The 57,671-nt window shown below is 43.8% G+C and carries 44 protein-coding genes (2 of these 44 running past the window's edge); 33 read left to right on the top strand and 11 right to left on the bottom strand.

Translation table 11 applies throughout. The features are described 5' to 3' along the window. The 6 genes from typA to B3139_RS04085 form a co-directional block, all read left to right on the top strand. On the top strand, positions 1-1,509 hold the 3' portion of the coding sequence (gene typA / locus B3139_RS04110; protein ID WP_209577176.1) for a translational GTPase TypA. Its footprint begins 297 nt before the window's first position; only the last 1,509 of its 1,806 coding nucleotides appear in the window; its start codon lies beyond the left edge, outside the window; the stop codon is at positions 1,507-1,509. A gap of 144 nt (positions 1,510-1,653) precedes the next feature. Continuing rightward, positions 1,654-4,455: an excinuclease ABC subunit UvrA gene (gene uvrA / locus B3139_RS04105; protein WP_293880049.1), complete on the top strand. Its 2,802-nt coding sequence runs from the start codon at positions 1,654-1,656 to the stop codon at positions 4,453-4,455. 56 nt (positions 4,456-4,511) lie between these two features. Continuing rightward, a complete protein-coding gene (gene pafA, locus B3139_RS04100) occupies positions 4,512-6,155 on the top strand; it encodes an alkaline phosphatase PafA (protein WP_293880047.1) in 1,644 nt (547 codons plus the stop codon). Positions 6,156-6,297: 142 nt separating this feature from the next. Continuing rightward, positions 6,298-6,738 carry an RrF2 family transcriptional regulator gene (locus B3139_RS04095; protein WP_046673766.1) on the top strand — a complete coding sequence of 147 codons (441 nt, stop codon included), beginning with the start codon at positions 6,298-6,300 and terminating at the stop codon, positions 6,736-6,738. A 213-nt stretch (positions 6,739-6,951) separates the two neighbouring features. After that, positions 6,952-9,738, top strand: coding sequence for an outer membrane beta-barrel protein (locus tag B3139_RS04090; RefSeq protein WP_293880036.1), 2,787 nt, complete (start codon positions 6,952-6,954; stop codon positions 9,736-9,738). After that, positions 9,735-10,640, top strand: coding sequence for a GLPGLI family protein (locus tag B3139_RS04085; RefSeq protein WP_293880034.1), 906 nt, complete (start codon positions 9,735-9,737; stop codon positions 10,638-10,640). The genes B3139_RS04090 and B3139_RS04085 overlap by 4 nt, the downstream gene beginning before the upstream one ends. Before the next feature lie 147 nt (positions 10,641-10,787). Here B3139_RS04085 and metG read toward each other — a convergent pair whose 3' ends face one another. Further along, entirely contained in the window at positions 10,788-12,857 is a 2,070-nt protein-coding gene (gene metG, locus B3139_RS04080) for a methionine--tRNA ligase (RefSeq protein WP_293880359.1), read from the bottom strand. A 240-nt stretch (positions 12,858-13,097) separates the two neighbouring features. Here metG and B3139_RS04075 point away from each other — a divergent pair, with 240 nt between their 5' ends. After that, positions 13,098-14,000 (top strand): S66 peptidase family protein, encoded by a 903-nt coding sequence (locus B3139_RS04075; protein ID WP_293880032.1) that lies wholly within the window; start codon positions 13,098-13,100, stop codon positions 13,998-14,000. A gap of 39 nt (positions 14,001-14,039) precedes the next feature. On the opposite strand, the gene B3139_RS04070 is transcribed toward B3139_RS04075, so the two are convergent. Beyond that, positions 14,040-14,870, bottom strand: a complete 831-nt coding sequence (locus tag B3139_RS04070) for a universal stress protein (protein ID WP_293880030.1) — start codon at positions 14,868-14,870, stop codon at positions 14,040-14,042. Between the two features lie 259 nt (positions 14,871-15,129). On the opposite strand from B3139_RS04070, the gene B3139_RS04065 reads away from it, so the two are divergent. After that, a complete protein-coding gene (locus B3139_RS04065; RefSeq protein ID WP_293880028.1) occupies positions 15,130-15,537 on the top strand; it encodes a DoxX family protein in 408 nt (135 codons plus the stop codon). A gap of 118 nt (positions 15,538-15,655) precedes the next feature. On the opposite strand, the gene B3139_RS04060 is transcribed toward B3139_RS04065, so the two are convergent. The 3 genes from B3139_RS04060 to B3139_RS04050 form a co-directional block, all read right to left on the bottom strand. Then, complete coding sequence (locus B3139_RS04060; protein WP_293880026.1) at positions 15,656-16,486, bottom strand: universal stress protein; 831 nt, start codon at positions 16,484-16,486, stop codon at positions 15,656-15,658. A gap of 257 nt (positions 16,487-16,743) precedes the next feature. Next, a complete protein-coding gene (locus B3139_RS04055) occupies positions 16,744-18,870 on the bottom strand; it encodes a carboxy terminal-processing peptidase (protein ID WP_293880024.1) in 2,127 nt (708 codons plus the stop codon). A gap of 198 nt (positions 18,871-19,068) precedes the next feature. After that, positions 19,069-20,172, bottom strand: coding sequence for a tetratricopeptide repeat protein (locus tag B3139_RS04050; RefSeq protein WP_293880022.1), 1,104 nt, complete (start codon positions 20,170-20,172; stop codon positions 19,069-19,071). Between the two features lie 317 nt (positions 20,173-20,489). On the opposite strand from B3139_RS04050, the gene B3139_RS04045 reads away from it, so the two are divergent. Beyond that, a complete protein-coding gene (locus B3139_RS04045; RefSeq protein WP_293880020.1) occupies positions 20,490-21,770 on the top strand; it encodes a replication-associated recombination protein A in 1,281 nt (426 codons plus the stop codon). A 142-nt stretch (positions 21,771-21,912) separates the two neighbouring features. On the opposite strand, the gene B3139_RS04040 is transcribed toward B3139_RS04045, so the two are convergent. Then, complete coding sequence (locus B3139_RS04040; protein ID WP_293880018.1) at positions 21,913-23,739, bottom strand: PepSY-associated TM helix domain-containing protein; 1,827 nt, start codon at positions 23,737-23,739, stop codon at positions 21,913-21,915. Between the two features lie 289 nt (positions 23,740-24,028). Next, positions 24,029-24,361, bottom strand: a complete 333-nt coding sequence (locus tag B3139_RS04035; RefSeq protein ID WP_293880016.1) for a hypothetical protein — start codon at positions 24,359-24,361, stop codon at positions 24,029-24,031. Between the two features lie 344 nt (positions 24,362-24,705). Between B3139_RS04035 and B3139_RS04030 the strand changes: the two genes are divergently transcribed. From B3139_RS04030 to B3139_RS04020, 3 genes are all read left to right on the top strand, one after another. Next, a complete protein-coding gene (locus B3139_RS04030; RefSeq protein ID WP_293880014.1) occupies positions 24,706-27,114 on the top strand; it encodes a TonB-dependent receptor in 2,409 nt (802 codons plus the stop codon). A gap of 23 nt (positions 27,115-27,137) precedes the next feature. Then, positions 27,138-28,346 carry a hypothetical protein gene (locus tag B3139_RS04025; protein ID WP_293880012.1) on the top strand — a complete coding sequence of 403 codons (1,209 nt, stop codon included), beginning with the start codon at positions 27,138-27,140 and terminating at the stop codon, positions 28,344-28,346. 230 nt (positions 28,347-28,576) lie between these two features. Next, positions 28,577-30,112 carry a S41 family peptidase gene (locus tag B3139_RS04020; protein WP_293880010.1) on the top strand — a complete coding sequence of 512 codons (1,536 nt, stop codon included), beginning with the start codon at positions 28,577-28,579 and terminating at the stop codon, positions 30,110-30,112. Between the two features lie 103 nt (positions 30,113-30,215). On the opposite strand, the gene B3139_RS04015 is transcribed toward B3139_RS04020, so the two are convergent. Beyond that, a complete protein-coding gene (locus B3139_RS04015; RefSeq protein ID WP_293880008.1) occupies positions 30,216-32,129 on the bottom strand; it encodes a sensor histidine kinase in 1,914 nt (637 codons plus the stop codon). Further along, positions 32,113-32,742 (bottom strand): response regulator transcription factor, encoded by a 630-nt coding sequence (locus B3139_RS04010; RefSeq protein WP_293880006.1) that lies wholly within the window; start codon positions 32,740-32,742, stop codon positions 32,113-32,115. Before B3139_RS04010 ends, B3139_RS04015 begins: the two co-directional genes overlap by 17 nt. Positions 32,743-33,019: 277 nt before the next feature. On the opposite strand from B3139_RS04010, the gene B3139_RS04005 reads away from it, so the two are divergent. After that, a complete protein-coding gene (locus tag B3139_RS04005; RefSeq protein WP_293880004.1) occupies positions 33,020-33,205 on the top strand; it encodes a hypothetical protein in 186 nt (61 codons plus the stop codon). 17 nt (positions 33,206-33,222) lie between these two features. Further along, positions 33,223-34,788: a fimbrillin family protein gene (locus tag B3139_RS04000; protein WP_293880002.1), complete on the top strand. Its 1,566-nt coding sequence runs from the start codon at positions 33,223-33,225 to the stop codon at positions 34,786-34,788. Between the two features lie 96 nt (positions 34,789-34,884). On the opposite strand, the gene B3139_RS03995 is transcribed toward B3139_RS04000, so the two are convergent. Beyond that, the gene (locus B3139_RS03995) at positions 34,885-35,799 is read right to left on the bottom strand and encodes a hypothetical protein (RefSeq protein ID WP_293880000.1); all 915 of its coding nucleotides are present in this window, start codon (positions 35,797-35,799) and stop codon (positions 34,885-34,887) included. A gap of 174 nt (positions 35,800-35,973) precedes the next feature. Next, positions 35,974-36,189 (bottom strand): hypothetical protein, encoded by a 216-nt coding sequence (locus tag B3139_RS03990; RefSeq protein WP_293879998.1) that lies wholly within the window; start codon positions 36,187-36,189, stop codon positions 35,974-35,976. 677 nt (positions 36,190-36,866) lie between these two features. Between B3139_RS03990 and B3139_RS03985 the strand changes: the two genes are divergently transcribed. From B3139_RS03985 to B3139_RS03895, 19 genes are all read left to right on the top strand, one after another. After that, positions 36,867-37,451, top strand: a complete 585-nt coding sequence (locus tag B3139_RS03985) for a helix-turn-helix domain-containing protein (RefSeq protein WP_293879996.1) — start codon at positions 36,867-36,869, stop codon at positions 37,449-37,451. Positions 37,452-38,219: 768 nt separating this feature from the next. After that, entirely contained in the window at positions 38,220-39,419 is a 1,200-nt protein-coding gene (locus B3139_RS03980; protein WP_293879994.1) for an OmpA family protein, read from the top strand. A 61-nt stretch (positions 39,420-39,480) separates the two neighbouring features. Continuing rightward, a complete protein-coding gene (locus B3139_RS03975) occupies positions 39,481-39,969 on the top strand; it encodes a hypothetical protein (RefSeq protein ID WP_293879992.1) in 489 nt (162 codons plus the stop codon). 41 nt (positions 39,970-40,010) lie between these two features. Then, the gene (locus tag B3139_RS03970; RefSeq protein WP_293879990.1) at positions 40,011-41,159 is read left to right on the top strand and encodes an MraY family glycosyltransferase; all 1,149 of its coding nucleotides are present in this window, start codon (positions 40,011-40,013) and stop codon (positions 41,157-41,159) included. 16 nt (positions 41,160-41,175) lie between these two features. Beyond that, positions 41,176-42,177 carry an NAD-dependent epimerase/dehydratase family protein gene (locus tag B3139_RS03965; RefSeq protein WP_293879988.1) on the top strand — a complete coding sequence of 334 codons (1,002 nt, stop codon included), beginning with the start codon at positions 41,176-41,178 and terminating at the stop codon, positions 42,175-42,177. Continuing rightward, positions 42,164-43,051, top strand: coding sequence for a polysaccharide pyruvyl transferase family protein (locus B3139_RS03960; protein WP_293879986.1), 888 nt, complete (start codon positions 42,164-42,166; stop codon positions 43,049-43,051). Before B3139_RS03965 ends, B3139_RS03960 begins: the two co-directional genes overlap by 14 nt. A 13-nt stretch (positions 43,052-43,064) precedes the next feature. Then, positions 43,065-44,522, top strand: a complete 1,458-nt coding sequence (locus B3139_RS03955; protein ID WP_293879984.1) for a lipopolysaccharide biosynthesis protein — start codon at positions 43,065-43,067, stop codon at positions 44,520-44,522. Next, positions 44,498-45,481: a capsular polysaccharide synthesis protein gene (locus B3139_RS03950; protein WP_293879982.1), complete on the top strand. Its 984-nt coding sequence runs from the start codon at positions 44,498-44,500 to the stop codon at positions 45,479-45,481. Before B3139_RS03955 ends, B3139_RS03950 begins: the two co-directional genes overlap by 25 nt. Beyond that, a complete protein-coding gene (locus B3139_RS03945; protein ID WP_293879980.1) occupies positions 45,474-46,385 on the top strand; it encodes a beta-1,6-N-acetylglucosaminyltransferase in 912 nt (303 codons plus the stop codon). Before B3139_RS03950 ends, B3139_RS03945 begins: the two co-directional genes overlap by 8 nt. 4 nt (positions 46,386-46,389) lie before the next feature. Further along, entirely contained in the window at positions 46,390-47,268 is an 879-nt protein-coding gene (locus tag B3139_RS03940) for an SP_1767 family glycosyltransferase (protein WP_293879978.1), read from the top strand. 15 nt (positions 47,269-47,283) lie between these two features. Beyond that, positions 47,284-48,285, top strand: coding sequence for a glycosyltransferase family 2 protein (locus B3139_RS03935; RefSeq protein WP_293879976.1), 1,002 nt, complete (start codon positions 47,284-47,286; stop codon positions 48,283-48,285). 4 nt (positions 48,286-48,289) lie between these two features. Then, complete coding sequence (locus tag B3139_RS03930; RefSeq protein WP_293879974.1) at positions 48,290-49,582, top strand: hypothetical protein; 1,293 nt, start codon at positions 48,290-48,292, stop codon at positions 49,580-49,582. Continuing rightward, entirely contained in the window at positions 49,548-50,687 is a 1,140-nt protein-coding gene (locus B3139_RS03925; protein WP_293879972.1) for a glycosyltransferase family 4 protein, read from the top strand. Before B3139_RS03930 ends, B3139_RS03925 begins: the two co-directional genes overlap by 35 nt. Then, positions 50,684-51,790, top strand: a complete 1,107-nt coding sequence (locus B3139_RS03920; protein ID WP_293879970.1) for a glycosyltransferase family 4 protein — start codon at positions 50,684-50,686, stop codon at positions 51,788-51,790. Before B3139_RS03925 ends, B3139_RS03920 begins: the two co-directional genes overlap by 4 nt. A gap of 32 nt (positions 51,791-51,822) precedes the next feature. Then, on the top strand, positions 51,823-52,932 hold the full coding sequence (locus B3139_RS03915; RefSeq protein WP_293879968.1) for a glycosyltransferase: 1,110 nt from the start codon (positions 51,823-51,825) through the stop codon (positions 52,930-52,932). Further along, the gene (locus B3139_RS03910; protein WP_293879967.1) at positions 52,919-54,010 is read left to right on the top strand and encodes a nucleotidyltransferase family protein; all 1,092 of its coding nucleotides are present in this window, start codon (positions 52,919-52,921) and stop codon (positions 54,008-54,010) included. The genes B3139_RS03915 and B3139_RS03910 overlap by 14 nt, the downstream gene beginning before the upstream one ends. Before the next feature lie 55 nt (positions 54,011-54,065). After that, positions 54,066-54,860, top strand: a complete 795-nt coding sequence (locus tag B3139_RS03905; RefSeq protein ID WP_293879966.1) for a polysaccharide biosynthesis/export family protein — start codon at positions 54,066-54,068, stop codon at positions 54,858-54,860. Positions 54,861-54,871: 11 nt separating this feature from the next. Continuing rightward, positions 54,872-57,271 carry a GumC family protein gene (locus B3139_RS03900; protein ID WP_293879964.1) on the top strand — a complete coding sequence of 800 codons (2,400 nt, stop codon included), beginning with the start codon at positions 54,872-54,874 and terminating at the stop codon, positions 57,269-57,271. A gap of 76 nt (positions 57,272-57,347) precedes the next feature. After that, a protein-coding gene (locus B3139_RS03895; protein ID WP_293879962.1) for a hypothetical protein crosses the window boundary here: on the top strand, positions 57,348-57,671 show its 5' portion. 72 nt of this gene lie beyond the right edge of the window; only the first 324 of its 396 coding nucleotides appear in the window; the start codon lies at positions 57,348-57,350; its stop codon lies off the right edge, out of view.

Here is a 57,671-nt window from a genome sequence, read left to right as displayed (position 1 = left end):
GCTTTCGAAGGTCCAATGCCACAAACACGTTTCGTTACTCAAAAGGCATTATCATTAGGTTTGAAACCTTTGGTAGTTGTGAATAAAGTTGATAAAGAAAACTGTCGCCCTGAAGAGGTGTACGAAAACGTATTTGATTTATTCTATAGTCTGGATGCAACAGAAGAACAATTGGCATTCCCAGTATTATACGGTTCATCCAAACATGGTTGGATGTCAACAGATTGGAAAGAAAAGAAAGAAGATGTATCTGAATTATTAGATGCTATCATCAGTCATTTCCCACCTTCCCCATTTGTTGAAGGTACATTGCAAATGCAGATCACATCGTTGGATTACTCTACGTTCGTTGGACGTATCGCTATCGGTCGTGTAGCACGTGGTACAATCAAAGAAGGTCAACCTATTTCGTTGGTAAAACGTGATGGCAAAATCGTTAAATCACGCGTAAAAGAACTGCATACATTCGAAGGCTTAGGTCGTCGTCGTGTGGAAGAAGTTAAATGTGGAGATATCTGTGCAGTAGTTGGTATTGAAGGTTTTGATATTGGTGACACCATTGCAGATTTCGAAAACCCAGAACAATTGGAAGTTATCAGCATTGATGAACCGACAATGAACATGTTGTTTACGATCAATAACTCTCCATTCTTTGGTAAAGAAGGTAAATTGGTTACTTCAAGACACATTCACGATCGTTTACAAAAGGAATTAGAAAAGAACTTGGCTTTACGCGTTGTTCCTACGGAATCTCCAGATGCTTGGTTGGTATACGGACGTGGTATTCTTCACTTATCTGTATTGATCGAAACAATGCGTCGTGAAGGTTACGAATTGCAAGTAGGTCAACCGCAAGTAATCTTGAAAGAAATTGATGGCAAAAAATGTGAACCTATCGAAGTATTGGTAGTTGACGTGCCTGCAGAGGTTTCTGGTAAAGTTATTGAATTAGTCACGCAACGTAAAGGTGAACTTCTAGTGATGGAGACGAAAGGCGAAATGCAACATCTTGAGTTTGAAATCCCTTCTCGTGGTATCATTGGTCTACGTAACAACGTATTGACTGCTACTGCTGGTGAAGCTGTAATGGCTCACCGTCTGAAAGGATACGAGCCTTGGAGAGGAACAATTCCTGGACGTCTGCACGGTGTATTGATCTCCTTAGATAAAGGTACAACTACAGCATACTCTATCGATAAATTGCAAGATAGAGGTAAGTTCTTTGTTGATCCAGGTGTCGATATTTATGAAGGCCAGATCTTAGGCGAGCATATTCGTGACAATGACTTAACGATCAACATCGTTAAAGGTAAACAGTTGACAAATATGCGTGCATCGGGTACAGATGATAACACACGTATCGCACCAGCGATTAAATTCTCTTTAGAGGAGTCTATGGAGTATATCCAAGCGGACGAATATATTGAGGTTACACCACAATCTATCCGCTTACGTAAAATCTATTTGACTGAAAATGAGCGTAAAGTAAACGCGAAGAAATTCCAATAGTCAATCGTAGAACAGGATACATAAAAAGCCATCGAATATTTTATTCGATGGCTTTTTTATGTACTAAAGAAAACCGAACTGCTTTTTAATTCGCAGGAATATAATCAGCCATAATACGTAACTTTGTGTGAGATAAGGATTATTATGAGTAAACAGGTGGAGCATACTCCAAAAGAATATATTCAGATAAAGGGAGCAAGAGTTAATAACTTAAAGAATATTGACGTTGATATCCCTAAAAATAAACTAGTTGTTATCACTGGAATGTCGGGCTCGGGAAAATCCTCCTTAGCCTTTGATACGCTTTATGCTGAGGGCCAACGACGCTATGTCGAAAGTCTCTCTTCCTATGCCAGACAATTTATGGGGCGGATGAACAAACCGGAGGTGGATTACATCAAAGGTATTGCTCCAGCAATTGCCATTGAGCAACGTGTCATTACCTCCAACCCCCGCTCGACGGTAGGCACATCGACGGAGATCTATGACTATCTGAAATTGTTATATGCCCGTATCGGAAAGACAATTTCTCCTATATCCGGTCGTGAGGTGACGAAAGACAGTGTGAGCTCAGTGGTGGATTTTGCGCTGAATTTAGGCGATGATACGACCGTGACGCTTCTTGCTCCGCTCATTCCCTCTCATGGGCGTAAGTTAAAGGAAGAACTTTCTCTGCTTTTGCAGAAAGGTTTTGTGCGTATTTTCTACGGAGATCGTATGCAGAAAGTTGAAGCGGTGATAGAGGACAAAGCCATCGCCAATAAAGACCTCCAAGATGGAGAAGTGCTTATTGTTGTCGACCGCGTGCGTATTGAACAGGATGATGATACGGTAAATCGACTTTCTGATTCTATCCAAACTGGTTTTTTCGAAGGTAAGGGTGAACTCTATATGGAAGAAAATGGTCAGCGCCATCATTTCTCCCATAAATTTGAACTCGACGGAATAACATTTGAAGAGCCTACTCCAAATTTCTTCAGTTTTAATAACCCTTATGGTGCCTGTCGCCGATGTGAAGGTTACGGTAAAATCATTGGTATTGATCCCGATCTTGTTATTCCCGACAAAAGCCGGTCGGTGTACGACGGCGCAATAGCACCTTGGCGAGGAGAGAAAATGGGCGAGTGGCTACAAAAGCTTGTTAAAAGTTCATTAAAGTTCGATTTTCCGATACATCGTGCCTACATGGATCTGACCAAGGCGCAAAAGGAGCTCTTGTGGACAGGAAATAAATATTTTGCTGGTCTTACGCAGTTCTTTGAAGAGCTCGAATCCCAGACCTATAAAATTCAATACCGGGTGATGTTATCTCGCTATCGTGGGAAGACAGATTGCCCAGACTGCCGTGGCACACGATTACGGAAGGATGCGACTTACGTCAAAGTTGGCGGAAAATCCATCACAGATGTTGTATTGATGCCTTTAGAAGAGGCGCTGGAATTCTTTAAAAGTTTGCCACTGGTGGGTAATGAACTGGTCATTGCCAAAAGACTGCTCGCTGAAATTAATAACAGATTGCAATTTTTGTGCGATGTTGGATTAAGTTACCTAACCTTGAATCGGCTTTCAAATACGCTTTCAGGTGGAGAGTCGCAGCGAATCAATCTGGCGACTTCCTTGGGAAGTTCGCTTGTAGGTTCTATTTATGTATTGGACGAACCCAGTATTGGTCTCCATCCGCGTGATACACAGCGCCTGATTTCTGTACTGAAATCACTTCGCGATGTGGGTAACACCGTGGTTGTAGTCGAACATGAGCAAGAGATGATGGAATCTGCGGATTATCTGATTGACATCGGACCTGAAGCAGGTATTCATGGTGGTGAGATGGTCTTTGCGGGTACCTATCAGCAGATTCTAAAGGATGGTAAAAGCTTGACCGGTCAATACCTGAGTGGAAAAAGCCGGATTGAAGTCCCTAAGAAACGCCGTTCGTGGACCAATAGCGTTACCATTAAGGGAGCCCATGAAAATAATTTGCAGGGAATTGATGTACAATTTCCATTGAATACGTTCACGGTTGTTACCGGTGTTTCGGGATCCGGTAAAACCTCGTTGGTGAAGCGTATCCTTTATCCTGCATTGCAGAAGTCTATTGGCAATTACTCCGGGGAACAAACGGGTATTTATGATGCGATTGAGGGAGATATTGCCCGAGTTGAACAAGTTGAAATGGTCGATCAAAACCCGATTGGCCGTTCGTCGAGGTCCAATCCGGTCACGTATGTGAAAGCTTGGGATGAAATCAGGGCTTTATATGCCAGTCAGGCACCAGCTAAAGCTGCCGGATTGAAACCTGCTGCATTTTCATTTAATGTTGAAGGTGGACGATGCGATGTCTGTCAGGGTGAAGGCGAAGTTAAAATTGAAATGCAATTTATGGCTGATATTGTTTTACCCTGTGAGGCCTGTGGTGGAAAACGATTTAAGCAGTTTGTACTTGATGTACAGTACAAAAATAAGTCGGTCGCAGATGTTCTCGAGCTAAGTGTTGATGAAGCGATCGTATTCTTTGCAGACCAGCCTAAAATATTGGCCAAACTGCAGCCTCTACAGGATGTCGGACTGGGCTATGTTAAACTCGGTCAATCGTCGAGTACCCTATCGGGAGGTGAAGCCCAACGGATCAAGCTCGCTTCTTTCTTAATCAAAGGAAATAATAGCAAGAAGACACTCTTTATCTTTGATGAGCCAACGACAGGCTTGCATTTTCAGGATATCAAAAAGCTCTTGAAATCATTTGATGCATTGATTGCTTTAGGGAACAGTATCTTGGTGATTGAACACAATATGGATATGATTAAATCGGCCGACTGGGTCATTGATATTGGTCCTGAAGGCGGAAATAAAGGCGGTAAACTCGTTTTTGCGGGTCTTCCCGAAGAACTAATTCAATGTAAAGATTCTTATACAGGGCAATTTTTAAAAGCACATTTAAAAGATTAAATCCTACTTTAGCCTGTGAAATTGATAAAACAAATAGTTTAATACTTAATACGATTATGATTAAAAGATTTTTTTTAAGCGTCGTCCTTGGAATAGCAGCGCTTTCGTCCATGGCGCAGCAGCCGGAAAAACCAAAATTGGTTGTCGGCCTGATGGTGGACCAAATGCGGTGGGATTATTTGTATCGTTTTGCCGATCGATATGGCAATGATGGTTTCAAACGACTTTTGAAAGAAGGGTTCTCCTGCGAAAATACATTGATTAATTATATCCCGACCTATACGGCTATTGGGCACAGTTCGGTCTATACAGGATCTGTTCCCTCCATACATGGGATTGCTGGTAACGACTGGATTGAAGAACAGACCGGAAAGAATATGTATTGTACGCAGGACGATTATGTTGTCGGTGTAGGTACTACCGGAAAGGAGGGGCAACAGTCTCCACGCAATTTGCTTGCATCTACTGTAACCGATCAATTAAAATTAGCCTCCAACTTTAAATCCAAAGTCATCGGTATTGCGATTAAAGACCGCGGAGGGATCTTGCCGGCAGGGCATTTTGCGGATGCGGCCTATTGGTTTGAAGCAAAATCCGGTGATTGGATTACGTCCAATTTCTACATGGACAAACTTCCAAAATGGGTGATGGACTTCAATAAGAAAAAATTAGCTGAGAAATATCTGAAAGGCGACTGGAAGCCGATGTACGACATCAGTACATACGCTGCCAACAGTATTGCAGATGACAATATCTATGAAGGCAAATATGCGGGTGAAGAGAAACCCACGCTACCTCGCGCCACTTCCAAGTTGATGAAAGACGAGGGCTATGAGCTGATCAAAACCACGCCAATGGGCAATCAGTTTACATTGGATATGGCCATGGAGGCAATCAAAAATGAACAGATGGGTAATAACCCAACTAACAATACCGATTTTCTTTGTGTGAGTCTCTCTGCTACAGATTACGTAGGACACCGCTATTCATTAACAGCCGTGGAGATTGAAGATATGTATCTGCAACTTGATAAACAACTTGCCGAATTCTTCAAATACCTGGATAACACCGTGGGCAAGGGTAACTATACGTTCTTTATGACGGCAGACCATGGCGCTTCTTATAACTCAAGATTCTTTATGGATATGAAAGGCAATGGAGGTTATTTCTATTCCCGTCAGATTATCACAGGTCTTAACAAGACGCTTAAAGATAAATTTGGACAAGAGAAGCTTGTAAAAAGCATGATGAATTATCAGGTTCATTTAAACAATCAGTTGATCGATTCTTTACAGTTGGATCGCGATAAAATAAAAGAGACCATCATTCGTGAACTTCGTCATACCGAGGGCGTGGCCTATGTTGCTGATATGGAGAAGGGTGAAAGCCTGATGATTCCAGCGCCTATTCGGGAAAAAATGATCAATGGTTATAACTTTAAGCGCAGTGGTGCTATCCAGATTGTTTGCGAACCACAGTGGTACGATGGTACGCCTCGCTCGACAGGTACAACCCATGGTACCTGGTCTGCATACGATTCCCATATTCCTTTGGTATTTATGGGGTGGGGCATCAAGCCTGGCGTATCCAATACAGAGGTACATATTGTGGATATTGCACCTACAATTGCAGCACTTTTGCACATTACCGAACCAAATGGCAGTATTGGAAAACCCATCACGGCGGTATTGGGGCAATAAAAAAAGGCAGTAGATACGTTTCCAGTATAGCGAGGTGAAACTCGCTTGGGTGATTATAGCTGGTCTACGCATGAAATGGTGAGGGTTTTATTCTATTGAATAAAAAACGTAAATTTGCGATTCAACAGGGGGTTAATAAAGTATGCTTTCCAAAAAAACAAAATATGCAATAAAGGCACTGATGGTGCTTGGTCGTAACTACGGTAATGAGCCTATGCAAATCGTAAAGATTGCGCAGGAAGAGAATATTCCCAAGAAATTTTTGGAACAGATTCTGCTCGAAATGCGAAATGCCGGAATTCTCTATAGCAAGAAAGGTGCTGGGGGCGGGTATAGCCTTAATAAGGCGCCAGAGGACGTTTTCTTATCGCAGGTTATGCGCTTGATCGATGGACCCATCGCGTTGCTGCCTTGTGTGAGTTTAAATTTCTACCGCTCCTGCGAGGAGTGTACCCAAGAGCATGCCTGTGGCATACGCGATACATTCGTTGAGGTAAGAAATGCCATGTTGCAGATATTGAATGATACGAGTATTGCCCATTTAATCAATAAGGAAAAAGAATTGAACTTAAATGTAGATTAAAGGAAATAAAATATTTTTTTCATTTGTAATGGAGGCCTGACTTATTTGTCAGGCCTCTTTTTTTTGTCATTATATTTTTGGAATACAATGTTTTAAGCTAATCATTTTTTCAAAATTTAAGGTCTTTTTAATTATATAATTATTTAACATTATTTTACGAATTTTCCGTAGTATTAGCGGTATATTTACCTGACAATATATAAACGTTAATTTATGAAACTAACCTATTCCCTAGTTTTGTTTCTTTTGCTAGCTATCCTAAGTACGAAATCCTATGCACAGCATAAGCTTTCGGGTTCGGTTGTGGATGGCAAGGATCTTGCAAAACTACATCAGGCTTCAATCGCACTGCTTAACCCCGAAGATTCGGTCTTGATTACCTTTGGTCGGACAAAAGAAAATGGAACGTTCCAACTCGCAAATCTGGATACAGGAACTTATAAAATGGTCGTTTCCTATCCCCAATATGCAGATTTGGTAAGGGATATCCAAGTCACTGTCGGAGACTCAGACATTGGATTGGTTAAACTATCCAAAGCAGCCCTACTATTGGAGGAGGTGCAGGTGAATGGCAAAATTCCGGTGGTTATTAAAGGGGACACCATCGAATACGATGCCGGTAGTTTCAAAGTTGATAAGGATGCCAAAGTTGAGGACCTGTTAAAAGTATTGCCCGGTATTACGATGGATGGATCTGGCAAGATTACCGCTCAGGGCAAAGAAGTGAAAAAAGTACTGCTCGATGGGGAGGAGTTCTTCGGTGATGATCCCACGTTAATTACTAAGAATATTCGGTCCGATATGGTCAGTAAAGTGCAGGTTTATGAAAAGAAATCAGACCTCGCCGTTCGAACGGGGGTAGATGATGGGGAGCGCACGCAGACCATTGATATCAAACTCAAAGAAGATAAGAAGAAGGGACTATTTGGGCAAGCTGTTGCCGGAGCGGGTACGGATCACTATTACGGCGGTAAAGTGATGTTCAATAAGTTTAAAGGTTCGCAAAAAATTGCCGCGTATGGCATTCTTGCCAATGACGGTATGGTCGGACTGGGCTTTGAAGATAGCCAGAAATATGGCGTTGGGGGGAGCAGCAATGTGCAGGTGATGGAAGGTGGAGGTATTATGATTACCTCGGGTGGCGATGGTTCTGATGGCGACTGGGACGGTACGTATTCTGGTGGAGGAGTACCTCGAGCGATCAATATGGGAGCTAGCTATTCCGATAAAACCAAAGATGATAAGCACAAGATCAATGTCAACTTTAAGCGTAATCAGATCCGTGTAGGTAACACCAGTACCTACAATGCGCAAAACAATCTGCCTGAGCGGGCGCAGGTAGACAATAACGTGACGCGGTCGGAGAACGAAAGTAAATCCAATACCGCTAACTTGAGGTATGATTTGAAGTTGGATTCGATGTCCGATTTGACCGTTAATATGGGATTTGTGAAATCGAGCCGTGATAATTTCTCTTTTTCTGATGCTGATCAACGTACATTGGATGGAGTCTTGATCACAAAGACGACATCAAAAAATGATTTGACTGGTGATCAGGATCGATTTAACGTCAATGCGATGTTAACACGCCGCTTCAGAAAAGAGCGCCGTTCTATCACCTTTAATATGAGTGCAAATACGGATCAGAATCGTTCCAAAATCCAATATTTCTCTGAAAACATCTTTCAAAGTTCAGGTGATACGACCCTGATTGATCAATTTAAAAATGATAAGCTGGCCAACAATACCTACAGTGCCTCAGTAACTTATTCGGAGCCCTTGTCAAAACGACTGACTGCCGCCGTTGGATATGCATTCAACAGCAGTAAATCGGAAACGCTGAATCAGTCTTTTGATAAAGATCCCGTTACAGGTGAATATACTGTGCTAGATCAAAATCTATTAAATGATTTTGATTTCACCAGTTTGAAAAATGCAGTGAATACTTCGCTGAATTACAAATCGAGTACGTTGACTGTCAATGTAAGCAATAGGGTGGATTTTGAGGATGTGAAGAGGACCTATAACAATCTAAATACAGCATTACAGCGCAATCAAACGTCAGTTAATCCGGTTTTCTCGGTTAATTATAAAATCTCGAAAAGTAAAAATATCAATTTCCGTTACAGCGGACGTACCAATCAACCTTCTTTGACGCAGATAGAGCCCCTAAAACAAAACGCCCAGCCGCTTATTGAATATCTGGATAATCCAAACCTAAAAGCCGGCTTTAACAATTCGTATTCAATTGATTACAACAACTATAAGCAGTTGAAAGATCAGAGCATCTATTTTTATGTGAATGCCGATCAAGGTAAGAATAGCATTAACAATAGCGTGCGCTACGATTTGGACAGAGGTACACAGCAGATTTCCTATGTTAATATTGACAAGGACAATTGGCGGATGTATGGTGGTAGTGGGTACAGTTTTGTCCTGCAAAAAAAATGGGGACTGAAAATGAATCTCGGGATGCAGGTACAGTACAATAGTCAATTTAGTTACCTATCATCGTATACCGAAGAGCCAAAGCTCAATAGAAATCAAACGTGGAGTGTTTCACCGAATATCGGTTTTAGTCGCTACAAGGCAAATAAGATGGATTTGTATATTTCCATCAGGCCAGGTGTTCAGCAAATGAATTCCTATTTGCAGCCCGAGTTAAATCGTTCCACTTTTACTTTGAGGACCTATTCCGAGCTCACGTATTACCTGCCAAAAGATTTCAAAATCTCCTTAACGACCAATCAAAATTATCAGGCTGCTACGAAAACTTTACAGTCCATTAACGTTGTGAACATGAATGGTTATGTTTCCAAAAAACTATTGAAAGATAAATCGTTGGAAGTGCAGGTGTTCGTCAATGATATTTTAAATAAAAATAATGGCGTGTACCGTTATCAAAACGGAACGTCATTTATTCAGACGAGCAACGACGTATTGCGCCGTTATGGTATGCTAAAAGTAATCTACAATTTTACATCAATGAACCGTCCATGATAAAATTATCCATTTTTTTGTCCAGCGTTAAGGTGAATTTTAATTCTGATAAGCTCCATCTGGTCGATGGAAAAATAAAATTATTTACAGATGAAAGGAGATATCAAATGAGTAACTATACGAAATTGATGATTTGGGTTTTGTTGCTGTGCATGAGCACGGCACAAGCACAGCATGCCTATTTTCCGAGCAGCGGAATAGTGACCTATGAACGGAAGTTTCATGTGCAGAACTTCTTGAAGCGTAATTACCTCAACAAACCAGATTTAGATACCTGGGACAAGTTAACGGTCGACAATGCCGTCAAAAATGGTCCTACCGAGGTGGTGACCCATCATATGTTAAAATTTTACGATCATGAAACTCTATTTGAAACCATTCAGGAAGACTATCCTCCGAGTTACCGCAGTGTCACTCGATATCAGCCCATTCTTGCAGATTCAAAAACTTATATCAATTTTCAACAGCAGGAGTTTCTCAAATTGCTTCCATTTGGTGATGATCAACTTTTACTTAAAGATTCATTGCCTGCTGTAAAATGGAAGTATACTGACGAATATCGAAATATTGCCGGATACGACTGTCGAAGAGTGAATGGAATTGTGCAAGATTCGGTGTATGTGGTTGCTTTTTTTGCGGGGCAAATTCCTGTTCCGGGTGGTCCGGAACTTATTCATGGGCTACCAGGGCTAATCATGGGGGTGTCCATTCCAAGTATGAACGTCAATATGTTTGCAACCAAGGTGGAAATCACAAATGCTCCGGTTTCAAATGTGCTCACCAAGAAGAAAAAAGTGGTGGCCGAATCTCGAGCAGAGATCCTGAAAAAGCTGAGAGACACGGTTTACGATTATTTGGATGAAAAGGATTTTAAGAAACGTATGCAGAGCATATTCTTTTAACCAGCGAACTATGCTAAAGGAGAAAAGATAGGCTACTACCACAAAGTGGTGGCCTCGAAGTACCTATCAAAAATAGCCTATAAAATAGCCTATAAAAAAGCCTGTCCACACGAACAGGCTTTTATTATACATGTCTGGCGTTTGCTATTAACGCACCGTACTTCCTACTTTAATTGTTGTCTCTGGTTTGACGAAATCCAGTCTACCATCGGCATCTTCTGCCATAAGGATCATTCCCTGTGACATAATTCCTTTTATTTCCCGGGGCTCAAGGTTGACCAATATGGACACCTGACGGCCCACAATTTCTTCAGGGCTAAAGAATTCTGCAATACCCGAAACTACCGTCCGTGTATCAATACCCGTGTCGATGGTCAACTTCAATAATTTCTTTGTTTTGGCAACTTTTTCAGCTGCTGTAATGGTTCCGACACGGATATCCATTTTAACAAAATCGTCGAAGCTGATATTTTCTTTTGCAGGAGCAACCTTTGCGTTGTCGGCTAGGTTTTTTGCTTTCGCTGCTGTAAGCTTATCAAGCTGGAAGTCGACCTGTTCGTCTGTTATCTTTTCAAATAACAGTTGTACTTCACCCAGTTGATGCCCCACCTCAATCAACGCATCTGAACCTGCGTCATTCCAGTTCCCCTGAGGAAAATTGAGCATTTCAAATAATTTGGTTGCTGTTTTAGGCAAAAACGGCTGCGCAAGGACAGCAAGGTTCGCAACGATCTGTGCCGCTACGTTTAATATTGTTTTAACCCGTTCTTCATCCGTTTTGATGATTTTCCATGGTTCCTCATCCGCAAGATACTTATTGCCAAGGCGGGCAACATTCATGAATTCTGCCAAAGCTTCGCGGAAACGGAATTGTTCTAAAGAAGATTTAATAGAAACCGGATATGATTTTAATTCATCCAATACCGCTTGGTCTACCGTAGACAATGCAGCTCCCCTCAATACCCTACCATCAAAATATTTGTGGGAAAGTACCATAACACGGTTCACAAAGTTGCCCAAGATAGCTACCAGCTCATTGTTTATACGGGCCTGGAAGTCCTTCCAGGTAAACTCAGCATCTGATGTTTCTGGTAATATAGACGTTAATACATAACGCAATTCATCCTGTTTGTTTGGAAATTCCTGTAGATATTCATGTAGCCAAACCGCGTGGTTTCTAGAAGTAGACAGCTTATCGCCCTCCAGGTTAAGGAATTCGTTGGCCGGAATATTTTCAGGCAAAATGTAACCGCCGTGCGCATGAAGAATAGCGGGGAAAATAATACAGTGGAAGACAATATTATCTTTTCCGATAAAATGGATCAATGTAGAATCATCGGCAGGGTTTTCATGTGTTTTCCAATAGTCCTCCCAGTTTTTGCCATGGTCTAATGCCCACTGTTTCGTTGCAGAGATGTAACCGATAGGCGCATCCAACCAGACATAAAGTTTTTTACCCTGTGCTTCTTCCAACGGTACATCGACACCCCAGTCCAGATCACGGGTCATTGAACGCGGTTGTAAACCCGATTTAAGCCAAGACTGGCATTGGCCAAACACGTTGGATTTAAGGATATTTTTCTTTCCTTCGATCAGCCATTTTTCAAGCCATGGTTGGTATTTATCCAAAGGAAGGTACCAGTGCTTTGTTTCTTTCAATACCGGTGTCTTTCCGCTCAATGTCGAAATCGGATTGATCAGGTCTGTCGGGCTGAGGGATGTGCCACACTTTTCACATTGGTCGCCATAGGCACCTTCGGACTTACAATTTGGACAAGTACCTGTAATATAGCGGTCGGCCAAAAACTGGTGGTACTCCTCATCGTAGTACTGTTCGGAAAATTTTTCGACAAATTCGCCTTTGTTGTAAAGGTTCAAGAAGAAATCCTGCGATAACTGGTGATGTATAGGTTCTGACGTACGGTGGTATATATCGAAAGAAATCCCAAACTCTTCAAAGCTTTCTTTAATTTGTTGATTGTATTTGTCAATGATTTGTTGAGGGGTAATGCCCTCTTTTTTTGCACGGATGGTAATCGCCGCACCATGCTCATCCGAACCACATACATAAACGACATCTTTTTGATTTAGACGCAAATAGCGGACAAAGATATCCCCTGGGATGTATGCTCCAGCAAGGTGTCCAATATGTAAAGGACCATTGGCATACGGTAATGCCGATGTGATGGTATAACGTTTTTTATCTAGAATACTCAATGCTTGAACGATATTAAAGTGTGTACTTGTTTTCTTTGGCAAACTTAGATAAATTGCTGTTTATATGCAATATAAATGCGTATCATATCAAATAATCGCAAAAATATTATTCCAAATAGCGGTAGAAAACTCAGATAAATTTACGTTTATTTGTAGGGATAAGCACATAGTTTTCCCATAAATTTTTTATTAGGGTCTAGCCTTTGTGCTTCCGGTTGTTTGATCATTAGCGATAAAAAGATGTCCAAAATACCTGATTTTCTGAAAGTAGGCGATAAAGTAGCGATCGTCTGTCCTGCGAGTTTTATTCGTGGATCTATTGATGTAGGCCTCAAAACATTGGAGAGCTGGGGATTGGAGGTTGTGGTCGGAGCGACTGTCAGCACATCGTACCACCAGTTTGCCGGACAAGACAGCTTACGAGCAGCTGATTTGCAGTGGGCACTGGACGATCCATCGATTAAGGCTGTATTCGCCGCAAGGGGCGGCTACGGTTGTGTCCGGATTGTCGATGAAATCGATTTCTCCAACTTCGAAAAACAGCCCAAGTGGCTGGTCGGTTTTAGCGATATTACGGTATTGCATAGTCATATTCAACGGAACTTTAAAGTAGCCACAATACATGGACAGATGCCCAAGTCTTTTGAGACGGGAACAAAAGCCTCTTTGGAAACGCTAAAAAATGCCTTATTTGGTTATAATATGGATTATAGCTATGAGCAGAGCGTCTATCCCAATCGTGCAGGTGAAGGCCGAGGAAAATTGGTCGGCGGAAATTTAGCCATCTTACTCTCTGTGCTTGCATCTGATTCGGATGTCAATTACAAAAATAAGATTCTATTTATTGAAGATGTTGGTGAAGCTTACTATTCTGTCGATCGCATGCTGTGGGCATTGAAGCGTGCGGGAAAACTAAAAAAATTGAGCGGTCTTATTGTCGGCGGTTTCTCTGCCATGAAGGACAACGACCCTGCTTTTGGCCAAAGTGTGGAAGAAATTGTGTGGGATAAAGTTAAAGAATACGATTTTCCGGTAGCGTTTGCCTATCCGGCAGGTCATATCGATGACAATCATGCCCTCGTATTTGGCCGAAAAGTGGCATTGAAAACCACGGCTAATGCTGTTCAGCTAACTTACTTGTAGGTGCAGCTGAACAGCATTTAGCTGCAACACCTATTCTGATTAGCCCGAATGTACCGGAATGACCATCATTGCAGCCTGACTCTTCCAAGCCATCTTTTGTGCTAAACTGGTATTGAAAATTCGGCTTAACAAGCCCTTGTCGCGGTGGAAAGTAACCATCATATCGATATTATTTTCGTTGATGTATTGGTTAATGCCCAGGGCAATGTCTGTATGAAGGATATAACTATACAGGGGATTGTAGGGCGCTAGCAGATCTTTCATGATCGTTATTTCAGCATTTACAGCTTTATTTGCAGGATCCTCTTTGGTGACATGTACCACATATACCTCACTTTTACGCAATACTTCAGATGCATTGATCAAAAGGCGGTTTAATTTTAGTTTTACTTCCTTAAGATTTGAGGCTATCAATATCTTTTTCGGTACCCTAAGCTCAGCTCGTGCGGGAACCACCAGTAAAGGTGTGTGACAATTTTCGATCAGCTTGAGCGTATTGCTTCCGAGTAGTAATTTCTTTAAGCCGCTTTTACCTGCGGTACCAACGATCACGAGGTCAATATCCTCCTCTGCACAAGTACGGTTTACGCCGTAGCTTAGTTCATATTCTTCGAGCACAGATTTCCAAGCTATCCCTTCCGGAAAAAGCAGCATCAGCTCCTGTTGCCAGGTATTGAGATCCTTTTGTTTCTCCTCTAGAATTTCTGAATTGCTGATGACAACAGGTTCGGTACCTACCGTAGGGATTACTTCGTACGTATGGTACAAGACCACCTTTTCAATGCCCCATAGCGGAGCCAATTGCGCGGCGTATCGAGCAGCGGCAAAGGCATTGTCCGAAAAGTCTGTTAACAAGAGTAGGTTTTTCATCCTTATTAGTTATTTGTGTATCACATCATCCATTTGTGTATCACATAATCCATCGCTAAGCTATTACCGACTTAGGTCGTGTTTTCTGTTGCAGCTCACCGTTTTATTATCGATTATATAGCTATTAAATTACACATAAAGTATTAAAAATGCAATAAATTTATTCCTAGCATAGCGCTGTGGAGCTTTTCAATTTAAATAATTTCATTAATTTAGGGCGAGTGGTTTTGTTCATCTATTCATAATTTAAGCGTTTTATATGGCAATTTGGAATTCATTGAGTAAGTATAGGGATACAGGTCTTTTGGTTTTGCGCATTGGATTGGGCGTGATGATGATTATGCACGGTCTGCCCAAGTTACAAGGCGGTCCCGATCTTTGGGCCGGCGTAGGTAAATCAATGGGCACGATTGGTATACATTTTATGCCTACATTTTGGGGATTTATGGCGGCAGTGACCGAAACTGTGGGAGGGCTATTTTTGTTGTTGGGTCTTTTTTTTAGACCAGCAGCACTATTGCTTGCTTTTACAATGGTTATCGCTGGATTAATGCATCTTTCCAAAGGAGACGGTATCTCTGGTGCATCTCATGCAATTGAGCTCTTTTTTGTATTTTTAGGACTTATACTTATCGGTCCCGGTAAGCACTCCGTTGATAAAAAATAAACGGTTTTCCTAGAACGATATACGTTATTGAAGCCACGATTCCTAAAGGATTGTGGCTTCACTATAACGAGCACTTTTCACTTTCATTGCGATGGTTTTATGTGAAAATATATTGTATTTATGATCTATCCATGGGAATAACCAATAAGTTGGCGGAGCCATTCCAGGCGATCTTTTTTGATATGCTGCTTTTGAATAGGCTAGATAATAGTCCCTGCTTTTTATGGAATGAAAGGATGAGGTCGATGTGTTTCTCTTTTGCATATTCTTCGATACCCACTGCAACATCGTCGTGACTAATGTAGTCGTAAATCGGATGGTATTTGTCCAGGCGCTCATGAAGATGCTTTAATTCCTGCGCCAGGTCTGCAGCAGAAGCCTCTTTTTTCGCAACATTCAAGACATATAATTTTGCTTGGAAGGTTTCCAAAACCTGATCTAAATTAAATAAATCCAGCTTGCGATCTACCTCTTTCAGATCCGTTGTCGCCAGTACATTTTTGGGGACGGCCGGATCTACCTTATGCGACACGATGAGCATTGGTTTAGGGCATATATCCATTAGGGTAATGGCATTGCTTCCTACCAGGATTTTAGCAAAGCCTGTCTGACCTGTAATACCCAATGCGACAAGATCAATCGCTTGGGCACTACATATTTCTTGAACGCCCATCGGTAAATCAATGTCTTCCATTTGATAGGATAAGGCTACTTGCGGTGGGAACAGTAGTCTAATTTCGTCGAACCAGTCTGCAAGTTCCTTTTCTTTGGCCGCTTTTACTTCTTCATTGACAACAACAATAGGTTCATTATCGACGACGGTAACACTATTGTACGTGTGATATACAATTACCTTTTGCGTTTTCCAGGCTTCTGTACAGAGTGCAACTTGCTTTGCTGCTAGAAGAGCATTTTCTGAAAAGTCAGTTAACAGGAGGATATGTCTCATGATATTCTTTTTTATACGTTTAACTTGACAACCTACTGCGCTATGGTATCCCGATCCTTTGCTTAGCGATACGCATTGGATTATTGGGCCTCGTATAGCGGCGGTAGATTACCAAAAACAATCAATGTAGCGATAAGTTACAAATAAAACGTGAATTTAATGTTAAGACCCCTCCAAAGTGATGAGTGTCATAAAAAAAGGCAACCCTAATCAGGGTTGCCTTGCCATTTACTTTACAGTTTTAGTTTTTGGTGAAATTACATCGGCTTTTTCGTACCAAAGTTGATGATATAGTCGGTCATCACTTTTGCACTTTCGTCTTTCACAAAATCCAGATCGATTTTAGGCTGTGACTTGCCTTCTTCCCAAGCTGGTTTACCCTGTAATTTCAATAAAGCGTTGATGCGATCTCTGTTTTTCTTGAGGTTGTCATCTTTATCTTTTTTGAATTTGTTGAATTCCAATGGAATTTTCACATCCTCATCTTTTTGGGCTTCTTCAATGTCCTCTTTCAGATATTTATATTCCAATGAGTTTTTGATACGTGCCTCATGCATTGCTTCCAATTTTTTATCGATCGCACTCAGGTCAGCTACTTTTTTGAAGTTGCTTGATTGGATTTGATCCCAAGGCAGTGCTGATTTTTCTGAGCTTTCGCCAAATTTCTCTGCAGAAAACTGAGAAGGGAATACGATATCAGGTGTCACACCTTTATGTTGTGTACTACTTCCGTTAACCCGATAAAATTTACCCAATGTAATATTGATCTGTCCATACTGAGGAGCGCCTTCTGGGGTGTCCGGGTCTTTTTCACCCGATGCCTTTAACAGCAATCGGCTGGTCGGGCTGATCACACGCGACATGTCTATTGCCGATTGCACTGTGCCCTTGCCGTAACTTTGAGATCCTAAGATAATCCCTCTTCCATAATCTTGGATCGCACCAGCAAAGATTTCAGAAGCCGAAGCCGAGAAGCGGTTGATCATGACGCCCAGTGGACCATCCCAGGAAACACCGGCATTTTTATCTTCTTCAACATCAATGTTATTTTTTGTATCTCTCACCTGTACAACAGGACCCTTGTCAATAAATAGACCTGTCAAATCAATTGCTTCAGGTAAAGAACCACCACCATTAAAGCGCAGGTCGATAACCACCGCATCCACTTTTTGTTGTTTCAGTGTGTCTAATATCATCCTAACATCTCTCGTTGTGCTTTTGTAATTTGGGTCACGTCTTCTGTAAGCCTCAAAATCCATGTAGAATTTAGGGATGTTGATGATCCCCACTTTATACATTTTTCCGTCCGATCCTTTGACGTTCATGATTTCTTTTTTTGCAGACTCTTCTTCAACGACGATTTTCTCCCGTACAAGGGATACAATCCGTGGGTGAGAATTCATTGGCTGGCCTGCAGGAATAATTTTCAGGCGGACGATTGTTCCCTTTGGACCTTTGATTTTTGCTACAGCAGCATCAAGTCTCCAGCCAATAATATCTTCAAATTCACCATCTTTTCCCTGCGCTACAGCGATGATTTTATCATTGACGTGAATGCTCTTGTCTTTGAAAATAGGTCCGCCGGGGATAATTTCAAAGATGCTTACCGCTTCATTATCGATGGATAATCTTGCACCAATTCCTTCAAAAGTATTGGCCATTCCCTCATTAAATGCCTGGGCAAAAGATGGATTAAAATAAGAAGTATGTGGGTCTACAGCATCTGTCAACGCTTGCATTACGATCTGAAAAGCATCGTTTGCGTTGGTTTTTTTTGCCTGAGAGATCAAATTTACGTAGCGTTTTTTTAATGTCTCTACCTGTTTGGTCTTTGCACTGTCGGTAGATTTTCCACTGGCAGTTTCTAAGTTGAGCAGGTCATATTTCACCCGTTTACGCCATTGGTCGTTGGCCTCTTCTGCCGTTTTGAACCATCCTAATTTTTCACGGTTAGGCTGGTAATACTCGTCTTTCGTATAATCCTGTTTTTTGCCGATTTCTGAAAGCGCATATTGCATTCTGTCCAGGTATCTCTTCGAATACACGTTGAAAATATGGAAAGCAGCTGATAGATCTCCATTTTTAATGTCCTGGGCAAGATTGCTTTTGTAGGACTGAAATTCATCAATATCCGACTGAAGCAGGTAATTTTTGCCTTGATCCAAACTTTTGATCAGATTATCGTATATAATGCCCGATATTGAATCGTTCATTTTGACCTTTTTGTAGCTTGCATTTTCCAATAATCCAGAGACTTCCTTGGCGATGATCTGATGCTGCGTGCTTGGTTTAAGCCCTCCGTCATCAGGAAGTGCAACTCGTGGTTTTGAACCACAAGATACAATGGATACAACAAAAAGTGCAAATATGAGTTTTCTAAACATATTTTCGACGGTTTTATTAATCATTCTTTTTAAAAAATATTCAGCTTTTTTTGATAAGCGTGCTAAATTTAGTGAAATTCATAGCACATTACCGCAGAATCTAAAAATTAATTTGATTTATCTTTCAATATTTACAAAAAGCTTAATGTCGCTCTTTAAACTGCTCTTTCAGTAGACCAGCAGAATGGGTAGATTGTTTTATTTATACAGTTCATTTTTTAACTGTGTATAGGCTTTGTACGTCTGATCAGCCGATGGATAGTCCTTTAACACAAGGTATACTTCGCCGAGTTTGTCCAGTATTGCCAACGACAGTTGCTTATTATTTTCGTCTGCGGCCAACTCTGCAGCCTGCACAAACTCTTTGATTGCCACCTTAAAGTTACCATCCTTTTGTTTGGAGGAGGCTAGCAAATACTCAATTTCTGCGAGTTCGCTACGTAGTTTTTTCGCATTCGCCAGATCTCGGGCCTGCAGCAGAAACCATTGGGCTTCGGTATATTTATGCTGATTAAAATAGATTTCCGCAAGCATTTCCCAGGCAAAAATCTTTCCCTCATACGCTTTGGCTTTATTGAATAGCGGTATCGCACTGCGAATGATGTTGTTTTCGGCCGTTTTATATTTTCCCTGTCCCGCTCGCGCCATAGCAATTAAAAGCCAGGCGTTTGCCTGTTCCACATAACTTTTGCTCTTCATCACGTACGTATGATAGTTTTGTGCGCTTTCTTCGGCTCGCTCAAAATCCCCACTATACAACTGAAAATTGCTGATATTTAAATTAATGGTTGCAATATCATCCCTGTTATCGGTGCGGTTAGCCAAAGAGAGTGCCTGATATAAAAATGCCGATGCATTGCTGCTGTCGTTATTTTTAATGGAAAATAAAGCGGCTTCATTTGCTAGAGCATAGCCTGCCGTCCAATTTTCCGCTTTCTTTTGCCCTTCAATTGCATCGTTCCAGGCGTTGGCAGTTGCTGGCATCGGATTCATTAAGTAGTTGAAATGTCCAAGGTTATTGGTGCTTCGCAGCTGCAGTAGCAAGCGCTGAAGTAAGAGTTGCCTCGCAATTTCTTTGCTAAAAGATTTCTTTTCGGCATAGTTTTCTGTAAGTATTTCATTGGCTGTTTTAGGTGGAGGTAAGAAATACACTTCTGGTCCGATACCCTTAAACGAAGCATCATATTTTTTAATCGCGCCCGTATAATCTTTTTCTGCATTTTGTGCCACGGCCCGACGCGGTATATTCATGAATATGGTCAGGGTGGTCAAGATATAAAACCAGTATTTTGTCATTCTCATTGATGATTACATCACAATTAATACTTACTATTAATTTCACTATTGGAGCAATTCAGCGTTGTTTTTGGACAACTTTCAATACTGCTCATGCGCTGTCAAAAGCAAATGATTACATCACAATTAATGTTTACTATAAACTTCACTGTTGGAGCAATTCAGCGTTGTTTTTGCACAACTTTCAATATTGCTCATGCGCTGTCAAAAGCAATTTACATAAATAATAGATCAAATATGACTAAAAATTGTGTGAAAAAATGTTAAAGCGTCAAACTAAAATATTTAGTCACTGTGCTATTTTTAATTTATAACTTTGTACTATGGCGACACGAATTCCATTAGCAGAACGACTTAGACCGCGGCAATTGAGCGCTTATGTGGGGCAGCAGCATATTGTCGGCCCCGACGCAGTGCTTTATCATGCCATTCAGCAAAAAAATATTCCTTCCATGATTCTTTGGGGGCCACCGGGGGTGGGTAAAACGAGTTTGGCCTTACTGATCGCCAAAGAACTGGATCGACCATTCTTTTCATTAAGTGCAATTCAGGCGGGGGTGAAGGATATCCGTGAAGTGATCGAAAAGGCCGAAAGGCTGATGAACTTCAACCAAGACCAGCCTATTTTATTTATCGATGAGATTCACCGTTTCTCCAAATCGCAGCAGGATTCCCTGTTAGGAGCAGTTGAGCGCGGATTGGTGACACTTATTGGTGCCACCACTGAAAATCCATCGTTCGAGGTTATTTCGGCCTTGCTCTCGCGATGTCAAGTGTATGTATTGGAGCATCTTTCCGAGCAAGATCTCATTGGTCTGATCGAGAAAGCATTACATGAAGATGAATACCTGCAGAAACAGGCGATCGTTGTTGAGGAGTATGAGGCACTCTTGCGGCTGTCAGGTGGCGATGCACGTAAATTATTAAATGTGCTGGAGCTGGTGGTCAATGCGGCCATACTGCATCGAGAGCCGATCACAAATGCCTTTGTCCTGAAACAGGTACAGCAGAATATGGCGATTTATGACAAAGCAGGAGAGCAGCATTACGATATTATATCCGCCTTTATCAAATCCATCCGCGGTTCGGACCCAAACGCCGCGGTATATTGGCTAGCGCGGATGATTGAAGGTGGCGAAGATCCATCCTTTATTGCACGGCGATTGTTGATTTTGGCTTCGGAGGATATTGGCAATGCCAACCCGAATGCCCTGTTATTGGCCAACAACTGTTTTCAGGCGGTTAACGTGATTGGATGGCCCGAATCGCGTATTATTCTTTCGCAGACGGTGATTTACCTGGCTACCTCGGTCAAAAGCAATGCTTCTTATGAGGCCATTAATAAGGCACAGGCCTTGGTGAAACAAACCGGCGACCTATCCGTACCCTTGGCTATCCGTAATGCCCCAACAAAGTTGATGAAGAACTTAAATTATGGTGCCGAATACAAGTATTCGCATGCCTATCCAGGAAACTTTGTTGTCCAGGAATTTCTTCCGAAAGAAATCAGCGGCGTCAAATTATATGAGCCTGGTAAAAACCCACAGGAGGAGAAACTAAGGCAAAGTTTACGGGACAAGTGGAAGGAGAAATACAACTATTGATCCGGGCCCAGATTTAAATACACAGGCTTCGCTGTGCAAAATTCCATAAATAGAATTGTCGGACGATAGGAAAGAATCAGCGTCAACACGATAGCAAAGGCGAGCGATAAAGCTTGCCTTTGCAACTATGAACATCGTAACTTTAGTATTTTGTAGCAGGTTTGTTTTTTAGGGCAAAGGCGCTCTTAAGCGGCATGCGACTGGCTGTGCCAGTCGTACGGCCAACAACGCTGTCATCGGATGAGTCCGTTTTACCATTCGCATTTTCCTTTTTTTGGTTTTGCAGCATCTTTTTAAAAATGAGTAGGCCGATGATGCCCAAAGACAACCAGAGGAGATCCACCAGTAAAATATCGTTTGCTCCTGAGCGATAAGTTTCCCAGATCCAGCTCCCCGTTTTTACACCATTCGCAATTGGGATTGCAAGAGACAATATCGAGCCGAGCAGGAGTGTTTCTAAGTTTGTTTTGGCGATGTTACGTCGGATGACATAAAAAACAGCCAACGCCAGCCAACTATAGAAGTAAACATGGAATATAAACGACTGATCTACTTTCGTCGCCAGCTTAACTGCAATAAAGCTCATTGCTGTGATTGGAAACATCGTCAGGCAGCTCGCCATAAATACATTCGCCGCCCAAAAATTAAAGATGCGTTTGCGCTTGGGGATATTATTTTTATCACGTGCGACCAGCCAGATCAGAATACCCGATATGATAACAAAGCAGCCCATGATACCCAAAACAAAATAAATAATTTTGACAGGATAGCCGCCAAAATCTGCCAAGTGCAAGCGGTAGATGAAACCCTTCATATAATCTAGGTAGGAGCCGTTTGCTGTTGCAGATTTTTCAAAAAGTATTTTCTCATCGGCCACGCGGTAGATGAGTCTTCCCGAACCCGCAAAGTTCTTGTCAATATCGGCATCATATAGCGCTACGACATGCATGCTTTTATCACCATAATTTTTGATAAAGATGCGGTTCATGTGGCTGTTTGGCCATTTACTCTCCAGCTTATCCAGAAAATCACCCATTTTGAAGGGTGCGGTGAGCGGCTCGTACAAATAAGTATATTTTGTGTTGTCGTTGTAACCGAGCGCAGCATAGACCTCATCCTCTTTACCATCATAGAGGTATTTGCTAAACGGAATAATCAAGACCGAGTTTACGATCAGTACAATCCCCGTCAGGGCATACATAAATTGGTAGGGAAAGCCGATGACACCCAGGGCAGTATGCATGTCTGTCCATACCGTTTTCCATTTGTTTCCGGGTCTGAAGACAAAGAAGTTGGATTTGATTTTATCCCAATGGAGCATCAGACCAGAGATCAGCGCAAAGAGAAAGATAAAAGATACCAGCCCGGCAAGGGTGTAGCCAAAGGGTCTGCCAATATTGATCCCAATTTGGTTGAGCGGCGCTAAGAAATGAAGGCGATACAAAAATTCACCCATGGTATAGCCATCGCTATAATCTGACGGTTTTTTAGTAGCCAGGTCATAGGAAAAATACATGGAATCGTCGTTTCCACGTCGGCCACGGCCACGTCTTTTCTTTTTTTCGTCTTTGGCCTTTGCATCTTTTACCGCTGCAGCTTTATTTTCCGTCGCGAGTCTTTTCTTTTCGGCCAACTGCTTTTGTTCTGCTACCGCTTTCGCTTTATTTGCAACTAGCGTATCCTGTGATGCGCCGATATTGACATAACTCGCATGACCGTTGTGTTGCATGTAAAAGGTAATATCCCTTCCTTTTAGTTCTTTAATCTGTGCAATAGAATCTAGAAGATGGTCAAAAACAATATTTTGGTACGTTTCCCCTTTGTCGGACTCATTTTTTTGCCAGGCATTGATTTCATTTTTAAAAAATGAAAAAGATCCCGCAAAAAAAATCACATACAAAATAGCACAAATGATTATCCCAGAGATGGTATGCGTATTGAAGTAGATATTGTAACGTCTTAAATTCATGATAAGGGTATTATAGGTACATAAAGATGCCATAGAATACAGCGATCAGAAACAGGTATATGCCCCATATTAGCCAACCACTTTTAGCAAGAAAGGCCACGAGCAATAATATTGCCCAGGCGATAAAACCTGTGACGTAAGCCGTAATTAAAATGTCTGTTTTATCGCATATTTTTGTTAAGCAAAGGTGGAAGTATAGCATCACAAAATAACCTCCAAAGAAACCAGCGGTCAATTTGAGGAAACGTTGAAAAGGAGAGCTTAGATATTTTTTATTGGCAGGCATGTCTTAAAACACAAAAAGTTCAAAAAACAGAGAAAGAAGCAGGATAACGGTCAGTTGTTTCCATTGGAAATACCGATAGGGCCACAAAAGCACAATCAAGCTAAAGAATCCCATGGTATAGGCTCCAAAAGCCAATGTTCCCGAAAGAACACCCTGCAAGTACATGGTCCATAGCCATGAAAGACCGAGCACAGCCATGGCCAGTAACCTCGCACGGCTCTTATTTTGTATAAGAGCGATCATGAAAGATGAACCTGGTTTGATAGGGACCTTTGCCGAGGAACAGTACCAAAAAAAGCTACCGGTGAAAATAAATAGGAGTAAAAGCGTATACATTGTTGACTATTTATAGTGATTAAATATCACTTCTTTTATTTAGATTCATTTTAAACTATGCAAATATATCAATTATATTTATTCTTACAACTTGTCTAAAAATTTATCCGCATTATTAATCACCACTCTTTTATATGTGTATATACCTCAGTATGAGTTTACTTGTTGTCAAGTGAAAAATAGAGGTTAATTGAAATTATTATTTGTAATAAATCTAAATAAATCTATATTTGTGCCGGCAATGAAAATAGTCTCTTTCGAATGATCGCTATAGCCTTGAGATTTTTGAATGAGTGGACTATTTAAAAGGCATGATAAACAACTGAAATTATTACCAAACGAACATGTTTAAGTCTTCCTACATCGTTTTTATATTGTTATTCGTTTTTACGAACTCAGTCCAAGCACAGCGCATCCTTACAGGTTATGTGAAAGATTTGTTTGGAAAAGGAATTGAAGGTGCTACCGTTAGTATACTGGGCACAGAAAACCGAACCTCTACGGATTTGGACGGGTTTTATAAGTTGCGTGTAGACATTAAGCCTCCCTATAAGCTAGAAGTAACTTCTATCGGGTACATTGCACAGAGCGCACTTTTAAAAGGCAATGAGAATTACAAAGACATTCAGCTCAAGAGAGATGAACGCGTTCTTGAAACGGCCAATGTTAGGGGGCAGACCGAAAACCAACGCCGAGTTAACGAAATAAAAAGATCCGGGTTTAATGTCAGCGTGATTGATATGAACCGATATGCCAATCAAACAGCCAATGTCAATCAGATTTTACGTACTGCGCCCGGTGTCACCATCCGTGAAGACGGCGGACTGGGATCCAATTTTGTTTTTCGCATTAACGGGTTGGCTGCAAAAATTTATATAGACGGTGTTCCGATGGATGATTTTGGGCCAGCTATGTCGTTGAATAATATCCCTGTCAATCTGGTGGACCGGGTGGAGATTTATAAGGGGGTAGTTCCGGCATTTTTAGGCTCAGACGCTCTTGGTGGTGCCGTCAACATCATTACTAAACAACGCAATCGTCATTTCCTGGACTTAAGTTACAGTTATGGATCCTTCAATACACATCAATCATCATTAGTAGGGATGTACACCAATCCCAAAAGTAAGCTGTCGATTCGTACAAATGCTTTCTATAATTATTCCGACAACGATTACAAGATGTATACGGAGGAGAAGTATGGAATCCTTATTCAAAAAGTGATCGATAATAAATTTGTCACGATTGACGATGCCAGACGTTTTCATGACCGTTATTATTCAGGCATGGGTCAGATTGAGGTCGGGCTGCGGGATAAAAGCTGGGCCGATCAGTTTTTCGTAGGACTGACGTATTCAGGTAACAATAAGCAAAATCAACTCGGTGCGACAATCAATAAACCTTTTGGTGGCAACTGGACAGAATCCGCTTACATTATGCCGACCATTAGCTACAAAAAGCAAAACTTTCTAATAGACCGCCTTTATGCCGATATGTATGCCAACTATGGTTATGATGTCACCCGCAACAGGGATACGGCAAAATATAACTATGAGTGGGGTGGCCGTCCAATCACCAATTCCACTGGAAATACCCCTAACCGAGAGAAATACATAAGAGATAATACCAGTAGTTTACTTGGAAGAATAAACTTGAACTATGATTTTGACGAGAGCCGCACGCAGAGCTTAAACCTGAATTATAATATTAGTACCAATGACCGTCAAACCTATGATAAAATCTTAAATCACAATACTTCGGGATTACCAAAGAATATGATTAAACATATTGCTGGTCTAGCCTGGCAAAGTCAATGGTTTGACAAACGATTGGTTGCCAACCTTGCCTTTAAATACTATGGTATAGATACCTACCAAAAGATTGACGAACGAAAATACGACGATAATAATCAATACGTGAGTGGTGACATCGTGACACAAACAAACTATTTGGGCAATACGGGCTATAGTATCGCTGCCCGTTATCGGATATTCAAAGATGGTGGCGTTAAGTTCTCTGCAGAAAAAGCCTATAAATTGCCTGAGATGACAGCAATATATGGTAATAATTTTAATATTCTTTCCAATTGGGATCTAAAGCCAGAGAATAGCGACAATCTCAATGGCGGTTTTTACTACAATACCTTCTTTAACCAAAACCACTTTATCAATCTCGATCTTTCCGGTTTTTATCGCTTGGCAAAAGACTATCAAAATACACGCATTGTAACAGACAATGGACAGGACAAATTTCAGTACTACAACATTCCGGGCGTAAAGATCTACGGCGGAAGTTTCGAAGCACGCTACGGGTATAAAGATGTTATTACTGCCGCCTTCAATGGTAGTTATGACCGAGCCATCGACAATCAGAAATACACCAATGAAAATAATCAACAAGTGAGCGCGACTTATGGGTACCAGATCCCAAACCGGCCATGGGTCTATGGAAATTTGGATTTGGGTTTTGCACAAAACGATTGGTTCAGTAAAGGCAGCCGTACACAGATCAACTGGACGACACAGTATACCAAATGGTTTTACCTAAGCGACAGCCATTTGGGCTCGCTGGCTTCCAAGAATTATATTCCCACACAACTCGTACACAGTTTGCTGCTTAGCTATTCCTGGAACCGCAACCGCTATAATATCTCGGGTGAGGCGCGTAATATCTTTGATGAACGCGCTTACGACAACTTTCGTCTTCAAAAACCGGGGCGCGCATTTTATGTAAAACTTAGAGTTTCAATCCTATAATTAATAAAATAACATTTATAATCATGAAAAAAAATAGATTATTTGGTTTTTGTGCATTCGCTGCACTATTGCTATCTTCTTGCAAAGATAGTCCGAATATACCAGAGGTGACAACGCCCGAACCGACAGAATATTCCGTATGGGTTGCTACGGCAAATGGCTCCTATCTTTTAACGACCGATCAGATCATGAAGGATACCTTGTTATCGCCAGCCAACAATAAGGGCGTAGACATTACCGGCAACCTACCTCAAGCCCGCTATGCCGGTTACGCATACATCTTTAATGGTTATTATTACCTGTCCAACGATGGCACACGTTTCAGTAAGCACCAATTGGTACAAACACCTCAAGGGCTTCTATTTAAAGAAGTAGATAATTATGCTTTTCCGAGTGATTTTTACCTTGGAAAAGTTGCCAGCCAATTTAGCACAAACGACGAAATTGTCTTTACAAGTACAGGAGCCAGTGATGCCAACCTAGAGAAAAAAATATTTGAAAAAGATATTTACTTTATGAACACAAAGGATATGACGCTGAATAAGACTTTAAAAGCGCAGATCCCGATGTTGGATTACACCGTATATAAGAAAGATGGAACGGTCGATCCGACGATCCTCAATGTGACCAGTATGCGCGTTGCTGGAGGCAAGGCCTATTTTGGATTTTTCTACTACGATTCCGATTATAAACCTGTCAACACAAAAGCTTATGCCTATATCTGTGATTACCCAAGTATGGCCAATGGTCATATCATGAGCGACGACAGAGCGAGCTACGTAGCTGGTCACTGGCAGCGAGAAAACTATTCTTTCCTTGATGATAACAACAATCTTTACCTTTTGACGCGTGGTAAAACAGATGGTACTTTTGCGATCTTGCGTGTCAATAATGGACAGACGGAATTTGACAAAAGCTACTTATACGATCTGAAAGACTATGCCGTAAAAGGCGGTGATCTTGCTTGGTTGGGAGACGGTAAAGCGTATATCAGACCCTATGTTATCGATGTGGCCAATAAAAGAATCGTTGCTAACCTGGCCGAAATGACAGGTGGCGACCCTACGACCACCATCAACTTGATTCAAGATGGCAATCTCTATACCGCCGTAAAAACGCCAGCATCCAAGTGGTTTATCTACGAATATAACATTAAGAACAATAGCGTTAAAAAAGGTGCTGAAATTGATCCTGGAGTAACACAGGTCTATCATATCAATAAACTGAAATAAGTTGCAATTCTGATGTGTTAAAGGATAAAGCATCATATAAACATGAGTAAAAGTTCAGAAATGATTAAAGTCTAAAAATTTTTATCTTTTTAAAACTTTCTCTAGGATGGGTTGTTATTCTAACGTTTTTCAATAGGTAGTAAACACGCTGGCACTCCCCATGGCTAGCGTGTTTTTTTTATTGCAGATAGGATTAAATTTTTTATGTTTGTTTTACAAATGTTTCAACTATGAAATTAAAGACTTTAATCCGAGCCGGGAAGTTTGTTGGTATAGCACTGACAGGGCTGGTTGTCGTTTCCTGTAAAAAGGATAATCCTAAACCTGAGCCAGAACCCGAGCCCGTTGTTACCGACCGTACCGAAGCGCAGTTAATTAAGGATGATATTTACAAATATTATAAATTATATTCCCTTTGGGAGACATCCATCACTCCAGACTATACTTCTGATCCATCCAAGTTTACCGATCAATACAGTTCTGCCGATGCCGTTCTTGCCGCGCTCAAGCGACTGACTCCAGCACATGCAGCCTATTCAGGCGGTGTGTTTGACCGGTTTTCGTATATCGTGGGACTCGATGGGTATAACACCGCAACTGCAGCTACCGGAAGGCTCAAGATGGATACTAACGACGGGTATGGGATATATGTTCAATTGGGTACCGACGATGGAAAGACAGCCTTTCCGATTATCTATTTTGTGGAAGGCGGATCTCCGGCACAAAAAATGGGCTTTAAGCGGTCGGATTTTATTACAGCCGTGAATGGAGACGCCGATTATTCTGTTGCTGTAACATGTACAGATGCCGGATGTACAATCAATGATGCCAATGCGCGGGATAGAATGATGAACAAATTAAATGCTGCACTGGATGCCCCTACGCTCACGCTTCAGGTAAAGCATCAGGATGGAAGTACTCTTTCGAAGTTAATGAGCTATGGAAATGGTTATACCATTAATCCCATTTATAAAGATACTATCTATGAGTCAACCGGAAACAATGTGGGCTATCTTGCCCTGTCTTCATTTGAACAAATAGAAGACCCGGCCGCTTCGGGATCAAGTAGCGAAGGGATAGCGAACAAGTCGGCGATTGATGCTGTCTTTACCAAGTTTCAGGATAAGCAGATTAAAAGCCTGATCGTCGATCTGCGCTATAATGGCGGCGGTTATGTCGATGCTTCTGCCTATATTGCTGATAAAATCGGTGGTGCCACTACCAAGGGCAAACTGATGCTTACCTATGAGGTAAACAATTACATCAAATCCACGCCTAGTATCAATAATATGTTTCAGGATACCAAGTTTGAAGGCAAGAGCAATTTAAGCCTCAATAAAGTCTACTTCCTGGTGAGCGAAAGTACAGCATCTGCTGCCGAAATGTTGATCAATGTACTGAAACCATATATGCAGGTACAGATCATAGCCTCCGGTACTCGTACTTATGGCAAGCCTGTAGGTTTCTTTGAACAGGTCGTCCAAAACAAAGTTTCTTTCTGGCCAGTTTCTTTTCTATTGAAAAATTCTGCTGGCTTTTCTGACTATTGGGATGGACTTGTTCCCGATAAACGTAATATAGAAGATTATGTATTTGCTGATGTGGGGGATAAAAAAGAGACCATGTTGGCAACAGCGTTAAACGATGCTGCGCCAGGTATCACGACTAAAGCATCCATTAACGCTGTAAGTCGCAAAGGATATCGTACCCTCAAAGGAGGAGAGGTCAACATCCGGCCAGATCGCGGCATGATCAAGAAACGTTAATCAAGTCATATGTATTGTAAAAATCCCCTAAGCAACAGACAGCTTAGGGGATTTTTTTAGGGTCTTATTCGCTCGCAAATACAGTCGAATTGGGCAGCATCACCTAGGTACACACGATTTCAATAAAAATAGCGGTTTTATTTACCTCAGATGTAATGGACATTTTACCATTTATTTTTTCCAGTCTATTTGTGATAGACTTAAACCCTAAACCATAATTAAGCTGCTTTTGAGCGTTGAAGCCTCTACCGTTATCTTCAATCAAAATAGTCAATATATTATGTTCTTTATAGATGGATAGCTGTATTTTTTTGGCCTTTGCATGTTTAATTATGTTTGTTAAAATTTCTTGGAAGATATAGATGAGCTGAATCCTTATCTCGAGCGTTGCAATCTCCAATGCGCCCGGATCAATATTTATTTCGGTTTCATATTCCCCTTTTGGTAAGGCATACTTGATGATTTTCAGTAAATTGTCGATGTAAGTACTTTCGCTAATTAGATAATCTTCATCATTTAATTCGTGGCTCTGCCTACGGGCCTCGTTATAGAGCTCATTCGAAATGTGAATCAGGACTTCAATGTTTTCATTTTGTTCTGAAGTCATCTCGTCATGTTTCAATATTCTTAATCGCTGTTTGATACTGGCAAGCTTGCTTGCAAAAGAATCATGAAGATCTTGCGCTAGCTTGTTTTTCTCTTCTCTTCTTATATGCTCCAGACGCTCCTCCATGACGGAAATTTGGAGGTTTACCTCTCTGTCCAATTCCTCGATACGTTTTTTCGATTTCGCTTCTCTTTTTTTAAATAGGTAATACGCTATTAGCGCGGCGGTAGTAAACAGCCCAATTAGGCCGATGATCCATAGTCTCCTAATATTTTCTTTCTTTTGAGCAATATTTAACAGTTCTCTATTTATCTCAGATTGCGTGTGTGAATACACTAAATTATCGATATCATCTACCAACAATGCCCTTAATGAATCTGTCGAATGGGCAACTTTTTTCATTTTGGTATAGGCGGTAAAATAATCACCCTCTTTTTCAGCAATTAATGTCGTCAAAGCATTGGCTTCATACTGTTGCTCTTCTTTTAAAAACGGTATGCTTCTCAGCGAATCCAGGTACCTGTAGGTTGAATCTTTATTTTGTATTTTATAATAGTAATTCGCTTTGGATAGGTAGTACTTACTTCGAATATTGTTGCTGATCTCTTTCTCCTGTATGATGTTATTATAAATCGCTTTTTTCATGTCGGCAAGCGCTTCAACTGCCATTTTTGATGGAAAAGATCTTGTTAGACTTTGCTGATAGCGAATGTGTGCTTGATAAAAGTTTACATGTTGAGCTGAGGTATTGTCCTGAGGAAGCTTTTTCTTAAGCTCAGCATAAATCCTTTCAGAGAGGGCATATACTTTTTCTGCTCCTGTATAATCTCCTGTGGCAACGAATGCTTCAATCGCCGGATTAAGAATAGAAATATATGTCATCGAAATATTTAAGTTTACTTTGCTTTGTTGAATAAGCTTTGGAAAAGAAGAAAGATAAAGAAGGTTGGCATCATAGGTTTCAAGGACCTTTTTGTAGTTTCGGTTTTCTAAATAAACATTGATTTTCCTTCCCGCCACCATTAATGCCTTTTGGCCATAAAAATCATTGATTTCCTTTTCAGCCTTTTCAAGATAATAAATACACTCTCCATTGCGATTGGAATATTCCGCATTATTGGCAAGCATAATGTAGTAATTAATTCTATAGGGCACAAAATCATCAGATTCTTTTGTGTATTCTTTGTACGTCTTCAAGTGTTCCACCAGCTTTTCCCGCGGAAATGTAACGCCTTTGGAAAACTGTTGATCGACCCAAAGATCCATTTTATCAAAATATGCTATTCGACTAGTTTTTTTATTATCGAAGATAGTAGCAAAATCATAATTTTCGAATTGGCAATTCGCATTGGAGATGTTTAGGAGAATACAAAGGATTGTAAAAAACGATGATTTAATTGATAATTCCATTTTCCTTAACGATTTTTAATAATTGTAAAATGGAGTTACATTTTGTTTTGGCCATCATTTTTCTGCGATAGGTAATAATCGTATGTGTACTGAGGCAGGCTTTTTCAGCTGCCTGAGCAATACTAAATCCATTCATAAAAAGGTAAAGGAGCTGTATTTCTCTTTTAGAAAACGCCAGTGAAATGCTTGCTGTATTTTTAATTAGGTCTTGCAAAGATTCCTCCATAAAGAATTCTTTTTTTTCTATTGATTTTAAACATGCCATTAAGGTGGAAATTTCGCAAGATTTGCTAATGATCCCATTGGGTCTCACTTGGAGCATGCTATTAATAATATGTGGACTGTTTGTAGAAGATAGGAAGATGAATGAAGAATGTTTGACCAGCTTTTTGATATCTTGAAGCACAGTCACGCCATTATCGTTCCCCAGAAAATAATCCAAGAAGAAATGAATATTATTTCGTTCATCTTCCAGTAAATAAGCCATCATTTCACTGTACTTAGTAAATACGTGCACGTAGTCAAATATGTTGTACTTTTCTAGTAAAAGTGAGAATGAATTGGCAAATAATTTCTCATCGTCTAAAATTACCGCAATTTTAAGCTTTTTCATTGTGTTAGTTTTTTACTAAGCTTCGAATATAAAGTTTTTTAACCTCCGCTTTTAAAATTTCATCATTAATAGGTCTGAATAATTCAAATTGTAAAGTATCAGCTACCAATGTTTTGTTGTAAGTTATATCGTACGTACCTAATAGTAGTTCTTTTCAGGTTTTGTTGTTTGTTATTCCTTAAGTAATGTATTGATTTGTATGCTTTTACTGAAAATGGTGAAGCGAAGTATTCGTGTGAAAATCAATAGAAAGAAAATTACATTATGACACTTAAAAATGGAAAAAGAAATTAAAAATGTTAAGGAAGTATATGTCCCAGCCCGTCTTCAGGTCGTGGATATTCTAATGGAAAATTCGCTTGCCGCTAGTTCGGCCAACGTGATTCCGGGCGATAGCTATGGTAGCGGAATAGATCATGAGTGGAAGCCTGGAGAGGACAAAAAATGGGAAATCGAATGGTAATTCAAAAAGCTAAAACAATGGAAATTAAAATTAAATATAGTCTGTTTCTGAATGCTGGATTGTTCTTTCTCGCTTCCTTATTTCATTCCTGTGAACGGGAAGAAACTCGGTTGGAAGCAGAAGGAGGTAAGGCATCCGTAATTTTTGCTACAGCGATAAGCAACGGCAGTACCCATCCGGAAGTTAAAACTAAAGCCAGCGCGGCCAAGGCAAGTCAGGATGCGCATCGCTCCATTATCCCTGTTGGTAGAGGTTATAATTTAGAATGGGTGTTGACCGAAAGTTCGCAAGATCAAGGTGCACAAAAGGTAGGTAGCACAGTAAATCGCGCTAATACAGGACGGTTGGCTGTAGAAAGTGGTGTCAGATATGCAGTTACTTACTATGACAAAGATGGTAATTACAAAGGATATAACCGGTTTGTGGTCGGCAACAGTACCCCAACTTCAGGAGGGGAGCATACATTCGATGCCGGTAAGCCCTACACTTTCATCTTCCAAAGCAACCATACTAAAACGTATGACGTAGGTTTGCCCGCTTCCAACTTAGGCCTTAGTAATGCCGTTGTAGACGGGTTACTTAGCCGAATCGGAGGGCAGGATTTAGATCAAATGTACGCACGCGTAGATCGAGTATTGGATGCTGGAACGAATTACATCAATGTCTTGTTTGAGCATTTATTTTCCCAGATCACCGTCAGTTTAGATACCAAAGAGATTGGAGACATCAATAGTTTAGGTGTATGGCGTATGTCTCCGCATTACAACGCTTTTTCTTTAAAAGTGAGTGATGCCAGCGTTCAGTACAAATCCGCCGATATCATTTCAGGAGGTAAGACGGTAACGCTTGTGAGCGATGCGACCAAAAAATTTGCACAATCTTCAGCGTTTATGATCGCAGCTCCAGATGGTTTGGGGACGCTAAAAATTGATGGTCTCAATGTTGGAGGAGAAGTGAAAAACTTGACAATTCCTAACGTGCCGTTAGAAAAAGGAAAGTCTTACGATTTAAGTCTGACACTGAAAAAAGGTTCAACAGTGATCAATGGGTTAGAATGGGCTCCCGGTAATTTAATCGAATCCAATAACGTCTATTCATTTGCCAATACGCTTGATTTAGGAACAGCGTTCGGATGGAGAAGCTTTAGAAGTGGAGAGACATACGCTTATAACCCTGTAGGAGACCCTTGTACCCGAGCCAACATCAATGGTGGCGGCTGGAGAACTCCATCGCATGCAGACTGGCAGTCCATTTTTATTGGGTCGACAAAAACGTTGGTGACAGAAAATGGAAAGCAGGGCGTTCGGGTTGTTAAAGGAAGTTCTTCTGTTGTGTTGCCCAAGACGCCTGATCTGGCCTGGGGTGGTGCTCAAATTCCATCGAGCACATTGTGGAGCCGTACGCGATCGCCAATCAGTATTTCTTTTTCGGGGTTCTATTGGGCATCTGGTTCCAGAGATTATTTCGGAACGATGCATGGGAATCAATGGCGCGTTAGTGAGAGTAGCACAGGTTTTGATACTTCGTTCCGCACAAGTCCAAGTTACGTTCGATGTGTACGAGGTACTGTTGCCACAAACTAACTATGTAAGCATTCAATCACAACATCCAGATGTTAACTGTCGTGGCAGCTGTGTACAAATCCCCTGAGCATGCGGCTTAGGGGATTTTTTAAGGTATTATTCGTTCGGAAAGAGCGCCGAATGGCACAGCGCTGCAGCGGCCGCATCCGGCAAACATTTCAAATAACCGACAGGAACCTGTGCGATTATATTTTCAAGAATGGTATTCATGTTGGAAAACAATTCTTTGTTCCATCGGATAGATGTACAGCTGGGCAATACGGCGATAAAGCCTTTCAGTCCGGTCTGCCACTCAAATTCATTTGCTGGAGCCTGCTGCAGGCGTACAAAACCCTGCAAAGGCAACTTCTCATTTTTATAACAAGGCGTTTTTCCGCTCCACGGTGTCCCATAAATGGACACCCCTTCCTGTGTGATTCTGACGGCAGGATTATCGTCATTAAGCAAAATGCTAGCTGGAATATGGTGTAGCCACAGCCGGCTATGTGTACTTTTGCCCGTTCCGCTCTTGCCTAGAAAGGCCACACCCTTACCATCATGGTTGACCACCGAAGCGTGGATCATGATGGTATTATGCAAGAGGCTGGCCTGGCCAAAGATCATCATGGCCATCCAGGTAATGACGGCGCCCTGTTCTTCGGTGGAACTACACGGTACATAAAGGGTGGAATGCTTAAAGTTTCGCTCACTATGCAGATACCATAGTTCATCCCCTTGCTCGTTCACGATAGTAGTGACAAAACCATCTTCTCTTTCATAAAAGCGAAATCGGTTCCCCCATGCGATAGACTCATCTGTGCGGAGCAGACCCATATCCTCCGATATCGGCGCTTTTGCTAGGCTAATCGTGATGCGAATATCGGTTTTCGCCTTCAAGTCTTGGTATTGGAAGTCCCTAAAAGAGGTGAGGAAGTCTTTCAGCGGATAATCTACAGGGTGATCAAATGCCAAGATCAATTCCGCGATGCGGTAACGTGTTTGGGACAATGTCGTTGCTGCTGGTGCCTCCATAATGCAATATAAATGAAATTCGTGTTTAAGTAGGGTAATAGAATAGGTTGGTCGCGAAGCACAACACATCCTGTAAAGGGCAAATTACGAAAGATTATTAAAGTTTTCCATAAAAAGAACATCTAATCAAAGCGTATAAGCCCAAAATAAGGACAATTTTTTAGCCGAACAACATTATTTACTTTTCTTTTTTTGCGCAGAGGATGCGTTTTTGAGTTTTTGTATCCTTCTTAATTCTTGAATAATATTGGAGGGGAGTACTTCATATTTTTCGACAGCCTCCTCAATAAATAAGCGCCCATCCAATATACTGGCAACCGCCATCTGGAGTCTTTCATTTACGGGAATCTGTTTTTCGTCAGAATTTTCTTTTTTGTTTTTCTTTTCCATTTTTTTGTTTTAGCAGCGCAAATGCCTTTTTTTATTTGTTTTAAACAGCAATCCATTTAAAGGTGATCGTATAAGCCCAAACTTTCCTAAATAATACATGTGCCTAGGACATGGCTCATAAACTAGCATACGGTAGAGGCTGCGCGAAAATTGTTTTTAGCCTATCGCTCGATCGAAAAATCGCTTTTATAGCAGTAAAAAGTATAAATATATTTTTTTGGTAACTAAAGATAAATGGATTTAATTGTGTAAATAAAGAATTCACTACAATTTGTCCTGTTTCCACTACAGAATACCTAATTTTTGCTATTTATAGGTAATTCGTATTTAACTATCATTGTGGTTTTGAATTAAATTATCTTCATCAGTAATGCTGTGGCGAAGTAAGTCATTTGACGGCTTATGGTCAGCGTGCAACGTTGTGCGCTAAACTTCATCTACCTCAAGTCGCATTAAAGGCATTTTTGCTGCAGATATAAACTAATTTTTGATTAAAAATGTGTAGAGACTGTAGCTAAAAAATAAGCACCGCTTAATTTTGTAGCTTTTCAACGACAGGCTAGTAGTGGGAGTACTACAAAAGGATATATAAACGAAGAAAATCATCCTTAATACAATGTTTTGAAGCAAATTAGTATCGTCTCTCTAAACAACGTACAAGCCAAATCTAAGTAAAAATGAACGTAAATATCGGTTACAACGACTTAATTATCCTGATCAACTGCATTCTTTCGATAGCGAACCTGATGTTATTGCTCTATTTTATTCTGCATATTAAGCGATCCAGGCAAAAGGCCGGCACGATTGCTATCCCACTGGTGGACGAAAAAGAGGTGGATAACGCCGAACAGCAAGAGGCGGCCGGTGAGGGAGAGGAGCTCGTGCGCACAGGTGTTCTTATCAGTAAGGTGACCGAAGACCGTTTGGTTGAGCAGTTTCAAAAAGCACAAGAGGGTCGATTTTTTCTCAAAAAAGGAGTCTCCCTGCAAGATTTAGCCGATTTGCTGGGTACCAACCCACGGTATGTATCCTATATTTTGAATCGTTACGTCGGAATGGATTTTAACAATTACATCCAACAGGCACGCATTGAGTATTTAATTTCTTGTGTCGAACGTGATCCTGACCTGCTCAACGTGAAGTTTTCTGTTTTGGCCGAAAAAGCCGGATTTTCAAGTATCAGTAAATTCTCATCGGTCTTTAAAGCCGTAAAGGGTATCCCGCCCTCGGAATACTTCCAGCGCTTCAGAACGCCACTTTAACGAAGGCCCAAGCTGCCCAGTACTCATCTTTTGTAGGTGTATCTACCTGTTTAATAGTTCTTTATCTTGTTGTATAGAAGGACAGCTTTCTATCTTATATGATAGATAGAAAGCTGTCCTTCTACCTTCGGATCAGGTAGCATGCATATGCTTTTACACCCACAGAAGAGCCTATAGTGACCGTTGTATCCCCGTATGATATGCAGGTATCCGTTGTCTAAACTTATGTTATACAATTAGATGTTATGTCGATGTGTAATCCTGCTGTATCCCATTTTCGCCAGGTATAATCCTGATGGAATCCTGATGGAATCCGTTTTTTCCACGTTTACGTCTGCATGTAGCATCCTCCAAAATCCATTTAATTTAGCCGTTATTTTTATTTTAAATTTCTCTTTTCATAAAATGGATGTCCCCTTCAAAAGGATTTGGCCACTCTTTTTACCTTTTGTAGGTCAAATACTACAGGATGAGTAGCTCGGTCTTTTTTGCTCATCTGCAGCACTTATCATTCGTTGAAATCTGTTTTCTTTTTAAAGAAAATTTAACTTTTCTATTAAGCAAAATTTTCGTTTCAATGATGCCGATTGCCGAGTTAATTCCTGTCTTCCATTAAATTAAAGGTTATCTGCCTTTTTTTTCCGAAAACGTAAAGCTATAGGTATATCGCGCTATAGTGTATCGAAATTTTGTTTTGGCCAATTTTGCTGAAGATAATAAGGCAATATTATCCACTAGTATTCAACAACAATTTTACCGAAGATGATTTTGAAAAAGACATTATTATTGCTTGCTGCTGTAGCGGGGGGCAAGCTTTCCCAGGCACAGCAAATCGATGTAAAACCTGATACCGTCATCACCGTATCAACAGACCGCTATCAAGTCGAAACCAACCGCTTTTGGGACAACTGGTTTATCAATGCCGGTGCCGGAGCCCAGATTTATTTTGGTGACCACAACAAGCAGATGAAGTTTTCCGAACGCCTGACCCCTAGTTTTGAATTTAACCTGGGTAAATGGTTCAGTCCCGGTATCGGCGTGCGCGCAGGGCTGACCGGTTTTAAAGTGAAAGGACTAACGCAAAATGGAAGCCACTCCACAGGTGTGCAGTATGCAGGGAAACCTTGGGATGGGTACTGGCTATACAACCAGGAATTTAATTACTTCCATATCCATGGCGATGTATTGTTCAATCTGTCCAATATACTCTCGGGCTACAAGAAAGATCGTTTTTATAACATCAGCCCGTATGTCGGCCTAGGCTGGATGGTTACCAACGATGCGCCTACCCAGAAAGAAGTCAGTGCCAACATCGGTATTTACAACAGTTTCCGACTCAGCGATGCGTTGGACCTCACGTTTGATGTGCGCGGAGCCATGGTCAACGATCGTTTTGATGGTGAAACGGGCAACCGTAGCCAAGATGGTAATTTAAGTGCTGCACTGGGCTTGACCTACAAATTTAAGAAACGGGGCTGGGAAAAACCAAGTTCTGTCGTGATCAGCTACAGCGATGCACTTTTAAACAGCCTTCGCGAAAAGGTACAGCAGCTTGCTGAAGACAATGAAGCCCTCAAGGCGCAATTGGCAGCATCGCAGGGCAAAACCATTACCGATATCCGGGTAGAAGAAAAAATATTGGCAGCCCCTATATTGGTGACCTTTCCGATCAATCAAAGCGTCGTAAGCAATGAAGCGCGTGTCAACTTGGGTTTCTTTGCCAAAGTGATCCAGGCCGGCAATAAAAACATTACCTATAAAGTGACCGGGTATGCCGATAAAGTAACCGGTACCACAGCCATCAACGATCGTCTGAGCCGTGAGCGCGCCCAGGCTATTTATAATGTATTGGTCAAAGAGTTTAATGTATCGCCGCAGCAGCTCGAACTGGCTTATGAAGGGGGTGTCGACAATATGTATTACGATGATCCTCGTCTGAGCCGCGCAGTTATTACGATCGCCAAATAATTGAGTTCATAAAGTACTCTTATTCATTCCAATGAAATCCATCCATTTATATTGCGCATATATGCTTTCAATTTCCCTGCTGGCCTGTCACAGCAATGGCCGTTATCCTGATGCGCAACAGGGAAAATTGATCGCATCCGCATCCGCGTATGAATTTATAGATATTGACGGTACCCGGCATCTGCTCAAAGATGTGAAGGGGGCGTACAAATTGTTGGTTTTTTATGACCCCGAAGCGGAGGAAAGCCTGGCACTGATTGCCGCGATGAAGCAATCAGTGCCTTTGGCAAAAGGGGTGGCATCGGGCAAGGTCAATGTGGTGGCCATCTGCGTCAACGGCGATTTAAGCCATTGGAATACCTACCGGGAGCATATTCCGTCGCAGTGGATCAACGGGTTTGACCTCAACGGGGAGCGCGGTGTAGAATCCTACTTTTTTCTCTCTTCGTTCCCGAGGCTCGTGTTATTGAACGATGCCCACGAGGAGGTGAAAACAGCGATGGGTTTGGATGCGCTTATTCCATTCCTCGAAAAGTCAATGTACCCCTAGGCATGGAGCGAAAATTTTTACAACTACTAGATTAGATCACCATGAACAGTTTGGATTTGATGAAGTACGGCACTGTACTATTGCCTTTTCTTTGTGCGATGTTATTGAGCTGGGGGATGCTCCCCTATATCTTACTGATTTCCTACCGGAAGCGTCTGTTTGATCCGATCGATTCCCGCAAACTTCACCAGCATATTGTCCCGAGACTGGGCGGGGTTGCTTTTGCCCCCATTCAATGCTGCATCCTGGTCATTACTTTTGTCAGTCTGTATAAGCTTAATATCGGCAATATCGACCTGCAGGTCGCGTCGTGGATTATCCTGCCCAGTATGGCCTTGTTGGTGTGCGGCCTGGTTATCCTCTTTATGATTGGTATCGGCGACGACCTGATCGGGGTGAGCTACAAATGGAAATTTGTCGCTCAGATTATGGTAGGCTGCCTGCTGCCACTGAGTGGTGTATGGATCAATGACCTATACGGACTGGGTTTCGTTATTGGTATCCCGGCCTGGCTGGGTATGCCGCTTACCGTATTTGTCGTGGTGTTGATTATCAATGCTATCAATCTGATTGACGGTATCGACGGGCTCTGTTCGGGTGTGGTGACGATTGGTTTGGCTGTTTTAGGAACCTTATTCGCTTATTATGGTGCCTGGCTGCATGCCATTTTTGCCTTTATCACCGTTGCCGTGTTGCTTCCATTTTTTTATCTCAATGTCTTCGGGACGAAACGTCGGCGGCGGCGCATCTTTATGGGCGATACAGGAAGTATGACGCTGGGTTTTTCCATTGCCTTCTTGGTGGTCAGTTTTTCCATGAACAACCACTTTATCAAGCCCTTTTCGGATGGCGCTATTGTGGTCGCTTTTTCCACCCTCATTGTGCCGGTGCTCGATGTGGCGCGGGTCATGTTTGTGCGCTGGCGTATCGGCAAGCCGATTTTTAAACCCGATCGCAATCACTTGCACCACAAGTTGCTGCGGGCTGGACTGAGCCGGCATAGTGCCCTGCTCTTTATCCTGCTCATGACGCTGCTGTTTTGCCTCTTTAATATTGTGGCTGTACGCTACGTCAGCAACAACCTGGTTGTGCTGGTCAATCTGCTTTTCTGGGGGGGCTTTCATTACCTATTCAATGTACTGGAAAAAAGACAGCTCATCGCCAGACTGCAATTATTTATCAATCTATAACAAGTAAACATTACAGATGAAAATAGCTTTAATTGGAGGATCCGGTTTTGTAGGAACAAGACTGACCGAGCTCTTGCTCCATACGACCGATCACGAAGTCGTGATTATCGATAAAGTCATCAGTGAAAAATATCCACAGCTCACCCGTATCGGCAATGTGCAAGATCGGGATGCGCTGTGCGGGCTACTTCAGGGGGTACATCAAGTGGTACTCCTGGCCGCAGAACACCGGGATGACGTTACCCCGGTATCAAAATATTACGACGTCAATGTCAATGGCATGGAAAATACACTTTACGCCATGCGGGCCAATGCAATCACGCGTATTGTTTTTACGAGTTCCGTGGCTGTATATGGACTGGGTAAACAAAATCCGAGTGAGGCGGCGGCAGTAGCGCCCTTCAACCATTATGGAAAGAGCAAGCTACAAGCCGAGCAGGTGTTGGAGAAGTGGTACGCAGCGCATGCCGACTGGAACATCCAGGTCATCCGGCCCACGGTCATTTTTGGCGAGGGCAATCGCGGCAATGTCTATAACCTGTTGCAGCAGATCGCCTCCGGTAAATTTATGATGATCGGAAAAGGAGACAATCAGAAGTCGATGTCCTACATCGGCAATATTGTGGCATTTATTGCCTACCTGATTTCGGACCAATCCACCGGGTACAATCTGTATAATTATGGCGATAAGCCCGATCTCACAACCAATGATCTGGTGTATTATACCGGTAAAGTACTTGGTAAGCATATCCCCACATTACGCATACCTTATTCGCTGGGTCTTATGGGCGGCTACGCTTTTGATGCCCTTGCTTTTATCCTGCGCCGCAAATTGGCGATCAGCTCCGTTCGGGTTCGCAAATTTTGCGCCGTTACACAATATGATTCGTCCAAGGCGCTAGCGACCGGATTCCAGCCTCCTTTTGCGTTGCAGGAAGGTCTTCGCCGTACGCTAGAAAGCGATTTTTCAGCCTATATAAAAGTCAACAATCAGTTTGCGAGCTATGAAAACGGTTAACCTGATCTACTGGGACGGAAAGAATTTTGGCGATGCGCTTAGCCCGCGTTTGGTCGAAGAGCTGACAGGCCTTCCCGTGCAGTATAAAAGCTGGGATCCCTCGGCGATGGCCCGATTGAAGAATTTGAGTATGCAGCTCATCCGTTTTCGCTTTTCGGCCTTTCACAACATTCTTTGGCCATCGCAGGCCTCCTTGATTGCGGTGGGATCTGTTATCCGCTGGGGAAATCGTAAATCGTCGGTTTGGGGTGCAGGATTTATGAATGCCGACGATCCATTTGGAGGTGGACGCGTGTATGCCGTCCGCGGCAAATATACCAGTCAGAAGCTGGAGGCCATGGGGTATCCGCGCTGCGATACCTTCGGTGACCCGGCGGTGTTGCTTCCGCTCTGGATTCGCGGCAAGGAAAAGAAGACCAAGCAGCTCGGCGTAATTCCACATTGGAAAGAGGTCGATGCTTTTCGCGAAAAGTTTGGAACCGATATCAATCTGATCGATTTTCGTACGGTCGACGTCGAGCGTATTATCGACGAGATTACAGACTGCGCCTATATCCTTTCGTCCTCTTTGCATGGGCTTATTGTTGCCCATGCCTACGGCATACCGGCATTGTGGATCAAAATGGGCTATATTGATACCGATGGCTTTAAGTTTGACGACTATTTTAGTTCCGTCGATATCCCGTCTTACCCAGGTTTTGAACAGCTGGATGACATTTTGGCCAGCGAAGAAAGCTGGAAGAGCCTGTTTGCATCCCATTGGGAAAAGGCAAATTGCCAGACCGATCTCAGCGAGCTGCAACGCGGACTTTTAGCGGCTTTTCCACTTCCTTTAAGACCCAAGTATCAGGCACTGACCAAACAGTTGGCTTAATCATCGATTTCACATGGAGCTAAAGAAACAAGTCGCAACGGGAGCAATCTGGGTATTTATGGATCAATTTGGCGTACAGCTGGTGTCCTTTGTGGTCAACCTGGTGTTGGCGCGCCTGCTGATGCCGGCAGATTTCGGGACAATTGCACTGTTTAATGTAGTCATCAATATATCCTCCGTTTTGATCAACGGCGGAATGAGCAGCAGCCTCGTACGGACGCAGTCGGTCGATGAGCGCGATCTATCTACCGTTTTCTGGTTCAATATGGCGACGACGGCCTTTTTATACCTGCTTGTATTTATTGCAGCGCCCTGGATAGGCCAGTTCTATCAGTTACCCATTTTGGGTCCCATTATTCGGGTCTATAGTATTGTGCTCATCATCGACAGCTTTGTGCATGTACAGGCCGTGCTATTTGATAAGAAACTCGATTTTAAAACCACCTTCAAGGTGCGTTTACCCTCAATTATTGTGGGCGGGGTGGCAGGTATTGGCTTTGCGCTGGCAGGAATGGGGGTGTGGTCATTGGTCTATTCAGCCTTGCTGCAAAATCTGCTGTTTACCCTGCAGTATTGGTTTTACAGTGACTGGCGGCCTACCTTTACGTTTGACCGCGAAAAATTTAACTACCATTTTGCATTTGGTATCCGCCTCACGCTCTCTGCGCTGCTCAATGTGATTTTCAATAACGTGTATTCCATTGTGATCGGCAAGCGGTTTTCGGAGACCACGCTGGGTTATTACAATAGGGCCGAGTCGCTAAAAAACCTACCGATCAACAATATTTCGACGGCATTAAACAAAGTTACTTATCCGCTGTTTGCTAAGTTCAGCACTGACGATCAGCAATTGCGCCGTGCCTATCGGCGTGTGCTCAAGCTCGTTATCTTTATTATCGCCCCCACGATCTCGTTGATGGTGATTGCGGCCGAACCCATTATCAGGCTCTTGCTCGGTGCAAAATGGCTACCTGCGGTCCCCTATTTTCAGCTGATGGCTTTGGGAGCGCTTTTTCAGCCTATTCACAATTATAATCTCAACGTATTGCAGGTCAAGGGGCGGTCAGACCTCTATCTCAAGCTCGAAATCATTAAAAAGATCTGCATTGTCATTGCTGTAGTGGTAGGTTTGCGGTACGGCGTTTTTGGTTTAATCTGGGGCCAGGTGGCGGTGTCCGTTGCATCCTTATTTATCAATACCCATTACACCGCTAAATTTCTGGATTACTCGATGCGCCAGCAGCTGTCAGATCTATTGCCCAGTATCTTCCTATCCTGTGCCCTTGGATTTGCCGTTTGGTGGGGCACCGCTTTGTTGCCCTATGAGCTCACCGATGTGATGGAAGCATTTCTAGTTCTGTCCACCTATATCGTGGCATTTGCAGCCATTTGCTGGCTTATTCAACTGGAAGAATACCGGTATTTCAGTGGCATTATTCGTAGTGCATGGAAAAAAAGAATCAATTTATAACTATTCGCTTAAATGATATGATAAAGAAGTCGATCTTACAAACAGCTTGGAGCATGCTCCGTGAACAGAAAATCTTGCGTAAACACCGTAAGGTTGTGGCGTTCTGGAATCAGATGATCGCGCAGGATCAGCGTGGCGAGCTGGAGCATTTCCCCTTGGAGCCCAAGATAGAATTGCCGGCCAATAAGGTGATCTGGCAATATTGGGGGCAAGGGGTACAACCCGATCGCCTGCCTGATATCGTCAAGATCTGCTTTAATTCTGTCGATACCTACCGGGGCGACTATACCGTTATCCGCTTGGACGATTACACGTTGACACAGTACCTGGATATACCCGATTTTATCTGGTCAAAACGAAAGGCAGATGTTATCAGCCGGACTTTCTTTTCGGATATTATCCGTCTAGCCCTACTATACGTCTATGGTGGTGTGTGGCTCGACGCCACCATCTTATTGACGGATGTGCTGCCAGCCAAGTATTGTGAACAGGACTATTTCTTGTACCAGCGGGACGCGCAGGAACCCTATACCGATTATTGGAAAAACAGTTACGCCTCCTATTGGGGCTGGCATGAAGACCACAAAGTCAGGATGCTTAGCAGTATTATTTTCGCCAAAAAAGGGTATGCACTTCTCGGTCAGATCTGTCATCTGCTTTTTAATTACTGGAAAGCTGAAGACAGCGCGCTCGACTATTTTTTCTTTCAGATCTTGCACGAGATGCTGCTACCGGCTGAAAAATCGGCAGATCAGGGCCTCCTTGTGAGTGATGTGTACCCCCATCTCTTGCAAACCAAGCTGTCGGGCGGCGATTACCCCATTGCGTATCCGGATATTTTTTTACGGACGAGCGTGCACAAACTGACCTATTTCCCTGAAGACACCGTCGCTCAGCTCAAGCAGATTTTAAAACAGACAAAAGCGGCAATGCCTGCTGGAAAGGATCAGGATGGCTAATTTGGACAATGCAAAACATGCTTACCTCATTATGGCACATACCGATTTTGAGGTACTGGATAAGCTTTTGCTCTGCTTAGACGATAAGCGCAACGACATCTACATCCATTTTGATCAAAAGGTAGCGCAGTTGCCCGAACTGGCCACCCATCATGCGGGCCTTTATATATTGCATACGCGTGTGGATGTGCATTGGGGCGACGTTTCTGTCGTTGCGGCCGAATATCATCTTTTTGAAGCAGCCGCTGCGCAGCAGCAGTATGCCTACTACCACTTATTATCCGGTGTCGATCTTCCACTCAAAAGTCAGGATGAGATTCACGCTTTTTTTGCCGTCCATCAGGGACAGGAATTTATCGGTTTCCAAAACGGCGACTGTAGGAAGGAGATCGACCGAAAAGTCCGACGGGTACATCTTTATCCAACCAGATTTCGGGCGGTCAAGGGCATCTCCGGGTACTATTATCGTGCTGTGCGTGCCCTCAGTTTGCGCCTGCAAGAACTGTTTGGCCTATACCGAAACCAAGATGAGGTCTTCAAAAAGGGCGCGCAATGGGTTAGCCTCACCGATGCATTTGTTCGCTATGTATTGTCTCAGAAAAGTGCCGTACTCAAGAAGTATCAATATACCTTCTGCAGCGATGAGATCTTTATTCAGACACTTTGCTGGAATTCTGTGTTTAGACTTCGGATTTATCGTAAAACAAGTGAGAGTAAAGGTAGTCAACGCATGATCGGCTGGCATAAGGGCCAATTGATCGAATGGACGAGCGCCGATTTTGATCGTTTGATGGCTTCTGACCTACTCTTTGCGCGCAAGTTCAGTTCAAAACATATCGACCTTGTCGACCGCGTGGTAGACCAGGTATGTGATAAACAAGTTTCCAATTCCATTTCCATTTAGCCTTATGAATAGACTACGACGCTGCTACCTCAATTTTAGATATAGGCTTTTGAAATTACTATTGCCCTTTCCAACAATTCATTCCAATGAAGAGACCCTGGATAAGTTGCTTCAGTCCAATCTTTCAATGGCCCGATTTGGCGATGGCGAATTCCATATGATCAATCAGACCGAGCATCTAGGCTTTCAGGATATGGACGAGGGGCTCGCGCAGCGCCTCCGTGCTATTCTGAGCAGCAACAGTGCCGTCTGTATGATCTGCATCCCCTATGGCTTGCGTTCGGTACAGCATCTCAATGCGCAGGGCAGTTTTTTCTGGCGGCAGTTTGTGGTGTTTCATTACCGAAAATATATCCCTTACTTCAATTACTCGAGGCCCTATTACGATGCCTGTGTGACACGGCCTTATATGGATTGGCAGGATAAATCGCATTGCGGTAGCTTCTTTTCGAAGCTTAAGCAACTCTGGAAGGACAAGCGCATTTTAATTGTCGAAGGTGAAATGAGCCGTTTGGGGGTGGGCAACGATCTGTTTGCCGGTGCGTCGGCTATTGGCCGTATGATTACCTTGGCGCAGCAGGCCTTTAGCTGTTATGATGCTTTGCTGAAAGAAGCGGAGCGCGTGGGCAGAGCCTATGATCTGGTGCTGCTGGCGCTTGGTCCGACGGCTACGGTGCTTGCTTATGATCTTTCGCAGTTGGGACTGCGTGCCCTGGACATCGGGCATGTGGATATCGAGTACGAGTGGTTTTTGCAGGGAGCATCGAAGAAAGTGGCTATCCCCGGCAAATATGTCAATGAGGTCAAGGATGGAAGCAAGCCGTATGAGCAGGCAGATCAACAATACGAACAAGAAATTATCAGCCGCATTTTTACACCCTAACCGCTGTAAGTTTATATGAAGAAAAATTTACCCTTAGTCAGTATTATCACACCGGTGTACAACGCACAGGAGACGCTCGAACGCACATTGGTGTCGCTCCGTCGGCAAACCTATGGGCATATCGAATTTATCTGTGTCGACGATGCCAGTAGCGACCTCAGCCTCTCGATGCTGCAGGCATTTGCCGAGGATATTGGTGAGCGAGCGGGGTTTTCGGCCAAAATTATCTCCCATGCTGAAAATAAAGGCGTTGCTGAAGCCCGCAATACAGGACTGGATCATGCTTCGGGTGAGTTTGTGCTGTACGTCGATGCCGATGACAGTCTGGCACCCGATGCCGTTCAAAGCTGTGTGGAAGAAGCCGCAGATAGTAGGGCAAACATCGTATACTTTCACTGGTGCCTTGTTTTTCAGAAAAGTGAACGTACCATGCGACAGCCCACTTGTGCCAGTCCTTTGGAAGCCATACAGGCTATGCTGGCCGGGCGCATGCGCTGGAACCTTTGGCTGTTTATGGTGCGTCGATCGTTGTATGAAGAGCATGCCATACGCTTCATCCCCGGGGCCAATATGGGTGAAGACCTCTTGGTTACAATGAAGTTGTTTATACATGCCAAGCGCATCCGTTTGCTGGACCGTGTATTGTATCACTACCGACAGGACAATGCCGGATCCATCAGTAAAATATTCTCGATAAAACATATGCGTGAGGTCGAAACCAATATCCAGGAGGTCGAGCGCTGCCTTAGGGCAAGCAACTATGCCGCCGATATAGGCCACGGTATCGACTTTCTCAAGTTGGCGATCAAATTGCCGTTGCTGGTGACAGGACACAAAGCAGATTATATCCGCTGGACCCAGTGGTTTAGCAGTGCCGACCGCTACATTCTGCACAATCGCTCGGCATCGCTGCATACGCGCCTCTTGCAGTGGTTCGCTTCCAAAAGACAATATTGGGCAGTGCGGGCCTATTACCTGCTTGTGCTGCGGTTCATCTATGGTGTCATCTATAAATAGCGCTATGATAAAAGGATTATTGATTTTTTGTGTTGGCCTATTGGTCAGCTGCTTTTTCTTCTCTTTCGGTTTTACATTTTTACCGCCCAGTGTCAATACCAAAATTATTCTGGCCGGTATTGGGGCACCCCTGCTGTTCGTCCAGCTGTTTCGTGCCCAACGGGTAGAAATTAGCCGGCCGCTGTTTACAGCCACCGGTTTAGCCGTTGTTTTTTCGCTGGTCTGTTACATCGCTACCGATGTCAACCGTACCGATGATTTTGCTTATGCCACCTATTTCATGAGTTTTACCATATGGCTTCTGGCAGGCTATACCGTCGTTATGGCTATCCGTCAGGTACATGGCTACATCAATTTTAATCTCCTCACCTATTACCTGGCCGCTGTCTGTCTCGCGCAGTGTATCCTCGCCTTATGGATCGATAGCTCGCCGGCTATGCAGTCGCTGGTAGATCGATACATCGAGCAGGGGCAGGCCTTTGTTAAGGAGGTAGACCGCCTCTATGGCATCGGGGCCGCCTTGGACAATGCCGGCGTTCGGTTTTCCGTTGTGCTGATTATGCTGTCTTCCCTATTTAGACGGGATCTTTTTCAAAAACGCAACACATTATTGACGGCCCTCTTACTGATGGTCTTCTTTGCCATCTTGATTTTGGGCAACATCATTGCACGAACCACTTCCATTGGCGGGCTGATGGGACTGTTGATTATATTCTTCACGACAGGACTTTTTCACCACATTATCCGCATCGAGTTTGTCCGTTTTTTTACCGTTCTTACTATCCTGCTGCTGGTAGCGATTGTTGTCGCCATGTACTTCTATGCGGAAAATGAGCTTTTCCGTGGCTATATGCGCTTTGCCTTCGAAGGTTTCTTTAATTATTACGAGACGGGGGAGTTTAGAACCGATTCGACCGACAAGCTGACCACGAATATGTGGGTTTGGCCTACAGATACCCGCACCTGGCTTATCGGTACCGGACTCTTTGACGGCTGGGTCTTTAACACCGACATCGGCTATTGCCGTTTTGTACTCTACTGTGGCCTGGCCGGATTCAGTGTCTTTGCCAGCTTTTTCATTTTTAATGCGCTATCATTCCTGTCCAGGTATAGTCACTATAAGCTTTTATTCCTGTCGCTCTTGGCCTTCTCTTTTGTCATCTGGATTAAGGTTTCTACCGATATATTTCTGATCTATGCCCTATTTTATTGCATTGAAGGCGTGCAGGGCTCTTTATTCACCTCCAAATTTACTGTCGAACATGAAAATAGTCTATTCCATACTGGGAACGTATAATGCTGGGGGCATGGAGCGCGTACTGGCCAATAAGGCCAACTACCTGGCACGGATGGGGCACGAACTGACGATAGTAACCACAGATCAGAAAGCCCGTGTCCCTCATTTTGAACTCGATCCTTTGATCTGTCAGGTAGACCTTGCGATCAATTATACCGACGATGAAGGGCTGGGGATCTTTAAGAAGATGATGTCCTACAAGCGCCGGCAGCGTATCCATCGCGAGCGGCTAGAAGCACTTCTTTTGCCGTTGAAGGCCGATATTGTGATTTCCATGTTTGATCACGATGTCAGTTTTCTGCATGCGGTCAAGGATGGCAGCAAGAAAGTCCTGGAGATTCACTTTTCGCGGTTCAAACGGCTGCAATACGATCGCAAAGGGCTCTGGAAGTTAGTCAATACCTGGCGCAGTGCCCAAGATCTTGTCTTGGCCCGCAAGTACGATCGTTTTGTGGTACTCACCCATGAAGACCATACCTATTGGAAGGGCTTGAAAAATAGTGTTGTTATTCCCAATGCCAATACCTTTTCAGTACCCGCTCGGGCGGCTCTTACCGAAAAACGTGCTATTGCTGTCGGACGGTTCGACTACCAGAAGGGATTTGATGAGCTTATTGCGATCTGGAAGGCTATCCATGCGCGCTGTCCCGACTGGAAGCTTGATATCTATGGACAGGGGCCGTTGAAGGCCGATATGCTGGCCCAGATCCATGCTTTGGGATTGGACGGGCAGATTGCACTTCACGCACCCATCAAAAATATCAGAGATGCCTATATGCACAGTTCATTGGTATTGATGAGTTCGCGCTACGAGGGGCTGCCCATGACACTGCTCGAGGCCCAGGCCTGCGGGCTGCCCATGGTGGCATATGCCTGCAAATGTGGCCCCCGAGATATCATCAAGCCGGGTAAAAACGGGTATTTGATTGCCGAAGGCGATCGTGCAGATTTTGCCGACAAGGCCTGCCGGTTGATGGAAAAAGCAAAACTCCGCCAGCAGATGGGGCAGAACGCGTGGGAAATGGCCGAAAATTTCGATGAGGAACGCATTATGCGCCAATGGCTCTTGTTGTTTGAGCGCTTGACGAAAGGAGAGCAGCGATGAAAAAGACGATCGTTATTTCTGCTGTCAACCTGGTAGAGGCGGGGCCATTGGCCATACTACGCGATTGTTTGGCCTACCTTTCAAAGCTGGCCGCCACTGGCGACTATCGGGTGATTGCCTTGGTGTACAAGCAATCCCTGGCCGATTTTCCACAAATTGAATATATCGAAACGCAGTGGCCCAAAAAACGCTGGGTCAACCGCCTCTGGTATGAATATGTATCGATGCGTTCAATAGCAAGGGAGATCGGTCCCGTTTACCTCTGGTTTTCGCTGCACGATACCAGTCCGTCGGTGATTGCCGAGCGGCGGGCCGTATACTGCCATAATGCCTTCCCTTTTTATCGCTGGAAAGCGCACGATCTATTTTTTGCACCCAAGATCGCGTTGCTTGCGCTCTTCAGTACCTATATCTACAAGCCCAATATTCGGCGCAATACGTATCTGGTGGTGCAGCAGCAGTGGTTGCGCGAAGCCTTTCATCGGCTATTTGCCGTTCCTTGCACTAAAATTATTGTTGCCCCACCCGAGATAAAGACCAAGCAAGTATCGGTTTTCCAAAAAGAGGAAGCGCCGGGCTGTTACACCTTTGTATTTGCCGCGTCGCCCAATAGCCACAAGAATTTTGAGGTAATCTGCCGGGCTGCGGCGCTGCTCGAGCAGCAGGACACGGTGCCTTTTAAAGTACACCTTACGGTGAAGGGCGATGAAAATACATACGCGCAGTGGCTGCACCGCAGGTGGGGGCATCTGCAATCGCTGCATTTTATGGGCTTTGTGAGCCGTACCCAGCTCGAAGGTTATTATGCCGGCTGCGACTGCCTTATTTTTCCATCCAAGGCCGAGTCCTGGGGACTGCCCATTACCGAGTTTGCAGCTTACGGTAAGCCCATGCTGCTGGCCGATTTACCCTACGCCCACGACACTGCATCGGGGTGTGAAGCCGTATCATTTTTTGATCCCGACGATCCGAAAGCTTTAGCGACACAAATGGGCGCACTGATGCGCGGCGAGCGGTCATTTTTGCAGGCAGTAGCAAAAGAAAAATTGGAAGAACCCTTTGCCACGGGCTGGAACGACCTCTTCTACCAACTGCTCCATTAGTCAATTGATAAACCATTAAACGCAAAAATTTGATGAAAATATTACAACTGGGAAAATTTTATCCGATACGCGGCGGTGTAGAGAAAGTGATGTACGACTTGATGCTCGGTTTGTCCGAGGGCGGGGTATACTGTGATATGCTCTGTGCATCCACCGAAGATCACCCTGCCGCCGAAATACAGGTAAATCCCTATGCCCGGTTATTTGTTGTGCGTACCTCCGTTAAAATTGCAGGTACCATGTTGGCTCCGGCAATGGTCACCAAGCTCCGCAACATTGCTGGACAATATGATATCATTCACATCCACCATCCCGATCCCATGGCCAGTCTGGCGCTTTACCTGTCGGGCTATCGGGGGCGGGTTGTCTTACATTGGCATTCCGACATCTTAAAACAAAAGAACCTGCTCAAATTGTATAAGCCCCTACAAAGCTGGCTCATCAATAGAGCCGAACAGATTGTGGGCACCACCCCCGTCTATGTGGAGCAGTCGCCTTTTTTACAGCATGTAGTGGCCAAAATCGACTTTATACCCATTGGAGTCAACCCCATTGGCTACGACGAAGCAGCCGTGGCAGACTTCAGAGGCCGTTATCCCGGCAAGACCATTATCTTTTCCCTGGGCCGGCTGGTGGAGTACAAAGGCTATGCCTATCTCATTCAGGCGATGCAGCAGCTGAATGATGCTTACCACCTCATTATCGGTGGTAAGGGGCCGTTGGAACAGGAACTGAAGCAGCTTATCGCGGACCTCAACCTGCAGGACCGCATCAGCATGGCCGGTTTTGTTGCCGATGAAGACATCCCGACCTATTTTGGTGCTGCCGATATCTTTTGCCTCAGTTCCATCTGGAAAACCGAGGCCTTTGCTATTGTACAGATCGAGGCCATGTCCTGTGGCAAACCTCTTGTGTCTACCGCAATACCCGGTTCCGGGGTGAGCTGGGTCAACCAGGATCAGGTATCGGGCCTGGTGGTAGCACCCGAAAACGCCACGGCACTGGCAGCGGCCATCCGGCAGATCGGATCCGATCCAGCCTGTTATCGAACCTATTCCGAAGGAGGGCAAAAGAGGTATCAAGAAAATTTTACGCGCGAAAGAATGATCGCGAAATGCAGGAGGATTTATGAAAAATACTAAAATTCAAGCGGCCTTCTTGTTCCTACTGCGCAGTGGACTTTGGGGCAAGCCCCAGCAGGGTAAAGAAAAGCAGCTCTTTCCATTATCGGAGGCAGAGTGGGGCGGGCTCTACCGTCGGGCCAACGAGCAGACGGTAGAAGGTATTGTCTATGATGGACTGCTGTTGTTGGAAAAAGACCATTTGCCATCGCGTCAGCTCCAGCTAAAGTGGTCGGTACAGATCGACCGGATCGAACGCAGTCACCACCGCAACAATAGCCATATTGCCGATCAGTATGCCTTTTTCACCAAACGGAATCTGCGCCCACTGCTGTTGAAAGGGCAGGGTGTAGCAGCGAGTTACCGTATTCCACAGCATCGGGTCTGCGGCGATATCGACTGGTATTTTGAATCCCAGCACCAGTGTACGCTGGCGGGCCTCCACCTGATCAAAAATAACATACCGCGGGTAGACACCGGGGGGCAAGTGTATCGTTGGGCAGCAGGCGAAATGGATCTGCATGACCGCCTATTTGATCTCTACAACCCCTTCTGCAAAGCTGTATTGAAACAGTACCGGCGGGAATTTCCCGATACCACCCTGTCTATATCCGGGCAGGACGTGGCCGTATTGGCACCGCAGGTTCAGGTTATTCAGGTGACGGCGCATATTCTCAAGCATTCCCTGGCTTTTGGGATCGGGCTTCGTCAGTTCTGCGACCTGGCGGCACTGTATCACCATTCCAGGCACCTGCTGGATGGCGCACGCTTAGAAAAGCTTTACCGTCAGGTGGGGGTGTTGGACTGGATCGCTTCCGTACATCAGTTTTTGGTCAACGAGCTGGGCTTGGCAAAAGAGAAACTTCCGTTTTCGAGCCCTACTCGCAGCTCGGGTATAGATATCCTACAGGAAGTATGGCAGAGCGGCAACTTTGGCTTTTATGATCAGGACTATGTCAAGCATATTGACGGCGTGCTTGTGGGGCGAAAGAACCGTGCCGAAGCCATACTGCAGCGTGTTGTGCGCTATTTTCCTTATGTGCCGAAGGAGGCATTTTGGTTTCCCATTATCCATTTTTTAAATCGCCGGGAGGCATAACCCATTTTAAAGCGCCGTACCGCGCATGCATATAAAAACAAACGATTATTGAGATATGAAAAGACAGATTTTAGCAATGATTTTACTTGGGATTAGCCTACTGACCTCGTGTATGGCGCCCAAAAAAGTGGTCTACGTCAACGATATGGTACCCAACATAGCCTATCGGGCGCTGGAAGTACCGATGTTAAAACTACAGCAGAGCGATCGGCTTAGCATTACGGTGAGCGCCAAAAATCCCGAACTGGCCGCCCCTTTCAATGTGATGGGCGGGAGCTATACAGTTGGGGACAAAGACTCTGGTTTCAGTACAGGCTCCGCTGGTGCAGGCGGCCCCAGTTACCTCATCGACCAGCAGGGCAATATTACCTTTCCGATCCTGGGCAACCTGCACCTCGAAGGATTGACGCTGGAGCAGGTCCGCGATCTGCTGGCTCAGCGCTTGTCCGACGGCGGTTACATCAAAGATGCCATTGTGAAAGTCGAACTGCTCAATCTGAAGGTCAACGTCATGGGCGAAGTGAAGAGTGTGGGCATTATCGATGTGCCCGACTCGCGTATCAATTTGCTGGAAGCCATTTCCAAAGCTGGCGGACTCACCCACAATGCGGCTGCCAGCCGTGTAACGGTGATCCGGGAAGAAAATGGTGTCCGAAAAAAGATGCTGGTCAACGTGGAGTCGCAGGACATTTTTGATTCTCCGGCCTACTACCTGCAGCAAAATGATATCGTATATGTAGAACCTATCGCTGCGGAGAATACGCCGCGTGAAGATCGGAACTGGCGTTTTACCACCATTGCTACTGGTATCGTAACGGTGATCTTGACCGCCATAAACCTACTTAAATAAAGGAGTTAACGATGAAAACAACACATTATAATCCGTTGCAGAAAGAAAAATCGATCAATGTGCTGGATGTTTTGGCACATCTGCTGTACCATTGGAAGTGGTTTGCACTTTCCATGCTCGTTTTTGGGTCGTATTATTATTATCAGTACGCCAAATCGCCGTTTATTTACCGCAGTGCCGAAACCATCATCATCAAAACACCGATGAATACCCCCCGCACGGCGCGTATTTCGCGCACCAATGAGGCCTATAATTCCATCAGCGTGGCCAGTGAGATTCTGCAGCTCAAATCCAAGGAGCTGATGCGGCAGACGGTTACCCGTATCGGCGCCGATATGAGCTATTCGGTTGCCGCAGGATTGCGACGCAACGAGCTTTACACCGCTAGCCCGATCAAGGTGAGCATACCCCATACAAAGCCCGAGGATGCGTTTTCCTTTACGGTCACACCCGTTGGCGGTACGGAAGTACTGTTGAGCAATTGGAGCCACGGTGAAGCCACGTTGGAGGTGAAAGCCACCTTAGGCAAACCGGTTAACACCCCCCTTGGGCAGCTTACGGTGCAGTCTACCCTTAGCCCCGGCAAAGCACTTCCGGAGCAAGCCATCAAGGTAGAGAAGTTTGCGCTGGAGCATATGGTCAACTATTTTGTATCCACCATCACCATTACCCAGATGGAAGAAGATGCTTCCCTGTTGCAGGTTGTTGCCGAGGATACCAATCCCTTGCGTGCCACCGCCCTTATCGGCGAGATGATCAATGTGTACAATGAAGTCGCCTTGCAGGACAAAAACCAGATTGGCGTAAACACCGCTAATTTTATTCGGGAACGGCTGGCCATCATCGAGCAGGAGCTAGGTTCCGTGGAATCAAATATTGAAAATCTGCGGACACAAAATCAGGGCATGGATGCGTCCACGGTGGGCACAGCCTATTTTGAAGATAGCCGGTCCTATCAGGCCGAGGGCAGCAAAGTCGAGACCGATATCAACCTTGCGCAGATGATGCGCGGCTATCTGGCCGACGGCAGCAAGAAGAATGAGCTTATTCCCAACAATACCGGGCTGGTAGATGTCAGCGTAGAAACCCAGATCAACGATTACAACACGACCCTACTTCGTCGCAATCGCCTGATTGAAGGCAGCAGCGATGCCAATCCCGTGGTGCAGGATCTGGACCGGGCCTTACAGGCCATGCGCGGCAACATTAGCCGGGCAGTAGACAATGCCATCGACGGATTAAAGGTCAAGGCCGGCAACATGAAGAAAGAGGAAAATGCAGCACGCGGTAAAGCGATGCAGGTACCGCAAAAACAACGGGTGATGCTCTCGGTAGAGCGGCAGCAAAAGGTAAAAGAAGAACTCTACCTGTATTTGCTGAACAAGCGCGAGGAGAATGCCATTAACCAGGCCATGACCGAAGATAATATCCGTGTAATTGATCCGGCCATTGTGACGTACGATCCCGTTGCCCCGAGCAAGATGCGCAAGTTGGGCTTAGGGATGGGCATAGGCCTGATATTGCCCGCGATTGTGATTATGACCCTGTCCATTCTCGATACCGGTGTTCGGCGTCGGCAAGACATTGAGGAAGCCATTGATGTACCGCTGTTGGGCGAAATTCCATTGGTGAACAATCGGCGTTTATCCCAGCACAACATTTTGGTGAGCGCTATGGGCAGAGACCCCCTCACGGAGGCTTTCCGCATTCTGCGGACTAATATGAGCTTTATGTCGCGCGAGGGTAAACATCCGCAGACCATCACCCTGACCTCCTTTATTCCGGGCGTAGGGAAAACCTTTACATCACTGAATCTATCCAGCACCTTATCCTTTTTAAATAAAAAAGTCATTGTTGTGGATATGGATTTGCGTAAAGGAACGTTGAGTGACCGCATGGGCATTATACACGGCAAGGGCCTGAGCCACTATCTTTCCGATATCGACCTGGAACTGGATGCGATCATCCACCATGATCTACATGGCGAAAAAGTAGATTATATCTCCATTGGCATGGAGGCACCCAATCCAGTAGAGCTCTTGTTGAGCAAGCGGCTGGACCAGTTGATTGCCGATTTGCGTAGCCGCTATGATTACATTATCATCGATGGCGTACCCACTGGCATTGTTGCCGATGCCACAGTGGTAGACCGTGTTTCTGACCTGACTTTATTTGTTATCCGGGCAGGTAAAATGGATAAGCGGCAGTTGCCGGAGATCCAAAAAATCTATGCCGAGAAGCGACTTTCCAACCTGGCGATTATTCTGAATGGCCTCAAGTTGGGGCAGTCCGGTTACGGTTATGGCTACGGTTACGGCTATGGGTATGGCCGGGATGAGCGAAAAAATGGCTGGGGTAAACTGCTTCGTTCCATTCGAAATAGCTTTACCGGCAGCAAAAAGCACCGATAAATATGCGCGCCGCGACCGTACCCTACCGGTCGGTTGCGGCTTTTTAGCACATTAGACAGTAAGAGAAACCATGCTAATGAAAGATAGAAGAGCATTTATGTTACAAGTTGCCCGTGAAGTGCTCACGGGGCGGATTTCCGTTCAGGAAGCCATGCAGCGAAGCCAGGTTAAAGATAAGCGTACCATTGTCAGCTGGCTGAAACGCGCGATGAAAGAGCATCCGGCGGAGCAAGAACTCGACCTGACGCTCGATACGGATTGCTGTGCAGCCGATATCAGCAGTAAGTCGACCGAAGAAAAAATCACAAAACTCGAATCCGAACTGGCCGGTGCCAAGCAGCGAAATGTAGAGATGCTGCATTTTCAGAAGATTTTGACCAATAAAATTAACGATCTTGAA

This window comes from Sphingobacterium sp. UBA1498 (assembly GCF_002325125.1).
GTDB lineage: Bacteria > Bacteroidota > Bacteroidia > Sphingobacteriales > Sphingobacteriaceae > Sphingobacterium.
Note: the sequence above shows the minus strand (reverse complement) of the source record. Positions and strands in the feature narration are given on the sequence as shown.

What these genes read in the sequence shown, in the direction of transcription:
- uvrA (WP_293880049.1), top strand. Translation starts at nt 1,654, where the DNA reads ATGAGTAAACAGGTGGAGCATACTCCAAAAGAATATATTCAGATAAAG.
- pafA (WP_293880047.1), top strand. Translation starts at nt 4,512, where the DNA reads ATGATTAAAAGATTTTTTTTAAGCGTCGTCCTTGGAATAGCAGCGCTT.
- B3139_RS04095 (WP_046673766.1), top strand. Translation starts at nt 6,298, where the DNA reads ATGCTTTCCAAAAAAACAAAATATGCAATAAAGGCACTGATGGTGCTT.
- B3139_RS04090 (WP_293880036.1), top strand. Translation starts at nt 6,952, where the DNA reads ATGAAACTAACCTATTCCCTAGTTTTGTTTCTTTTGCTAGCTATCCTA.
- B3139_RS04085 (WP_293880034.1), top strand. Translation starts at nt 9,735, where the DNA reads ATGATAAAATTATCCATTTTTTTGTCCAGCGTTAAGGTGAATTTTAAT.
- B3139_RS04075 (WP_293880032.1), top strand. Translation starts at nt 13,098, where the DNA reads ATGTCCAAAATACCTGATTTTCTGAAAGTAGGCGATAAAGTAGCGATC.
- B3139_RS04070 (WP_293880030.1), bottom strand. Translation starts at nt 14,870, where the DNA reads ATGAAAAACCTACTCTTGTTAACAGACTTTTCGGACAATGCCTTTGCC.
- B3139_RS04065 (WP_293880028.1), top strand. Translation starts at nt 15,130, where the DNA reads ATGGCAATTTGGAATTCATTGAGTAAGTATAGGGATACAGGTCTTTTG.
- B3139_RS04060 (WP_293880026.1), bottom strand. Translation starts at nt 16,486, where the DNA reads ATGAGACATATCCTCCTGTTAACTGACTTTTCAGAAAATGCTCTTCTA.
- B3139_RS04055 (WP_293880024.1), bottom strand. Translation starts at nt 18,870, where the DNA reads ATGTTTAGAAAACTCATATTTGCACTTTTTGTTGTATCCATTGTATCT.
- B3139_RS04050 (WP_293880022.1), bottom strand. Translation starts at nt 20,172, where the DNA reads ATGAGAATGACAAAATACTGGTTTTATATCTTGACCACCCTGACCATA.
- B3139_RS04045 (WP_293880020.1), top strand. Translation starts at nt 20,490, where the DNA reads ATGGCGACACGAATTCCATTAGCAGAACGACTTAGACCGCGGCAATTG.
- B3139_RS04040 (WP_293880018.1), bottom strand. Translation starts at nt 23,739, where the DNA reads ATGAATTTAAGACGTTACAATATCTACTTCAATACGCATACCATCTCT.
- B3139_RS04035 (WP_293880016.1), bottom strand. Translation starts at nt 24,361, where the DNA reads ATGTATACGCTTTTACTCCTATTTATTTTCACCGGTAGCTTTTTTTGG.
- B3139_RS04030 (WP_293880014.1), top strand. Translation starts at nt 24,706, where the DNA reads ATGTTTAAGTCTTCCTACATCGTTTTTATATTGTTATTCGTTTTTACG.
- B3139_RS04025 (WP_293880012.1), top strand. Translation starts at nt 27,138, where the DNA reads ATGAAAAAAAATAGATTATTTGGTTTTTGTGCATTCGCTGCACTATTG.
- B3139_RS04020 (WP_293880010.1), top strand. Translation starts at nt 28,577, where the DNA reads ATGAAATTAAAGACTTTAATCCGAGCCGGGAAGTTTGTTGGTATAGCA.
- B3139_RS04015 (WP_293880008.1), bottom strand. Translation starts at nt 32,129, where the DNA reads ATGGAATTATCAATTAAATCATCGTTTTTTACAATCCTTTGTATTCTC.
- B3139_RS04010 (WP_293880006.1), bottom strand. Translation starts at nt 32,742, where the DNA reads ATGAAAAAGCTTAAAATTGCGGTAATTTTAGACGATGAGAAATTATTT.
- B3139_RS04005 (WP_293880004.1), top strand. Translation starts at nt 33,020, where the DNA reads ATGGAAAAAGAAATTAAAAATGTTAAGGAAGTATATGTCCCAGCCCGT.
- B3139_RS04000 (WP_293880002.1), top strand. Translation starts at nt 33,223, where the DNA reads ATGGAAATTAAAATTAAATATAGTCTGTTTCTGAATGCTGGATTGTTC.
- B3139_RS03995 (WP_293880000.1), bottom strand. Translation starts at nt 35,799, where the DNA reads ATGGAGGCACCAGCAGCAACGACATTGTCCCAAACACGTTACCGCATC.
- B3139_RS03990 (WP_293879998.1), bottom strand. Translation starts at nt 36,189, where the DNA reads ATGGAAAAGAAAAACAAAAAAGAAAATTCTGACGAAAAACAGATTCCC.
- B3139_RS03985 (WP_293879996.1), top strand. Translation starts at nt 36,867, where the DNA reads ATGAACGTAAATATCGGTTACAACGACTTAATTATCCTGATCAACTGC.
- B3139_RS03975 (WP_293879992.1), top strand. Translation starts at nt 39,481, where the DNA reads ATGCTTTCAATTTCCCTGCTGGCCTGTCACAGCAATGGCCGTTATCCT.
- B3139_RS03970 (WP_293879990.1), top strand. Translation starts at nt 40,011, where the DNA reads ATGAACAGTTTGGATTTGATGAAGTACGGCACTGTACTATTGCCTTTT.
- B3139_RS03965 (WP_293879988.1), top strand. Translation starts at nt 41,176, where the DNA reads ATGAAAATAGCTTTAATTGGAGGATCCGGTTTTGTAGGAACAAGACTG.
- B3139_RS03960 (WP_293879986.1), top strand. Translation starts at nt 42,164, where the DNA reads ATGAAAACGGTTAACCTGATCTACTGGGACGGAAAGAATTTTGGCGAT.
- B3139_RS03955 (WP_293879984.1), top strand. Translation starts at nt 43,065, where the DNA reads ATGGAGCTAAAGAAACAAGTCGCAACGGGAGCAATCTGGGTATTTATG.
- B3139_RS03950 (WP_293879982.1), top strand. Translation starts at nt 44,498, where the DNA reads ATGGAAAAAAAGAATCAATTTATAACTATTCGCTTAAATGATATGATA.
- B3139_RS03945 (WP_293879980.1), top strand. Translation starts at nt 45,474, where the DNA reads ATGGCTAATTTGGACAATGCAAAACATGCTTACCTCATTATGGCACAT.
- B3139_RS03940 (WP_293879978.1), top strand. Translation starts at nt 46,390, where the DNA reads ATGAATAGACTACGACGCTGCTACCTCAATTTTAGATATAGGCTTTTG.
- B3139_RS03935 (WP_293879976.1), top strand. Translation starts at nt 47,284, where the DNA reads ATGAAGAAAAATTTACCCTTAGTCAGTATTATCACACCGGTGTACAAC.
- B3139_RS03930 (WP_293879974.1), top strand. Translation starts at nt 48,290, where the DNA reads ATGATAAAAGGATTATTGATTTTTTGTGTTGGCCTATTGGTCAGCTGC.
- B3139_RS03925 (WP_293879972.1), top strand. Translation starts at nt 49,548, where the DNA reads ATGAAAATAGTCTATTCCATACTGGGAACGTATAATGCTGGGGGCATG.
- B3139_RS03920 (WP_293879970.1), top strand. Translation starts at nt 50,684, where the DNA reads ATGAAAAAGACGATCGTTATTTCTGCTGTCAACCTGGTAGAGGCGGGG.
- B3139_RS03915 (WP_293879968.1), top strand. Translation starts at nt 51,823, where the DNA reads ATGAAAATATTACAACTGGGAAAATTTTATCCGATACGCGGCGGTGTA.
- B3139_RS03910 (WP_293879967.1), top strand. Translation starts at nt 52,919, where the DNA reads ATGAAAAATACTAAAATTCAAGCGGCCTTCTTGTTCCTACTGCGCAGT.
- B3139_RS03905 (WP_293879966.1), top strand. Translation starts at nt 54,066, where the DNA reads ATGAAAAGACAGATTTTAGCAATGATTTTACTTGGGATTAGCCTACTG.
- B3139_RS03900 (WP_293879964.1), top strand. Translation starts at nt 54,872, where the DNA reads ATGAAAACAACACATTATAATCCGTTGCAGAAAGAAAAATCGATCAAT.